This window comes from Xenorhabdus budapestensis, from assembly GCF_002632465.1.
Taxonomy (GTDB): Bacteria; Pseudomonadota; Gammaproteobacteria; order Enterobacterales; family Enterobacteriaceae; genus Xenorhabdus; species Xenorhabdus budapestensis.
Map to the genome: position 1 here is coordinate 82,132 of NZ_NIBS01000010.1, position 57,671 is coordinate 139,802.

Genomic DNA, 57,671 nt, shown 5'->3' on the forward strand with positions numbered 1-57,671 from the left:
CTGGTAACAAACTGAGGAAGTATTTAGCATGAGCGTCCTACGGGCAAAGCCCCACAGGAACGATCACCACCTCCATAGGAGGTGGTTTAAGAGTGACAACAAAACGGAAATCGCTTTCTGCGAACAATTGAATGGCTGGGAAACGCTTTCTCTTTTTTTCTATACCGGGCATTGTCTATGGTTACGTCGCCAAGTCGATGAAATCCAATAAAGATGTGGTCGATGCTATGGCACAGTCAATGAGCAACCTGGGCTTATATCTGGTTATTATTTTCTTTGCCTCTCAATTTGTCGCTTTCTTTGGCTGGACTAATATCGGTCAAATTATTGCTGTAAAAGGCGCTAACTTCCTGAATGAAATTAATCTGCACGGCGGTCTGTTATTTATAGGCTTTATTCTGATTTGTGCTTTTATCAATTTGATGATTGGATCAGCGTCTGCACAATGGGCGGTTACTGCACCAATATTTGTCCCCATGCTGATGCTGGCAGGCTACGCCCCGGAGACTATTCAAGCAGCTTATCGTATCGGTGATTCTGTAACCAATATCATCACTCCGATGATGACCTACTTCGGGCTGATTATGGCGATAACGGTGAAATACAAAAAGGATGCCGGTATCGGTACTATGATCTCTATGATGTTACCTTACTCCCTGGTATTTATGGTGGGTTGGTCACTATTCTTCTATGTCTGGGTCTTTGTCCTTGGTTTACCCGTCGGTCCTGGTTCACCAATTTACTATAATCCTGCTAGTTAATATTCTGTAAGTTAGGTTAATGCTTGCCCTATATATTGACAGAGCAAGCATTTTCTTCTGGTTATCATTCTCAATATCAAAATACTACTCCATTAATATCAATTAAAAACAATTTTTGTTTGTCATTTCAAAATGTTTTGCCGCAAATTGACTAAAACATTGTTGATATATTATGAATCGGAGGTAGATTAACTTTTGTCCAAATATAAAACCCATTCATAAACAGAGATTACTATGGATACATCTTTTACCACCACCGACTTTCCTGATGATTACTGTAAAAGAATTCGCCAGATGAAACAAATTCTGCGTGAGCAAATCGGTGACGTTGAAACGCTCTTCTCTCAGGTATGTGACAAAATAGAAAAAGAATTAACCGCAGCCAAAGAAGATGAAAAAAATATGGGTAGCGCCTGGCCTGAAATACATTGGCGTGATATGGCAGAAGGTAGAATAACAGAGGAAATCATACAAAAGATTAAGCGCCGTGGCTGTTTGGTCGTCAGGCAAAACTTCCCACAGGATCAGGCAATCGCATGGGATCAGTCTATGCTTGATTACCTCAATACCAATGAGTTTGAACACTTCTATCAGGGACCAAAGGATAATTATTTCGGTAGTCTTAAAGCATCCCGGCCAGAAATTTATCCCATTTACTGGTCCCATGCACAGATGCAAGCCAGACAAAGTGAAGAAATTGCGCTGGTACAGTCTTTTCTGAATCACTTATGGAAATTTGAATCGGATGGAGTGAGATGGTTTGATCCTGATGTCAGTATGATTTATCCCGATCGTATTCGTCGCAGACCACCGGGTACGACATCCAAGGGTCTGGGAGCTCACACCGATTCAGGAGCTTTGGAACGCTGGTTACAACCAGACTATCAAAACGTGTTCAGAAAAATATTCACCAACCAGTTTGCAGAATACGATCCCTGGGATGCTGCCTATCGCCCCGATGTACATGAATTCAATAACACAACAAGGTGTTCTGTATTTAGAACATTTCAAGGCTGGACTGCGCTGTCGGATATGTTGATCGGTCAGGGACTTCTGCATGTTGTGCCCGTTCCTGAAGCAATGGCCTATATTCTGCTACGCCCACTACTGAATGATGTGCCCGAAGATGAACTATGTGGTGTGGCTCCCGGCAAAGCACTTCCTATCTCAGAACGATGGCATCCTCATCTTATTCGTGGGTTAAGCAGTATCCCGGCATTACAGGCTGGAGATTCTGTCTGGTGGCACTGTGATCTAATCCACTCGGTTGCCCCTGTAGAAAATCAACAAGGCTGGGGAAATGTCATGTATATTCCTGCCGCGCCATTGTGTAACAGAAATCTGGCCTATGCCCGTCAAGTGACTGAAGCCCTTGAACATGGCACATCTCCACCAGACTTCGCTCAGGAACATTATGAAAAGAATTGGAAAAACCGTTTCACCGTTGCTGAGTTAAATGCAATTGGCTTACGGGGACTTGGGTTAGAAAATCGGGAATATTGAGACATAGATTTAAATTATCAAACATGGGATTATCAGGCATGGAACGCCTTTGCTTTTACCAGATTACGGTAGGCTATTGGAGTCAGCTCAAAATGTTGTTCAAACACCTTACTAAAATAGTGAGGATCCTTAAATCCCACTAATTGTGCGATATGCAATAAATTCAGGTTATTATCTTTCAATAACTGCTTTGCAGTTAATAAACGGTAATTAAGCATATATTTATGGGGAGAAACTCCGACTTGTGCTCTGAAATTACGGGCCAAAGTACTTTCCGATACTCCAACATAACTGGCAATGTCTTTAATGGTGATATGCGATGTTATATTCTGTTTAATATAACTTTGGGCTATCGATACCATTTCATCAAACTGTGTGCTACCTCCCACTTGAAAAAATGGCTCTGATTGGAAGTCGGACACTTCATGCATGAAATGTTTCTCAATAATTTTAGCTATAGGTGGCCCAAAAAACTGGGAGATAAGGTAAACCAATAGCTCCGTTTGGGAATTAATACTTCTTACACAGTAAATATTGTCATTATAGGTAATACTTGCCTTACGGTTTATATTCACAGTTGGAAATTGACGTGCAAATTTGTCATAAAAAGCCCAATGGGTTGTTACTGTATTTTTATCAAGTAAACCCGCTTGCGCTAACCAAAATACCCCTGTTCCGGTTGCAACAATGACAGCATTATTTTCTTTTTGTCTGCGCAGCCATGAAAGGATATCTTTCCTGCCAACCATCGCAGGATATGGATTTCCCCACATAGGGGGCAAAAACACTAAATCAAAATCGACAAACTCTGAAAATGTATGGTGAGTATGCAGCATAATTTGCGGTATCTGTTGGTCGTTTTTCTTCATATCCCCTACAACAGACATGACAAGCGGCTGTTCTCTCTGCTCTATGTGGTTTCTTAAACTGCTGGCGCTGTTTAACATATCCGATGCTAACGTAATCCCACTTTGTAACGCTTTATCATATAAGACAAACGCTATATTCATACTCAGTCTCCAGACATCATGTACGCTTCTTGCCTATATTCTATGGAATTTCAGGATATTGCCAACAAGCGGTAACCTGAAAAACAACGGGTATATAACATTTGATATTTCAGTTTCGATAGAAATAGATCAGATGACAACATTCTCAGTTTTAATGACCAATATATCAGAGTATTAAATTACACCAATTGCTAAACTTCAGAAAAAGCCTTTTTGGAGTTCATAATGAGTAAATTACCCGTAATTGTTGGTTTAGGTGGTATCAATACGGCTGGAAGAAGTTCTGGATTCCACGGATATAAACGCATCGTATCAAATAGTCTTAATGACAAAATAATGAAAGATACATGGAGCGATTTATGTCATCGAATGAATATTATTAATGGAACAGAATCTGTAACAGATACCAAAATTGAACAAGCAAAAAATGGCACACTAATTAGAAAAATAACTCTTTTCGATACACAGAAAGTGCCAGTTAATAAAATAATAACCGATTCTGCCAAAGACACAGTTCAACTATTACAATCGACTTATATTCCACTTTCTATGTCCAGCGCAGGACAATTACCGGAAGGGTTTGAAATAGGAAATTTATATAATGCCCATCACCATCCTCGCGGTTTACGTCTTGCAGTATATGGTGCCTCAGATTTACTCAACTCAATCGGGATTTCATGGTCAGATATATCTGCATTAGTAGAGCCTGATCAGGTTTCTGTTTACGCCAGCAGTGCATTAGGCCAGGTAGATCAGTTTTCACTATCAGGATTGATCGGTAATCCACTGAATGGCTTGCGCATTAGCTCCAAAATGTTGCCACTCTCCTTACCGGACATGCCAGCAGATTTTATTAATAGTTATATTATCAATAATATAGGAAGTACGTCTGCCAATATCGGTGCCTGTGCCAGCTTTCTATACAATCTTAAACAAGGCGTTAATGACATAAGGCAAGGTAAGGCAAAAGTCTGTTTAGTAGGATGTGCCGAAGCACCTATTACTCCTGAAATTATTGAAGGATTCCGTGCCATGGGAGCTCTCGCAGAAGACCACCTATTATGTAAATTGGACGGAACCAACACTGTCGACCATCGCCGTGCCTGCCGCCCATTTTCAACGAATGTCGGGATCACTCTTTCCGAATCATCACAGTTTGTGCTGCTTATGAGTGACGACCTCGCCCTGCAATGTGGTGCTAATATTCTTGGATCGGTGCCTGATGTTTTCGTGAATGCCGATGCGAACAAAAAATCTATCTCTTCCCCCGGAATCGGTAACTATATCACGATGATGAAAGCCGCTTCCCTTACAGACAGCCTTCTGGATGGAAAATTACAGCATTCTTACGTTCAGGCACACGGTACAGGGACACCACAAAATAGGGTTACAGAAAGCCACATTATTAATGAAATCGCGAAAGTCTTTGGCCTCAGCCGCTGGGATGTTACCGCCATTAAGGCATATGTCGGGCACTCTTTTTCTGCCTCTGCCGGTGATCAGTTAGCCAACACGCTAGGCGTTTGGCAATATGGATGGATACTCGGCATTAAGACAATTGATCACATTGCTGAAGATGTACATTCTTCCAATCTGAACATCTTAATGCAGGATAAGTTTACTGGTGAACAGGGTAAAGATATGCGTGCCACAATCATTAACTCAAAAGGATTTGGTGGCAATAATGCGAGCGCTGTTATTTTATCTCCACAGCAAACAATGCGAATGCTGACTAAAAAACATGGTAATACGGCCATTAGTAACTATCATAAATGCAATCAGATAGTTAAAGACAAAAGTGAAAAACAGGATCAAGCTATTTGCCGTGGCGAGGAATCTATTATTTACGATTTCGGCAGCTCTGTGATGCAACCCTCAGATATCGAACTTTCACGTCAGGAAGTGAAATTAGCAGGATTCAAACATACTATAAAACTGCCGAATGCAGATGAATTCAGCGAATTTCTGTGAATTTCCAATATAATACATCCAGATAATCCGAAAATTACTTAAAATAATCTGACCGCCATTAAAACAAAACCAATGGCGGTCAGATACAGTTAACACAACTTACAGATTACGCGTTAAAGCTGTCTGCTTATAATTTCAATCTCCTGTCGCCATTCCTCTTGCAAGGCGGGCTTTTGATGTTTTGGTCTTCTGCTCAAATCCTCCTGCAACAGCTTCTCCAACTCTATCAGACGTTGCAGTAAAACCTCTTCATCCCACACCATTGCCGATTCTTGTTTATTGCAATCAGTAAGATGCTGCCGATTTGGTTTCTCTAAATTATCACCCTGTTCGAGCAAAGAATAGATTTCTTCAACATTATGATATTCAGTTAACTTACCTTTATTGATCAACCAAAAGCGGTTACAGCTTTGCTCAATAAGACTTCGATCATGGCTGACAATCAAGGCTCCACCTTTATATTCCTTCAGAGTATCAAAGAGCTCTTCCTTACCCTCCAGATCAAGGTGGTTAGTGGGTTCATCAAGAAACAGCAAATGGTAACGCGCTAATGTTAACCCTATGAACAATAAACGCGCCCGTTCACCGCCACTCAGTGATGCCACTTTCTGCTGATGCCTTTGATATTCAAAACCTGCGCTGATAAGCGCCCGTTTACGCTGATCATCACTGGTTGGTGCAAAACGAATTAACGCATCACTCAGTGATTCATCACCCTGAATTTGCTCCAGCGATTGATCGTAGTAACCGAGCTGACATTGAGGATGATAATCCACATTCTGCAATGTCTTTTCCAGATATTCTTTATACAACACTTTCAACAAAGTAGACTTACCACAACCGTTGTTACCCAGAACAGCGACTCTATCGCCACTCTTGATCTGTTTCGACAGCACATTGAACAAAAGCACATTAGTGCCCAAAGGCATAACAGCCATATGTTCAATATCCAGCAATCGGTTAGCTGGTAATGCATCCCCCTGAAGAGTCAGCTTCCATGGAGTGCCTTGAGTGAGTTTAGTTTGTTGCTCAGCCAGACGCTGTTTACGTGCCAGCATCGTCTTCGCTTTACGAGAAAGATCAGGGCTGTCATAAACCTTACCCCATGTTGCTAACCGTTCAGCACTCTGCTCTAGCCTGTCTATCTCTTTTTGCTCACTGGCATGACGTTGCAGATCCGTCTGATCACGTTCGAGCAATGCCTGCCTTGCCTGAGAGCAAGCCATACCGAAGTGATATAAGGTTTTATCCCGCATGATCCAGGTAATATTAGTCACCCTATCCAATAAAGTCTGATCATGCGATACCAATACAAACGAGCCTTTCCACTGAGACAAAAAAGATTCCAACCATAGCAGAGAAGTCAGATCCAGATGGTTACTCGGCTCATCCAATAAAAGTAAATCAGGTTGCTGGATCACCGCACGACCAAGTAACAGGCGCATATGTTGCCCACCACTAAGATTCCCGATAGGTGTTTGCCAATCCTGTTCGGGGAATCCCAGTTCAGACAACAGAAGCTCGGCTCGCCAAATTTCGTCAACTTTAACTTTCTCGCTAATAGCCTCTATTAACGTGGCATCATGCAGAGATAAGGGTAAATGCTGTTCGACATACGCCAGAACACAATGATTCGCAATTGTGATCTTACCGCTGTAATCTTCCAAATTACCGCTAAGTAATTTCATCAGGGTGCTTTTACCACAGCCGTTATGACCGATAAGTCCAATTTTGTCGCCTTTGTTCAGGGTAAATGTTATATCCTCAAACAAAGGAGCCGAAGAGAAAGCAATAGAAAGTGATTGTGCAGATAAATAAGTGCTCATAGATAACTCAAGAATTTTGGGTGCAAAACACCGTTGTCAGATGCTGACAATAATTCTTCGAGCTTGAGTGAAGAGAACTCTAATTTGTGAAGTTACTACTTTATGTTAGTAACTAAATATTTTTTCGCTCAAGCTAAGATTATCGCAGCGTATGCCACAAACCCTTGAGCGAGCTTCTAATACCAAAGAAGCGAGCGAATAAACGCTGCATAGACATATAGGACCTCCTTTTTTATCTGGAAAAGTAATGATACTTTCTGGTTATTCGGTGGACTAATCATATAGAAAGTCTGCCAGAAAAAGCAAATAAATCAGATGAATTATTTGAAAAATGCGTTCTGTTTCTCATCTATTTTTCGCAGGAGATTCATTCCGATTTATCAAAAGCGCACGAATAAAAAATAACGTTATAGTTAGTAACGTCATTATTGTTACAGCCCAAATCAGCCCTTTCCAACCAAGTGCCTCGTAAATTCCCCCAGATGCAAGTGCGAATATCGTTGACACAGTAGCCAGAAGAGTTTCACTCACACCCTGAACACGGACTTTACTGATTCCATCAGGCATGCTGTTGATAATATGAGTTCCCCCTAAGAACATCAGGTTCCATCCTAATCCGGCAAAAATCAGCGGAACTCCGAGAATAACAATTTCTCTTTCATTGGTAAGCCCTATCAGAAAACCGACAAGGTTAAAGAGAGCACCCAACAGAATAATACGATTTGCCCCCATTCTTGATATCAGCATACCCGTGATAACACCGGGAGCGAACATAGCTACAAGATGAGCACCAATTAATATGCCCGTTTCTGAATTTCCCAAACCATAACCGACAGAAGCAATTGAGGCGGCTGACATAACTATCATCATAATTGCATGGCCTAACACCATTGACACAACTCCAAAAAACAAATAGTGGCTTGTGACAATAGATGAGAACCCAGTTGCCTGACTAACATCAGCTTCTGCTCGATTAACCGAATATCCGATTTCACGATTAAGTGGAACAAAGGCAAGCACAGCACATCCTCCAATAACGGACACCAGCGTGTATACCCCAATAAATGGAAGATCGAACCCCAGACTATCTCCTTTTCCATAGAGTTTGCTGCCAATGATGACCCCAATTATTCCAGAGGCCAGCAATAAAGAGCTTGCTGTTGCTGCCCGGTGCTTTGGAACGCTTTCAGCAGCAGCATACCGTAAAAAATTAATACCGATCATGGCGATACCAATTAAAAAATGCCCACCGAGTAAAAGCATGAAACTGTCTAAATAAATAGCTGCCGCTGAAGCAAATCCACCAAATATCATCGCCATACTGGCCAGAATAAATCCTGTTCTCCGATCGTAACGTGCCATTAAATTCGACAATGGAATTGAGCAAACACTTCCAGCAACCATTTGTATCGCTATTGGCAATGTTGCAAGCCAGGCCAATGGGGCAAGATACAGGCCGGCCAAACCTCCAACGGTAAAAAGTAACGGTACCGCACTTTCTAATGCGATATTCCCTAAGATAATTAAAATAAAGTTACGCATCTATTCTCCTCTGATAAGAGATATGTACGAATATTTATACTGTTAGTTTATTAAATTTTAAACTACCGATAACTTTATTTTTTGACACTATTACCAATAAAAATTTTATTGCCACTAACGCTTTGTTTAATATACCCAATAAGTTTAAAGTTGTAATGAATCTGCAACTTGAAAAATAAAGGGTATAAATCAATTCTGAGATATTATTCAGTATTAACTAAAACTCTTAGATATTTATTATCAAGTTATAAGGAAAAAATATTATTCTGACTACCATTAAAATTCGATTTACTTAACAAATCCTCCATATCTTCCAGAGTATCAGTATCTACATAAAAATCACTGACTCCCCGACTATTAATAATTCTTAATCTCTTACCATGTTGTTGAATTTCTTGTTCAATACTCATTCTCCAGACATTATTTCTGTGTTCAATAACAGCAATACCATGGTAGGGAAGATGCGGTGAATAATTCTTGTAACCAGGATATATCCTGATACCAATTACAGGTATTGTCTTATGATGAATAGTTGCCCGGATTGCATTAGGAAATAGCCTCTTTTCCCATTGGATACTCGCCATTGCTTCTTTCATAGCTCTGTACTGAATAAAGGCAGAGTGAACTCTATTCATGATCTCATGCTTTATCGCCAGATCAGGAAAAATAGAGTCACAGAATATCGATTTTTTTTGATTATATGTCAGAGAGAGATCTGAAATGTTAACTGTGCTCCCGACACTGGCATTGAAACGAATAGCTTCCTCATGACTAATTCCAAAAGATGGATCCAGTGTGAAAGTTTTCAGATGCTTTGATAAAGCACGGTCATAATCACCCTGAAATAATGCAACTATCTCAGATATATCAAGGATATTCACTATTTCATCGATTTTTCTTACATGAGTGAAGTCTTTCAGATCTTCTATATATTGTTCTGCCGCATCCATGGGATCACCAAAAATACCAGCATAAAATGTAGCGTCTGACAGAATATTGAAACGTATTCTGACTCCTGTATTTTTCTCAAGATATATTGAAATATTCGCGAGATGCAACAAAGATACCTCTTCTGCCATCGTCAGAGACGTAATATCATGTCTTTTCTGCCAATTGCTAATAACACAGAAAACAGGAAGTAGTATATCAATTTTCCCCTTTTCATTTATATTAGACTTAATTTTTTCTAACGTCTCTAAGCAGGATAAAAAAATACTCCTGGAATTAAACTGGATAGAGGGATGATTGAGATAATCTCTAACTAAAAGATGCAGAGGCGAGTTTTTTTTCCATTTCTCTTTCCACCACTGTTCAGATGGCAATGTTTTAGAAATGGAACATTTCTCAAGTAATACTTCTCTTAAGGCTGATGAAATTAAATTACCGTTGAATGTCATATCAGGTTCATATTCTGGCCATCCAAATTGACCAAATAAAATAGAATCTTCAATGATTGAACCGTTTGTGCTAACAGATATATTTTTCAATTTATCCTCCTAAATAAACATAGGCACATCCCGTAATTGAAATGTATGGATTTTTGAATAACTCTGTATTTAGCTTCTGGCTCTTTTTTATCATCTGAAAAAGAGTTTTACTCTCAATACGGATTGAGTCAGTTGCTGGCTACATATTCAAATATACTTATAAAATATCTCCTTTAGTTTTTTCTTTTCTTAAAAGTATTGGCAATTTTAAAGTCGCATATTGCCATAAAGGAGAATAGCTAATAATAATCAAAGGAAGCTATATCATTATCCGACAAGCAATGGTTATTATTTGTACATATTTTTTATCTCTTATAACATTATAAAAATGCTTTCTTCTTGGATACGTACTTCCTTATGATTTGAATCATCGTCAGCTTTTCCTTCATTGGTATAACAATGGATTGACACCAAATGAATCAGAAAGACTATTTTGGAAGAACGTTAAGGTAGTAACCAATTTTTATCGGCCATATCAATTGATGCAGGCAGGCTGGATGGCCGCCCTTATCCTAATCTATACGTCGCAATCACAAATCAAGAACATGGCATCATTATATTATCCGCTGAATCCAATATGACACCGGAAGATTTCTCCGTTAGTCTCGGTTACGGATCATGCCTAACCATTCCTGTGCAACAGCCTCTAGGTTCTGAAGAAAAGTTCGTTTGAACGAGAAACGTGGCATCGTATTACGGTTGGTAATAATAACTTAGCCCGAGCTTCTTCCCTTAAGAGTGCTTGAAGCATCAGCACAAAGCCAGATTTGCCTGAAGAACTATAATAAAAGATAGAAGGAATTGCCATCTAGAGATTTTTAGACTAATACTACATATTCAATCCTATAATAGGATAAAAGTTAAGTTTCGTTTATGAACCCAGAGTTTTATCTTCCACGCACATTATACAGCGACAACATTTTTTACAATGAGTCAGAACTTCTTGCTTCTTCTAATTTTATTGTTGTTTTAGCTGAACCTGGTGGAGGTAAAACACGACTACTTAATAGCCTGGCAATCCAACTGCAAACGGGGAATATTTCTGCGAATAAATTCTTTCATATAGGCTCTAGCAGTTTTAACAAACACATCGTTATTGATGCTTTTGATGAATTGGCAAAGATTGACTCATCAGGCATTTACCGGCTATTAGGTAAAGTAAGCGACTTACAACCGTCTGTCGTATTGCTATCTAGTCGATCTAGTGAATGGGATGACGCCTGTACAAAGAGCTTTACAGATTTTTTTGGCTGTAAGCCTCTAGTTGTACGTATGGAGCCATTTAACAGTATTGAGCAACAGCAACTTTTCAAAAACTACGTCCCTAAAAAGGATTTCAAAACCTTTCAAGATGAAGTTGCCCGCTTTGATTTAGAACCACTGTTGCCAAACCCCCAGTTTTTGCAATTATTTGCTGTTGCATATATTGCAAGTGAGGGAAAATTCACTAATAAGCATTCTATTTTTGAGCATACAATTGAATACTTAGCAAAAGAATACAATCCAAATATATCTCCAAAGGGAGAACTCCCCTTTGAGGGCAAAATTAAATTCGCTGAGGATGTTTTCGCAAAATTATTATTATCTGGCTCTGAAGGAGTTAGCTTAAGTGATATAAACTCTGAACGCTTATATCCTCAGCTAGACTCCCTTATTTTTGGTGAAAGTCAAATTGAAAACATATTGTCGACTCGGCTTTTTAAACCCGGTGACAAAGCAGACCAGCACCAACCTGTGCATAAGATCATTTCAGAGTATTGTGCTGCTAAATATCTAACAAAACGATTAACCTCAGATAATAACCGATTATCACTTTCACAGTGCTTATCCATAATCGCCCCTAATTCGACAGTCAGAGACGAACTTAGAGGCCTTCTTAGTTGGATGGCAGCTCTTGGAAGCAAACCAATACAAGAAGCAGTTATTGATCTAGATCCTTATGCAGTACTTACTGACGGTGACCCGTCTCAATTGCTAGGGCGTGTTAACGTTTTGTATTCATCATTTATTCGACCCACATGGGTAGCCAGATAATGACAAATGCCAGTGCCAATGTGCTGGCGTAATTCCGTGCCAATTCATCGTATCTTGTTGCGATTGCACGAAAATGTTTGATTCTGGCAAACGCATTTTCAACTAAATGACGATAACGATATAAACCCTTATCCCTCTTTTTAGCCGAGTTTCGGTTATTTTTTCGGTAGGGAATAACCGCCGTTGTCCCTTGTTCTTCGATATAATTTCTGAATGCCTGACTATCATATCCCTTGTCAGCGATGACAAAGTCCGGAGGCGGTGATTGCGCCACCAAACTTTTTGCATGCACAATGTCGTGAGTTTGCCCCTCAGATAATTCAAAATGAACAGGCAAACCATAACTGCCTACGGCCAAATGGATTTTGGTCGAGTCCCCCCGGCTTTTCCCAATCGCTTCATTCTCCTTTGAAGCCGCGCCTGAACTGTGCTGATGAGCACGGACAATCCTGCCATCAATGAACAACCATTCAGTATCAGAATCTTTAGCTAATTCCTTGAATAATGAATCAAAAACACCTTTGTTTGACCGCGCATTAAAACGCTTAAAAACGGTATTCCATTTCCCATATTCAACAGGCAGTTCCCGCCAAGGGCTCCCGGTTCTCATTTGAAAAAGGATACCTGCCAGAATTAGGCGATGCGTTTTTTATGGTAGACAAGCTGATTTTGTTGCATGAATACAAATAGCTTATCCCACACAGGGTCTGATAACATGGGTCTTGGCATGATAGTTCTGGTTACGAGTTTTTTGGTAAAAATAAGGATACCAAATTATCATGCCATTCAAATCCCCTCGTTCAAACGTCAACACGCCCTAATCTAATTATTTGTTAATTTCAGGAGTTATTTCATTGGATTTAGCTACACAGGGGTTAAATATGATTAACCAAAGCACCATTTATAGAGTATTGCCAGAAGCAAGAAACAGGCTGATCGCAGCTTATATGACAAGATGTTATTCGGGGAGTGCAATAGGCTCTGTTGTTGCTATTTATGCTTATAAGATCAATGGCTAGATTGGTGTTGTTATTGCTGGCTTAGCTATTTGGTAAATAACCCAATTTAACAGTCATAGTATCTACCCCAAAAGATAAGAAAACTAATTTATTAATTGATAATAAAGAAGAATGATAGGGTCATGACCATTAAGTAGATTTCAGCTACGAATTGAAAAACATGATAACATTACAACCATTGGCATATGCTGGGTGTGAAAGATGTAATGAAAACTATCAACCAAAAAAAGTTACTGACACAGGCTGAGGCAATCTGCCTGTCACGAGGGGTTCGTTTAACACCTCAACGCCTTGAAATTCTGCGTTTAATTTCAGCCCAACCAGGTGCAATAAGTGCCTATGATTTGTTGGATCTGCTCCGTGAAGTTGAGCCACAGGCAAAGCCACCAACGGTCTATCGTGGGTTGGAGTTTTTACTGGAACAAGGCTTTGTCCACAAAATAGAATCTACGAATAGCTATGTGATTTGTCACCACTTTGAAGAACCTTGCCATACATCAGCTATGTTTCTTTGTGATAGTTGTGGTTCTGTTACCGAACGGGATGCTAAAAATATTGAATCAGCTATACAAAATTTAGCGCAATATGCAGGATTTCATCTGCGGCACAGTGTGATAGAAGTTCACGGCTTGTGCTCTTCCTGCCATGAAATGAATTCTTGTACGGAATAAGTTTTAAACTCCGTTTTATTAGGCGGTCATCACTGATAAGTTTATTAATTTCCAAGTTCCCATATAAACGTTTGATTCGCGGGAACAATGACAAATGACCGCCCAAAATGACAAAGTGTGACGCTTTTACAATCAGAACCAATCCCCATTACGAATAACGCCAACTGCCAATCCTTCAATGGTAAAATTCTGTTCGCGTAAATCCACAACGATAGGCTCAAATTCAGGATTCTCAGCAATCAGTTCAATTCTGTTTCCTGTTTGTTTAAAGCGTTTTACTGTGACTTCATCTTCAATCCGTGCCACGATAACCTGCCCGTTAAGAACATCCTGAGTTTTATGCACAGCAAGCAAATCACCATCCATAATACCAATATCTTTCATAGACATACCGCGAACACGCAATAGAAAATCAGCATTTGGTTTAAATAATTCCGGATCCACCTTGTAATGACTTTCGATGTGTTCCTGAGCCAATAGTGGTTCACCAGCAGCAACACGACCGATTAGTGGTAATCCCGTACCTTCATCTTCCTCTTCAAGCAGCAAACGGATACCTCTGGAAGCACCAGCGACAATTTTTATCACCCCTTTACGCGCCAGTGCCTTTAAATGCTCTTCTGCTGCGTTAGGTGAACGAAAACCAAGGCGTGCTGCAATTTCAGCACGTGTCGGTGGCATACCCGTTTGCGAAATATGATCACGCACCAAGTCATAAACCTGTTGCTGCCTGGCAGTTAATGCTTTCATTTCGCCCCCTGTTTGTTTATACAGTCTGACTGTGAGTATATACAGCTAAAATTGAATTGGGAACCTGTCAGAATGTAAAAGCTGCTAAATAACGAATTTTGACGAAAAATAAATCACCTTAGCGTATAAAATGCGACCCTATGATTGTTACCCAGATGAACAGTGCCAAAATAACAGCTAAAAATACGGCAGCAGAACCCATATCTTTTGCTCGCCCCGACAATTCGTGATATTCATTGCCGATTCGATCAACCACAGCCTCAATTGCACTGTTTAGCACTTCAACAATAACCACCAATATGACAGAGCTAATGAGAAAAAGTCTCTCAAGCATGCCAAAATCAAAGGAAAATGCCACAATAATCGCTAAGACAGCTAAAATTACCTCTTGTCGAAATGCAGCCTCATTCTGCCACGCAGCTTTAATCCCTTTTGCTGAATATCCCGCCGCTTTAATAATACGGTTCAAGCCTGTTGATTGATTCGCCATAAAAATTTTCTTCAATAATCATAATAGTTTTAAGATCATATAACTTTTAGCTCTTATTATTATCTTATTTCCACAGATCTCAAAATTTGTTTCTGGTATGCTTGCGACGCATTGCTAATAAGAGGCTTAAAGCAGTTATGTCAGCTTGGCGTAAAATATATTATAAATTATTGAATTTTCCGATAAAACTTTTAGTAAAAAGTAAGCTTATTCCAACGGCTCCCATTCAAGAGTTGAGTCTTGATACGACCCGGCCTATTTTGTATGTGCTTCCGTATCATTCAAAAGCCGACTTATTGACTTTACGTCAACAATGTCTGGCTCAAGATCTACCAGATCCGTTAAACCCTTTAGATATTGATGATGCACAGCTTCCAAGTTGTGTTTTTATTGATGACGGCCCACGAGTGTTCCGCTGCTATGCGCCTAAGCATGAATCCGTAAAGATTTTTCATTCTTATCTGGACTTACATCGCAATAACCCTAATCTGGATATTCAGATGGTGCCCGTTTCCGTGATGTTTGGACGTTCCCCGGGGCGTGAAGGACAAGAAACAAATACAGCACCACAATTGCGCCTTCTTAATGGGATCCAGAAGTTTTTTGCAATCCTGTGGCTCGGTCGGGATAGCTTTGTACGTTTCTCCACGCCTGTTTCATTACGCAGTATAGCCGATGACCATGGTACGGATACGATTATTGCCAATAAACTTGCCCGTGTTGCACGTATCCACTATTCCCGTCAACGTCTGGCAGCAGTCGGGCCACGTTTACCTGCCCGACAGGATCTGTTCAGAAAGTTACTGGCATCCAAGGCCATTGAAAAAGCCATTGCCGATGAAGCCCGTAGTAAGAAAATCTCGCCAGAGAAAGCAAAACAGAACGCTATCAATATGCTGGAAGAGATTGCAGCGGATTTCTCCTATGAAACTGTACGCATAACAGACCGTGTTTTAAGCTGGACGTGGAACCGGCTCTATCAGGGCATCAATGTCCATAATGCCGAACGGATCCGCCAATTGGCTCAAGATGGTCATGAGCTGGTCTATGTTCCATGCCATCGCAGCCATATGGATTATCTGCTGCTCTCTTACGTGCTTTATCATCAGGGGCTAGTTCCACCACATATTGCAGCCGGTATTAATCTGAATTTCTGGCCAGCAGGGCCGATATTCCGCCGCCTTGGTGCGTTCTTTATCCGCCGCACTTTTAAAGGCAACAAACTCTATTCGACAATTTTCCGCGAATATCTGGGAGAACTGTTTTCCCGTGGTTATTCTGTTGAATATTTTGTTGAAGGAGGACGCTCCCGGACAGGCCGCCTGCTCGATCCGAAAACCGGTACACTTTCGATGACATTACAGACAATGCTGCGCGGAGAATCACGCCCTATTACCATTGTGCCAATCTATATCGGTTATGAACATGTGATGGAGGTTACGACTTATGCCAAAGAGCTACGGGGCGCAACCAAAGAAAAAGAAGGGTTTTTTCAGATGGTTCGTGGGTTACGTAAACTACGTAATCTGGGGCAAGGCTATGTGAACTTTGGTGAACCAATCCCATTAGTACAATATCTGAACCAACATGTTCCAGAATGGCGTGATTCTATCGATCCAATAGAAGCGCAGCGCCCAGCATGGTTGACACCAACAGTCAGTAAGCTGGCTGGTAATATTATGGTTAACATCAATAACGCCGCAGCCGCAAACGCAATTAATTTATGTAGCACAGCCTTATTGTCATCACGTCAGCGAGCACTTACTCGCGAACAGCTGATTGAACAATTAGATTGCTATATACAATTGTTGCGTAATACTTCTTACGCGAATGATGTCACAGTACCGAAAAAAACAGCAGAAGAACTGTTGGATCATGCTTTACGGATGAATAAGTTTGAGGTCGAAAAAGATGGTCTTGGGGATATTATTATCCTGCCTCGCGAAAACGCGGTACTGATGACCTACTATCGCAACAATATCCAACATCTGTTGATTCTGCCATCTTTGATTTCCAGCATTGTGATGCATCACCGTCGTATCAGCCGCAGTGAGTTGCTTAGGCAGGTACAACTGATTTATCCTCTGCTTAAGCAAGAACTTTTCATGCGTTATAGCAAGAAAGAGTTGCCTGATGTGGTTAATACATTGATTGATGAACTGGCACGTCAATACCTGATTTGTAATAAAGAGCAGGAAATACTGGTACTCAATCCTGCGCGTATTCGTCCATTGCAATTGCTGGCAGCAGGTATCCGGGAAACGTTACAACGCTATGCCATCACGCTTTCTCTATTGAATGCAACTCCCGATATCAGCCGAGGTACATTGGAGAAAGAGAGCCGGATGCTGGCACAACGTTTATCAGTGCTACATGGAATCAATGCGCCGGAATTCTTTGATAAAGCGGTTTTCGCTTGCTCAGTGAATACATTGCGTGAAGAAGGTTATATCCACGATAACGGTAACATGGTTACCATAAGTGCCCATGCACTTTATCAGGTATTGAGTAAGTTAATGTCTCCAGAGATCCGTCTGACTATCGAGAGTGTCAGCATGCCTCCTGAGCATAATGACCAAAAACCAGCAGATGAAAATCAGGAATAACACATTGATATTCTGAAAAGAATTATTCTTAAGCTGATCGTGCTGAAAAAGAAAAGATTAACGGGCGGTGCTACCGCCCGTTCCCTTAAAAAACATAACTGAAAAGAATACCGAGGAACAAAATAAAACCAACGTAGTTATTGTTCATAAATGCCTGAAAACAAGACTCCCGCTGACGGTCAGAAATCAGTTTTTGTTGATAGATGAAGAGCGCTCCTGCCAATAATACTGTCCAGTAATACATTCCACCTAAATTCACTATACAACCAACCGATACGAGAATTGCCAGCATAACGAATTGTAAAGTACCAATGATTAACTTATCAAAGTGCCCGAACAGCACTGCCGTTGATTTCACACCGATTTTCAGATCATCATCACGATCCACCATTGCATACTGAGTATCATAGATTACAGACCAGATTATGTTCGCCAAAAATAATAACCAACACTGTAATGGTAAGGACTCACTTACTGCTGCGAAAGCCATAGGAATTGACCAGCCATAAGCTGCACCCAACACAACTTGTGGCAAGTTACTGATCCGTTTAACGAAAGGATAAAACCATGCCAACCCTAACGCGACAAAGGATAAAGCAATCGTCATTTTATTCAGTGTCAATACAAGCGCAAAAGAGATCAACACAAGTGTAGCAAACAAAATTTTGCATGCTTTTTCGCTGATATCACCACTGGGAAGCGGACGAAATTTTGTCCGTTCAACGTGCCCGTCAAATTTCCTATCAGCGAAATCATTAATACAACATCCTGCCGCCCGCATGAAAAAGACGCCCAGAGTGAAAACCAGCAAGATATGTAAGTTCGGCATACCTTTTGCTGCTATCCATAATGCCCAATAGGTTGGCCATAATAACAATAATACGCCAATGGGTTTATCGATACGCATTAAACGGCAATAGGCGCGCCATTTATTTTGCGTCATACTGACCTCCAATCTATTTCTCCTTTTTCATATTATTTATTTTATATACAGGTGATCCCGGCAAAAAAACTTCTGTAAGTAGTAAAGGCTTCTCTGATAACCGCAGCAAAGAGCGCCGCGCCCAACGCTGTCCTTGTTGACCTATTTGAATATAATCCCGCGTCAGATTATTGCCACTAAACAGGTAACGCCCAAGTGGAACGGTTCCCACATCCACCAGCTTTTTGTCTGGTCCTGTTAATGTTTCCTCAGGGATTACTGTACGCCCCAATAGCCACGGAATACTATCCCCATATAAGACAATTTCACGTAACCAATATTTTTCACTTATAGGTAAGTGCTCACTTTCATCGCCAATATCTGCTGCTGTAATGAAACATTCCCGAAATGGTGCAACTGTTACATGATGGCAATGTTGTTCAAAACGATGTGTCATTGAACCGACTTCCATCAGCCAATCTAAAATATTTTTCGGAGTATTAACCTCACCAGCCGAAAGCCAGTGAATAGGTGTAGAAGTTAATATTGTGTCATTTGCCATATCATTTTCCAATTGCGGAGAACATCAATTTCTCCGACAGCACAACGAATGGAATCTGAGGATATCATGTTGCAGGCCAATAAAATAAAAAGTTGATAACAAGTTATGGAAATTACAAAAAATATCCCCCCAACAAATGGTGTTATTGGGGGGATATAAAATTAAATAAAATAGAAAATCAGATTAACGCCACTCTTTAAAGCGGTTAATGAGGCCATTTGTAGAACTGTCATGGCTATTCACGGCTTCTACCCTCTGCAATTCAGGCAGAATACGGTTCGCCAATTGTTTGCCCAGTTCCACTCCCCATTGATCGAATGAGAATATATTCAGAATTGCTCCCTGAACAAAGATCTTATGTTCATACATGGCAATTAATGCGCCTAGACTGAATGGTGTAATTTCTCGCAACAGAATTGAGTTGGTTGGGCGGTTACCTTCAAACACTTTAAATGGCACAACATTTGCCACATCCTGTGCATTTTTTCCGGCGGCAGCAAATTCAGCTTCCACCTGCACCTGAGTTTTACCAAAGGCCAGCGCTTCAGTTTGTGCGAAAAAGTTAGATAGCAGTTTGCTGTGATGATCAGCAGCCGGGTTATGACTAATTGCAGGTGCTATAAAATCACATGGAATCAGTTTCGTTCCCTGATGGATAAGCTGGTAGAAGGCATGTTGACCATTTGTACCCGGCTCACCCCAGATAATCGGCCCAGTCTGATAATTTACCGGATTGCCATTACGGTCAATATATTTACCGTTTGATTCCATATTTCCCTGCTGGAAGTATGCAGCAAAACGGTGCATATATTGATCATAAGGCAGAATCGCTTCAGTTTCTGCACCAAAGAAATTGTTATACCAGATGCCAATCAGCGCTAACAGAACAGGAATGTTTTGTTCAGGTGCGGTTTGCTCAAAGTGTTTATCCATAGCATGAGCACCACTCAGCAACTGCTCGAAGTTATTATAACCAATGGAAAGTGCAATGGATAAGCCTATCGCAGACCAGAGGGAATAACGACCACCGACCCAATCCCAGAATTCAAACATATTTTGTGGATCAATGCCGAATTTGCTGACTTCCTTCTCATTAGTTGAAAGCGCAGCAAAATGTTTAGCGACATATGCTTCATCACCTGCACTTTGTAGGAACCAGTGACGGGCAGAATGAGCATTAGTCATCGTTTCCTGTGTGGTAAAGGTCTTGGACGCAATCAGGAATAGTGTGGTTTCTGGATCCAGAAATTTCAATGTCTCCACAATATGGGTTCCATCTACATTGGAAACAAAGTGCATATTGAGGTGGTTTTTATAGGCTTTCAGCGCCTCAGTCACCATATATGGGCCGAGATCAGAGCCACCAATACCAATGTTTACCACATCAGTAATAGCCTTACCGGTATAGCCTTTCCACTCTCCACCAATGATACGCTCACTGAACGATTTCATTTTTGCCAGCACCGTATTCACTTGCGGCATAACATCTTCCCCATCTACGTGAATTGGAGAATTACTGCGGTTACGCAGAGCAATGTGCAACACAGCACGATCTTCAGTACGGTTAATCTTTTCACCGGAAAACATACTATGGATAGCACCGGATAAATCCGTTTCTTTCGCTAATGCTTGTAATTTTTTCAATGTTTCCGCGGTAATACGGTTTTTGGAGTAATCAACCAGAATCTGATCGTCAAACGTTGCAGAGAATGCTGCAAAACGCGCCTTATCCTGTTCAAACAGATCTCGTAAGTGAACATTCTTCATCTGTTCAAAATGTTGTTGCAATACTTTCCAAGCTTCGGTCTGGCTAGGGTTGATGTTTTTCATGAATGATGCTCTCTGTCAACTGTAGATAAACAATAGGAATGCACAGAATTGTAACAAGTTAATGCTGTGATGGATCTCTTTTTCCTTTTACTGACTGATATTGGTCAAAATAAGTCATTATTTCCAGCTCTAATTGCTTATATCTTTCAAATTTGGCATCCATTGGATATATAGGAAAAAACGATAATTTCATTCTGATCATGAAAGATATTGATGCTTAATTCTCAAGCATTGACTCAACAAAGCTAACCCGATATTTCTAACTCTCTATTTCTAAACTAACTCTTTACTCCTAAAACAGAAGGCTATCATCCATGAGTGCAGTATCTTCTCCCTACTCGCAGTATGTTGTTGCAAAATTCGGTGGTACCAGTGTGGCGGACTTTGATGCCATGAATAGCTGTGCTGATATTATTTTGGCAAACAGAGATGTTCGCGTAGTTGTTTTATCAGCTTCCGCTGGTGTCACTAATCTATTAGTCACATTAGCATCTGGTTGCGATAAAGATAAACGGGAGAAGTGCCTGAAGCAGATCCGTGATATTCAATATGCAATGATCAAGCGGTTAAATGAAACGGATGTGCTTAAAGAAGAGATTGAGCACTTACTAGATAATATCGCAACGTTGTCAGAAACTGCCTCACTGGCAACATCTGAGGCGTTGACTGACGAGTTAGTCAGCCATGGGGAAGTCATGTCTACACTGCTGTTTGCCGAATTGTTACGTCAGCGCAACACGGATGTCGAATGGTTTGATATCCGCCGGATAATGCGCACCAATGATCAATTTGGGCAAGCAGAGCCTGACACAAACCAGCTCAATATATTAGTGGCAGAGCATCTCCAACCTCGTCTGAATAACACGATTGTCATCACACAAGGTTTTATCGGCAGAGAAGAAAAAGGCCGCACAACAACATTAGGACGTGGCGGCAGTGATTATACCGCCGCCCTGCTTGGCGAAGCACTGAGCTTGCGGCGTGTCGATATTTGGACGGATGTCCCGGGGATCTACACAACCGATCCCAGAGTTGCCCCAACCGCCAAACGTATTGATAAGATTGCTTTTGATGAAGCGGCCGAGATGGCAACATTTGGTGCCAAAATTCTCCATCCAGCTACCCTACTGCCAGCCGTCCGCAGCGGTATTCCTGTTTTCGTTGGTTCGAGTAAAGAGCCGCAAGCTAGCGGTACACTGGTTTGCAACAGAACAGAAAATCCACCTCGTTTTCGGGCATTAGCATTGCGGCGTAAACAGACTTTATTAACTCTGCATAGCCTGAAAATGTTGCATGCAAGAGGCTTTCTGGCAGAAGTTTTTACCCTGCTTTCACGTCATAATATTTCGGTGGATTTGATTACTACTTCAGAAGTAAGTGTTGCTTTGACACTGGATACCACAGGCTCCACCAGCACGAACGGCAGTTTGCTGACCAATGCCCTGCTGACTGAACTTTCAACATTGTGTCGTGTGGAAGTTGAAGAAGATTTGGCACTGGTGGCAATTATCGGCAATAAACTTTCACAGGCCAAAGGATTAGGAAAAGAGATTTTTGGTCCCCTAGAATCCTTTAATATCCGTATGATCAGCTATGGAGCAAGTAGCCATAATGTTTGTTTACTCGTGCCAGGCAGAGATGCAGAACAGATAGTTCAGGCACTTCATCGTAATCTGTTTGAAAACTGACATTCAAAGGCTAATCAACATATTAACTATGTGACGTGACGTGATGTAATTTCATCCCATAATGGGATGAGATTACACCTTCAACTCTCATATTTCCTCTCACTAAAAGCAATTTTTACCTCTACTCATCGGATGTGTTTTTTCCCTCTTTATCATCCATAATAAGAAAACGAAAACAAATTCCATTTTTTCTCTACCGCAGTCATACTATAAGTAGAGGATAATTTAGAGGGAATCTTATGAGCTCCGCCATTGCCAGCAAACGTACCAAGAAAACTAAAATGACAGCCGGTAGTGCCGCTGCAAGCGGTCAGGTTCAGTCCTTAAGCCGAGGCTTATCCCTTTTGGAATATATTTCTGATTCACAAAGTGGAGTCGCATTGACTGACCTTGCTATTCAGGCTGGCCTTCCCAATTCCACCACCCACCGTCTTTTGACCACATTGCAGCAGCATGGGTTTGTTCGTCAGATTGGCGATCTGGGTTTGTGGGTAATTGCATCACATGCTTTTGTTGTCGGCAGCAGCTTTCTGCAAAGCCGCAATCTGATGGTATTGGTTCACCCGATTCTACGCCAGCTAATGGAAGATTCCGGTGAAACCGTCAATCTTGCTATTTTCAATATTGATGAGTATGAAGCAGTCATTGTCGATCAGGTGCAATGTAATGCACTGATGCGGATGTCCGCTCCAATTGGCGGCCAATTGCCGATGCACGCTTCCGGCGCAGGTAAAGCGCTCCTTTCCACGTTGTCCGAACAAAAGTGCCTACAATTACTGCATAAAAAAGGATTACACGCCTATACACAACATACTCATACCACCGCAGCCGCGTTGAAAGAAAATCTTGAACAAATCCGTAAGCAAGGTTTTTCACTCGATGATGAAGAGCACGCCCTTGGGTTACGCTGTATCGCTGCCTGCATTTATGATGAGCATCACGAGGCTTTTGCCGCTATTTCTATCTCCGGCCCAATATCGCGTATCTCTGATGATCGGGTAACTGAACTTGGTGCCCTTGTTATGCGGGCGGCAAAAGAGGTTAGTCGGGAATATGGAGGAATTAAGTGAAATTCCGGTTAATTTCACTTTTTTACGGCACAGCTAATATCAACCAGATGAGATGGTCATTGAAATCATGGGGTTGTATTCACCGGATTCTTCTTTTGTCCATCCCAATATGCTATTACATAATGCCTTGAATCAAGAGCCATGGCTCAATGACATTTTTATAATCAGGGATTTTAAATCCCGCATGTCTGATTTGACGAGAGAAACTGCTAATGAATAACTGGAAAACAACCGCAGAAAACATCCTGACTGATGGCCCTGTCGTCCCTGTCATTGTAATCAATGAAATTGAACATGCTGTACCATTAGCAAAAGCGCTGGTTGCCGGTGGAATACGCGTGTTGGAAATCACCCTGAGAACTGAATGCGCACTGGAAGCCATTCGCCTTATCGCCAAGGAAGTTCCTGAAGCGATTATCGGTGCTGGAACGGTCATTAATCCAGAACAACTGGCAGCCGTCACTGAGGCTGGGGCTCAGTTTGCCATTAGTCCGGGGTTGACTGATGAGTTGTTAAAAGCAGCGGCTACTGGTTCAATTCCTCTTATTCCGGGGATCTCTACAGTCTCTGAATTAATGCTAGGTATGAGCTATGGTTTAAACTGCTTCAAATTCTTCCCAGCAGAAGCAAATGGTGGTGTAAAAGCCCTGAAAGCCATCACTGGCCCATTCCCACAGGTACGCTTCTGCCCGACAGGTGGCATTTCTCCAGATAATTACTGCGATTATCTGGCACTGAATAGTGTCCTGTGCATAGGCGGTTCATGGTTAGTACCAAATGATGCGTTGAAAAAAGGTGATTATGCTCATATTACGGAATTAGCGCGTAGTGCAATTGCGGGAGCTAAAGCATAATTTAGAAGATTAATTTTACCAAATGCGGAAATTCTATTATTTCAATATTTTTACTTATTAGAATTCCCGCATTACAAAATCTAGTATAGTTTCTTAGCCAAGTGTTTTTTAAAAAAATTACTTTTATTCTTAGATATTGTTTTTTTAAACTGAGAGCTCCATCACTATTTATGAATGAAATGATAAAATCTATTCCCAATATCACTATCAACTAATTGCTTTTAATAGAGCCCACATACCCGAACCACTATCTCTATTGGACAATAGTGAAGTATATACTTTATACACAGCATCAGGTTGTTCTGCTAACCAAGCAGTATCAAGAAATCCGCCATGTGTGTTATTAAAACCATTAAGTAAGCGAATAATATCTCCTGTACGGATTTTTCCATCAAACACATTCGTACTATCGGCAAAAATATACCAGACCGCTGTATCGAGAGAATGCACCGGTCTATCCGCCGTGTATACATTGTAGAGCTCTGGATATGGTGCATTGCCACTTACTCTCAGATATCCTCCATCATTGCGGTAAAAGTTCACTAGAAAAACAGTATCACCACTATAAACTTCCGTTCCCAAACTCTTACCTTCTGCTGATAATATTTGCCATGAACCAGAGCCTGTATCCCGGTTTGGTAAAGCTGATGTTAAAACATTATATTTTTCTCCCAATGACGTTGCATATCCATTAGTATCAAGATAGCTGCCATTAGCATATCTGTTTTTAATATGAAGAATATCACCGTATAAAATAATATCTGCCATTATTTTCTCCCTAAATACTATTTAAAATTGATAGGACTATTTTATTAATGGTTATTATGATTAAATTACAAAACTATTTTTATTAAAAATTTAATGACCATTGACAGAATCATATCATTGAAAATTAATAAGTGAATAGATATCTATTTTAAAATACTCTTTAATACTTACTCTATATCATATATAGAAGAAATTATTTTATTTATGGTAAATACCGTCTTACGCTATATTTTTTTCTCAGTTTTCATTACGCTGGCAAAACCTTTGTCTACTACGATAAGCAAAAACATCCTCTACATGTCCTCTTTTAATACGCTCCTGCAATGCCCGCCAGTAATCTGCTTTAAATAGGTCACTGTGGCTTTCCTCAAAATACTTACGAATACGCTTGTCACTACATAAAAAATACCGGAACTCCTCAGGAAAAACATCGTTGGGAGCAACGCTGTACCACGGTTCGCTAGCAAGTTCATCTTCTGGATAACGCGACGGAGGTATATCTCTAAAATTCACTTCGGTCATATAGCAGATTTCGTCATAATCGTAGAAAATTACCCGTCCATGACGTGTAACACCAAAATTCTTAAATAACATGTCACCCGGAAAAATATTCGCCGCTGCCAACTGCTTAATCGCATTCCCATATTCCTCTACGACATCTTTCATATGAATTTCATCCACTTGTTCCATGTATATGTTCAGTGGGATCATTTTCCGTTCCATATAAAGGTGTTTTATCAAGATCTTGTCACCCAGATCTTCAAGTTTTGCAGGGATCTCTTTTTGCAGTTCCTCCATTAATTCCGGGCTGATATGGCGTTTATCGATGATAAAATTCTCAAACTCCTGTGTATCTGCCATTCTTCCGACGCGATCATGCTCTTTTACCAGCCGATAACACTCCTGAACCCGCTCCTGAGATACCTCTTTCTGTGGAGCAAATTTATCCTTTATAACCTTAAATACACGGTCAAAGGAAGGAGAAGTGAAGACCAGCATAACCATACCTTTCACCCCCGGGGCAATGGTAAATTGCTCTTGAGATGAGTTAATAAACGTCAGATATTCACGATAATATTCTGTTTTACCGTGTTTTTGGCAACCAATAGCCATATAGAGTTCAGCCGTTGATTTGGTTGGTAGAATTTCACGCAACCACTCCACCATTGCTGCCGGCAAAGGGGCATAAACCATAAAGTAAGAGCGGGCAAAACCAAAAACAATGCTGGCATCATCATGATGAGTCAAACAAGTATCAATAAAAATTCTGCCTGATTCATCATGGTGAATAGGTAATAAAAATGGATAAGTCATTGCATCCAGTCTGATTTTTCCTACCAACCAGGCAGCCTTATTACGATAAAATAGTTCGTTAGCAATCTGAAATGTTGCCTGCAATAAGTCGTGTCGAGAAAATGTATTCAGTAAGTACTGCGTGATGTAACCAATATCCCGCTCTAAATTTTCCCATTTCAGACGCAACGGTAAGTCATTTAAGATTGCTTGCAACATGGATTCTAAGTTGCCATCAGGAAAAAAATCCCGTGATAATGGCCGCGAAATATGACGAAAACGCCGTAGTGGTTGGGAAGAGAAGATAAATAAATTTTCTTGCTGCAAATTTCTGTGCTGAAACAAGCGGCAATAAACTGAGTTAAAAAAACTTTCTGCAATCTCAAAACGGGGATAATCCGGCAGTAAACGGGTATAAACAGCTTTGACTCTAGCAATGTATTCTTCGTCATACTGCAATTGCAATGAACCACTGATACATTTCAATTGTTCAACCACTAAACCAACATGGTGGTCATACAGGTTGATACGTTTCTTCATTGCCTGCTGTACTGCATGCCAATCTGCCTGTTCAAAACGCTGTTGTGCGCCAGAAGTGACTTCCAGAAATCGGCCATATTGCGCATCAAATCCCTGTAAAATAGTTTGTGCAACTAAGTGTGCGAAATCTGTTTCCATATTTACCACCTTAATCCGACGCGTAAAGGGGAATTCCTTACGGAATCCCCCAAAAGTGATATCAATAGATATGTAAACTTAGAATTGCTGTTCTTCTGTTGATCCAGTCAGAGCCGTAACAGAAGATGCTCCTCCCTGAATAATCGTGGTTACTTTATCAAAATACCCTGTACCCACTTCCTGTTGATGCGAAGAGAAAGTATAGCCTCGATCAAGTGCTGCAAACTCCCGCTCTTGAACTTTCTCAACATAGTGTTTCATTCCTTCGCCGCGAGCATAGTCATATGCCAAATCAAACATGTTGAACCACATGCTATGAATACCAGCCAAAGTAATAAACTGAAATTTATATCCCATCTCAGAAAGTTGTTCCTGGAAACTGGCAATAGTTTTATCGTCTAGGTTCTTTTTCCAGTTAAAAGATGGGGAACAGTTATATGCCAGTAATTTCTCCGGATATTCTGTATGAATCGCTTCTGCGAAACGACGGGCAGCCTCAATATCCGGGGTAGAAGTTTCACACCAAACAACATCTGCGTACGGTGCATAGGCCAATCCACGACTGATAGCCTGATCAATGCCAGCGCGGGTACAGAAGAAGCCTTCGCAAGTCCGTTCGCCAGTGATGAATTCACGGTCATAAGGATCACAGTCAGATGTCAGTAAGTCAGCAGCATCAGCATCAGTACGGGCAATAAGAAGAGTTGGAACGCCTAATACATCGGCCGCTAAACGAGCGGCTACTAATTTTTGAATGGCTTCTTGAGTCGGCACCAATACCTTGCCGCCCATATGCCCGCATTTCTTCACAGCAGCCAACTGATCTTCGAAATGAACTGCGGCAGCACCAGCTTCAATCATTGATTTCATTAATTCAAACGCATTCAGGACACCACCAAATCCAGCTTCTGCATCCGCCACAATCGGCAGAAAATAATCAATGTATTCCATGCTCTCAGGGCCAATTTCATTTGCCCATTGGATCTGATCGGCACGGCGAAAGCTGTTATTGATACGCTTAATGACATTCGGGACAGAATCAACCGGATAGAGTGATTGATCGGGATACATACTGGCGGCTGTATTAGCATCAGCAGCAACCTGCCAGCCAGAAAGATAAACCGCCTCAAGGCCAGCTTTAGCCTGCTGAAGCGCCTGACCACCTGTCAGTGCTCCGAGTGCGTTTACATAACCTTTTTTTGATTTTCCATGCAGCAGTTCCCATAACTTGTTCGCTCCCATTTGCGCCAAAGTATGTTCAGGGTTGACTGAGCCGCGTAATTTAATGACATCTTCAGCTTTATATGGACGGTTAATACCTTTCCAGCGTGGTTTTTTCCATTCTTGTTCTAATTGAGTGACTTGTTGTGCTCGAGAAACGGTCATGATGTTTTATTTCCTATTCTTAATTAATTAGATATTAATTTATTAATCGGATATTGTTTTTGCATTAATCAAGTAATTGATAGCCCGGTAGGGTTAGAAAATCGACTAAATCATCTTGTGTGGTGATCCGTTCCATCAGGTCTGAAGCCTCCATAAATCTCCCTTGGTTAAAACGCTCCTCCCCAACTTCTTGTTTAATGACTACCAATTCTTCTTTCAGCATCTGGCTGAACAATTCTTTTGTTACCTTTTTACCGTTGGCAAGTGACTTTTCATGGTGGATCCATTGCCAAATAGAGGTACGAGAAATTTCCGCAGTAGCTGCATCTTCCATCAAACCGTATATCGGTACACAACCATTACCTGAAATCCATGCCTCTATGTACTGGACGGCAACCCGAATATTTGCCCGCATCCCTTCTTCTGTTCTCTCTCCCAAGCTCGGTGCAAGCAGTTGTTCCGCAGTAATCGTTTCATCTTCTTCACGGAAAACCATCAGTTGATTTGATCTATCACCTAGTTTGGAATTGAATACATCCATAGCAACATCAGCGAGGCCGGGGTGTGCGATCCATGTACCATCATGGCCATTATTAGCCTCCAGATCTTTATCAGCCCTGACTTTGTCTAATACTTTCTGATTCTGCTCAGGATCTTTACTCGGTATAAATGCCGACATTCCCCCCATAGCGAATGCGCCGCGCTTATGACAAGTTTTAATTAATAAACGGGAATAAGCACTCAAGAAAGGCTGTGTCATGGTGACAGACTGACGATCAGGTAAAACGCGATCAGCATGATTCTTTAATGTCTTGATATAACTGAAAATATAATCCCACCGTCCACAGTTCAGACCAACAATGTGGTGACGTAAGTGATAGAGAATTTCGTCCATTTGGAAAACGGCTGGCAGTGTCTCAATTAAGACGGTAGCTTTTATCGTCCCTTTTGGCAGATTGAAACGCTCTTCCGTAAAACTGAAAATATCACTCCACCACTGCGCTTCATGGTAGCTCTGAATTTTAGGCAAATAGAAATAAGGGCCACTCCCTTTTGCCAGCAACTGCTTATGATTCAAGTAAAAATAAAGTGCGAAATCAAATAATCCGCCAGAGACTGACTCATTCTTATAAATGACGTGTTTTTCTGACAGATGTAATCCCCGGACACGAGCAATTAAAACAGCGGGATCAGATTTCAGTTCATAACGTTTACCCTGTTCATTAGCATATGAGATTGTCCCATTAACCGCATCCCGTAAGTTAATTTGCCCATCAATGACCTTATCCCATGTTGGTGCCAGAGAATCTTCAAAATCTGCCATAAACACCTTAACATTGGCATTTAATGCATTGATGACCATTTTTCGTTCTACAGGACCTGTGATCTCCACTCGGCGATCTTTAAGATCGTCAGGAATACCCTGAATCTTCCAGTCGCCATTTCTAATGGAAATAGTTTCCGAAATAAAATTCGGAAGCTCGCCATCATCTATTCTCTTCTGCCAATTCACACGATCTTCTAGTAATTCTCTACGTCTGTCAGAAAATTTGACAACCAGATCCTCTAAAAATTGAACAGATTCAGTTGTTAGTACCTGTTTTTCAGCTTCAGAGAAAGGTTTTATAAAAGTTAATTCAGTTGCTAACACTTGCTGTGCCATCCCCGGTTCCTCGCTTTAAAATACTCATCCATATAAGAGTAATCAATATAAAAAATAAATCAAAAACCATTTCCATTATTTTAAATAAATAAAAAAATAATATTAAAATCATTATGTTATATAAAATAAAAGAAAACAAAAACAGGGAATTGAATTCCAAAATAATCCACACGACATTGTTAAGCTTTTGTTATATATAAGAAATGGAAAAAATGGGGATCTGCTGGCAGAAAAACAGAAAATTAAAAAAATGAGAAATGACTCGCTTCAGTCAGTTCTCATTTCTCACAGTTTTAAACTGATTGGTAATGATTCCAATTTATTGATAATGAGGAATATTCAGATAATATCCAATGATTCTGTCATACATTTCTATGGATTTTGAAAAAAACAGAGTGTTGCGAGCCAGTCTTGCCAAATGCTGACGGAGAATTAAAAAACAATACATTATGAAAGTTTTCACTCCACTGCATTACTTTTTTCGATATTCTGAACAGGTATTATCTAACGTTTTAAATAACAGCCGTATCTAATTCACACAGGACGCAACAAAAAAGAATATTCGGGTTAATATGATATTAACGGAATGTTATTGATGGGTGAGTTATATGATAAACCCGCAGAAAGCTGCGGGTTAAATATTGAGATTATTTATTTTCTTTCTTCAAGAGGAGAATAACGTGACTCTATTTTAACGTTAACATAAAAGTCACCGGAATTATCTTTATGATGAGTATCTAAAAATAAAAGAGTTAATTCGCCATCTATGGGAACTGTCTTGTGGAGTACACCATTGCCAATTTCATAGGTCTTATCACCAATTTTTGCAACTAAAGCACCACCTGAAAGATTAGGAGGACGCCCTTGAGGAGCAGACCACAGATTCGGACGGTTGTCATTGGCAATTTTCACCCATCCTGAAGCAATGATAGATATTACATCTCCTTTTTGGAGTACAAGCCCTGTCGGTTGACCTTGCGCTAGTTTGCCGGGAACAGTTCCAGACCAATCATACATAGTATTACCTCCAATTATGTTTTTATAACTTCATGAAGGCGGGATACTTCTCCGCCTGTGAACATCAATAAACTGGTTCATCAATACTGGAGAATGTTTCTTGGGTTAGGGTGGCACAGAATGGCTGAGAGGACATCAATAAAATCCATTCCCATTGGTGATAAAATTTGGCAAAGATGCTTCCTCTTCGTCTTTTAACCATTTGATTTAATTAACTTCCGTCTCTCTGACAGAATTAAGTAAGACGAGTGAAAACTTTCGCGTAACTTTTAGGAAACACTATAAATCTTTGATTAAACTTAATTATAGCAAATCGTTAGAATTAAAAAGCTCTTTAAAAACAAGATGATATAAAACAGTGAGAAGCGCAGTGATTACCCGCTGCGTGTCGTTGGTTTGATGAGATGGCACTATCGGTGATGTTATTGCGAAAAGATCAGGAGATCACGGTTACGGGAAAATCTTCTTACTGGCAGGGCTATCAGTTGGCTGCTACCTCAATCGCTTAATAGGTTCCGACGAATAGCGTCGCAACCTCTTCACAAGGTCGGAACGTTTGGCGTACTGACCAGCTCACTACCGACAATACTCGTTAGCAGCACTCTGTTGATGTTCTCATCTTGTGCTGTGTTTATATAGTTATGCAACTATCTGTGTATAAATAATTATATAAATACCAAAGAAAAATTAAATAAACATAAAATTTAATTATCTGAATTCATTAAAATTAAATCCTTTATGCTTAGATCATACGGTGTGATCTGGTATACATAGTAATTAAGCCAATTTGAAAATAATAAATGTCCGTGACTACGCCATGTTGCAACAGGCTTATTTTCTGGATCATTATTCGGAAAATAATTGGCCGGTAACACAGGTGCTAACCCAGCAATTTGATCACGCTGATATTCTGCTGCTAATGTTCCAACATCATATTCTGGATGCCCCGTGACAAATACCAACCTTTTATCTTTACTAGCAAACAAATAAACACCAGCTTCCTCTGAACTAGCCAAAATATCTAGATCTGTATGCTCACGAATAGCTGACTCCGGAAAATCAGCAAAACGTGAATGAGGAGCCCAAAATGATTCATCAAACCCTCTGGTCAATAGTGCAAAAGGATCCAGAATTGTATGAGAATAAACACCTGATAGTTTAATTGTTCGTGTATATTTAGGGAGGTTATAAAGAATGTTTAACGCGGCCTGAACGGCCCAACAAACGAAAAGTGTTGAAGTCACATGACACTTAGCCCAATTGATAATTTTTTCAATTTCTTGCCAATAAGTAACATCTTCAAATTTTACTAATCCCAAAGGAGCACCTGTTACGATCAAACCATCAAAATTTTGGTCTCTTATGGATTCAAAATCACAATAAAAATTATCCAAATGTTCTGCTGGCGTATTTTTACATTGGTGATTGTTTATTCGCAGCAACTGAATATCAATCTGTAACGGTGAATTGGACAATAGCCTGATAAATTGATTCTCCGTTTCTATCTTCTTTGGCATAAGATTCAACAACAATACCTTTAAGGGACGAATATCTTGAATATTCGCCCTTGTTGATGTCATGACAAAGATATTTTCATTGCGAAGAAAATTAACTGCTGGCAGTTCATCTGGTACACGAATTGGCATTGTCTAAACCTCAATTATTCCACATATATCCAGCCTTCTAGATAGCCAAATCTAACCTAGGTATGGGGATAATGTCGAGTTCTTGTACGCAAATTGAAATTATTTCATTCTATGAAATAAGAAATAGTAATAAAAAATCAAACGCAAAAAAGCCATTCGGTTCACGAGTTCGTCAAGCGAGAGGGTTTCTGGCGGAAAAGTCTGGAGAGGGGATATTCTTAACATGGTGACAAGCGCCGTTTGGTGAACAGAACTTGATTAAATCAAAGTGCCGAATAAAAAAACCACATTTTGTCAATAACCTGAAACCGCTTTCAAAGCGGTTTCAGTGTTATAACAAACATGTAATCTATCCCTAAATTTGCTGTTTTTTTACCCTCTGCCACATCGCTTCCATTTGATCCAATGTGGCAGTTTCCAATGACAATCCTTTATCATGAATCAATTTTTCAACATTGCGAAAACGGCTGTCAAATTTCTGACAAGCTTTTTGTAACACCATTTCAGGTTTATGCCCTAAATGACGGGAGAAATTGACGACTGCAAACAGTAAATCGCCAAGTTCTTCCTCTACGCGCGCTTTATCCACAACAGCCTGTTTCACTTCATCCATAACCTCGTCGATCTCTTCATAAACTTTATCCAGAACGGGCCCGACGGTGTCCCAATCAAAACCAACGGAAGCACAGCGTTTTTGGATTTTATAGGCTTTCATCAATGCGGGCAGACTGGCAGGAATATCATCCAGTACGGAATGTTGATCTTTTTCCGCTCTTTCCGCAGTCTTGCGCTGTTCCCAGCTACCAATGGCCTCTTCACTGTTGATACCTGATTGTTGATTGAAGATATGAGGATGCCTGCGTTCTAGCTTGTCGCAAACCGCCTCGCAAATATCGTCGAAATCAAACAATTGCTGCTCTTTTCCCATCTGGGCATAAAAGACAATGTGAAACAACAAATCACCCAACTCTTCTTTCAGAGCATTGTTATCATTGCGCTCAATGGCATCAATGACTTCATAGGTTTCTTCCAGCGTGTACGGGGCAATAGTAGAAGAAGTTTGTACCTTATCCCATGGGCAACCATGTTGGGGATGGCGCAGTCGCGCCATAATTCCTTTAAGACGTTCAATCGAAGTTAAATTTATCTTATCCATATTTTTTTAATCACCGTGCAGGCGTCTGGCTTCAATTACATCAGACAGTTGGTTGAGTTTTGCTAGCACTCGCCCCAACACCTGTAAATTATAAATCTCAATGTTCATATCAATCGTAGCCAGTTGCTGCTTCACATCGCTGCGGCTACTGACACCGAGCACATTGACTTTCTCATTGGCGAGTATCGTAGTGATATCACGTAGTAATCCGCTACGGTCATTAGCAATTACCCGCACTACAAGAGAATAACCACTGGAGTAACTCTCTCCCCACACGGCATCCACCACCCGTTCTGGTGCACTGATTTCCAGCTCAGCCAATTGATCACAGCTTGCTCTGTGGATGGAAATTCCGCGTCCACGTGTAATAAACCCAACAATATCATCTCCAGGGATCGGCTGGCAGCAACGGGCAATATGGTGCATCAGATTGCCAACACCCTCTACGACAACCCGGCCATTGTCTTTTTGCATATTGCGCGGAGAGTATGTTTTGTTCTCCAGACTACGGAGTGCCTCACGATCTGCTTCTTCTGCCGTGGTTTTATTGAATTTGCTTTGCAGGAAATTCGCCAATTGGTGAATACGGATATCCCCCACACCGATACTAGCCAGAACTTCTTCCAACGAATTCACGTTATAGCGGGCAATAAGTTCTTTTTCGGCCTCTTTAAGCGTGACGCCTAAATGTGTCAGTTCATTGTCCAACATCTGGCGTCCGGCAATAATGTTCTTATCACGATCTTGCTTACGGAACCAGTTATGGATCTTCGCCCGTCCACGGCTGGTAGTGACATAGCCAAGGTTCGGATTCAGCCAGTCACGGCTTGGATTGGGATGTTTCTGGGTGATGATTTCAATCTGATCCCCCATCTGGAGCTGATAACTAAACGGCACAATCCTCCCGCCAATTTTCGCCCCAATGCAGCGATGACCGACATCGCTGTGAATATGATAAGCAAAATCCAGCGGGGTTGAACCAGTCGGTAAATCAATCACATCCCCTTTTGGTGTGAAAACATAAACACGATCATCAAATACCTGACTGCGGACTTCATCCAGCATCTCGCCGGTATCTGCCATTTCCTCCTGCCATGCGATTAGTTTCCGCAACCATGCAATCCGGCTTTCATAACTGCCTGATTTACCAACACCAATCGCTGTACCTTCTTTATATTTCCAGTGGGCGGCTACTCCAAGCTCAGAATCATCATGCATCTGACGGGTGCGGATTTGGATTTCAAGTGTTTTACCGTTTGGCCCCAGTACCACGGTATGGATTGATTGATAACCGTTTGGTTTCGGGTTAGCAACATAATCATCAAATTCATCCGGCAGATGACGATAGTGAGTATGTACTATCCCCAATGCCGCATAGCAATCCTGCAACCGTTCAACGACAATACGGACTGCACGCACATCAAACAGTTCATCAAAAGAGAGGGATTTTTTCTGCATCTTACGCCAGATGCTATAAATATGTTTAGGACGCCCGTAAATATCTGCGGAGATCCCTTCTTTGAGCATATACCGGCGTAAAGTCGTGACAAATTTTTTTATATATTGCTCACGATCAATTCTGCGTTCATGTAAAAGATTAGCTATTTTTTTATATTCATCAGGATGCAGGTAACGGAAGCAAAAATCTTCCAGCTCCCATTTTAACTGACCAATACCTAGCCGGTTGGCAAGAGGTGCATAGATATTGGAACACTCTTTTGCGACCAATACCCGTTCATCTTCACTGGCATCTTTTACTTCCCGCAAGTAGGCAATCCGCTCTGCCAATTTAATAACCACACAACGAAAATCTTCCACCATAGCCAGCAACATACGACGTACATTATCCACTTGTGTCGAGCAAGTGGAATCCGTATGAGTGGCTTTTAACTGGCGGATAGCATCCATTTCCAGCACACCATGCACCAGATCTGTGATGGATTTGCCAAAGGTTTCTGTCACTATTTCATTGCTGAGTATCTTGGCATCAAGAAAGGGAAAAAGCAGTGCTGCACGCATACTGTCATTATCCATACTCAATGTAGACAGGATTTCTACCATTTCAACACCGCGCCACAACAGTAGCTCTGCATTGGGATAATCCTGAACCCTCTCGTAACAGTAATGCCATGTTTCAGCTAATTTTTCACTGGATTGTGGATTAACAATGTTTAAACTCGCGATCCAATTATCGACAGCAAATTCACCTGCTGGTGTGATATGAGCACTTCTTACCGCAACCATAATTTCTCCCTACTCGATGGTCATCAGCTCACGGCAGAGCAGAACAGTGCCATGGACTCTAGATGACCAGTGTGCGGAAACATATCCAGCATCCGCACACTAACAAGATGATAACCGGCCTCTAGCAAAACTTTGCTGTCCCGCGCCAAAGTTGTGGGATTACAAGAAACGTAAACCACTTTTTCAGGGGCCAGTTTTACTATATGTGACATGACGCCCGCAGCACCGGCGCGGGCAGGATCCAACAATACTTTATTGAACCCCTGCGCAGCCCAAGGCTGCTGGTGAATATCTGATTCCAGATTTTCGTGGAAAAAACTGACGTTATTAAGTCCATTTAGCCGAGCATTATACTGCCCACTTGCAACTAATGCCGCAACTCCTTCCACACCGACAACTGCTTGTACTTTAGTAGCTATCGGCAGTGTAAAGTTCCCCATTCCGCAGAAAAGATCTAATACCCGGTCGTCTGGCTGTAAGTCCAGCCATGACAGAGCCTGAGCCACCATTTTTTGGTTAACTTCATCATTAACCTGAATAAAATCCCGCGGACTGAAAACCAACTTCAAACCACCCACCTGATACCACGGCTCAGATTGTCCTTCCGCTAAATGTTCAGGAGAGAGAGATTCTGGAGACCATGCTCCAAGAAACAACCGCTCAAGGGATTTTTCATCGCCAGCCAGATAAATCGCTACCTTATACTGCTCAGAAAAAATGCGCAGTGTGTCTCTGTCTTCATGCTTTATGAGGTCAAGATGACGCAAAACAACTAATGGGCCATTATTCGCCAAAACTAATTCAACATGCCCCAGTCGCTTAACTGCTTTCAGGCTGTTTAAACATTGAGACAATGGCTGTAACAATTTTTCCAGCTCAGAGTGCATTACCGGACAATGTTTAACATCCACCAAATCGTTGGACTGGCTCTGACGAAAGCCCATCAATAACTTACGTTGTTTGACTTGATATTGCAGACCGAGCCTTGCCCGACGCCGATACCCGTATTCCGGGCTGTGGATAATGGGCTGAGCACTGATACTGACCCCTGTTTCCCGCTGGATCAGATGTTCAAGCACATCGGCTTTAGTTTTAGCTTGTAATTCAACAGCAACATGTTGCTGTTGACAACCTCCACACACCTTGAAATGCGGGCAGCGCGGATCCACACGAAATGGGCTGTCTGATAACCGTTTTACTACCTTAGCTTTAGCAAACTGGCGTTTTTCTTCTGTCAATTGGATTTGTGCCTGCTCACCGGGCAATAGCCCCGGGATAAAAATCGTTTTTCCTTGATGATGACGGGCAATACCCTGCCCTTGAGCATCAAGATTATCTGCGGTAACTGAAATAATACCTAGGTTTACGGAGCGGCGGTTTGGGGAGTAAAATTGCACCATGATTCTGACTGACTTTGAAAAATTGAGTTTTGATTTTCCCACAATGGACGCTTATGACCAAATATAGCCTACGCACCCGTATGATGAGCCTGATTTTGGTTCCTGTTCTACTGGTCGGAACGCTTGTGAGTATATCATTTATCTCATACCGCTATTATGAGTTGAAGAGCCTGATAGTCCGTAGTGGGATCAGCATTATTGAACCTTTATCCATTGCCAGTGAGGTAGGGATAAATCTGGATAACAGTAAGCGCGTAAAATCATTGATAAATAGCCTTCATCACCGCAATTCCGAAATCGTTATGGCTATTGCAATTTTCGATGAACATCATAAATTATTCGAAATTTCCAATGATAAATATGATGTCGATCTGCTGCGCCTCAGGCCAAATGACCCTATACCGACAACACTGACTAAAGAGGAAGATAGTAACAGTATTGTCCTGAAAATGCCGATTATCTCGGAAACCAGCTCTTCTCAGGAGGAGCGCAATGCTATCAACAATGCAACTCCTATCGGTTATATTGCCATTGATCTGGATTTACGGGCTGCCCAGCTTCAGCAATACAAAGAAATCGCAACATCTATCATTCTGCTTATCCTTTGCCTTGGAGGCACTGCGCTGTTTGCCCACATTTTGGTACGTAAGGTGACAGAACCCCTGGATTGTATGGTGAAAGCGGTTAACCGTATCCGTCAGGGGCAGTTAGACACGAGAATCACGGGTGCCATGCCGGGAGAATTGTCTGCACTCCAGAACGGGATCAATACGGTGGCAAAATCCCTGTTAAAGTATAAAGATGAAATGCAGCTGCATATCGATCAAGCCACTTCTGACCTGCAAATTACGATGGAGCAGTTGGAAATCCAAAATGTTGAGCTGACTATTGCCAAGAAACGGGCACAAGAAGCGGTCAGGATCAAAACAGAATTTCTGGCGAATATGTCCCACGAATTACGCACGCCACTCAACGGCGTTATTGGATTTACCCGCCAGATGTTGAAAACATCAATAACATCCCAACAGGCTGAATATCTTTATGTCATTGAACGTTCAGCTAATAATCTGCTGAAAATTATCAATGACATTCTGGATTTTTCACGTCTGGAGTCCAATAAACTGGTATTGGATCAGGTTCCTTTTCTGCTGCGTGACACCGTCAACGAAGTTATCGAATTGCTGGCACCTTCTGCCAATGTGAAAAATCTTCCTCTGTATCATTACATTGATGACAAGTTGCCAAATCTGATGATTGGTGATCCCATGCGCTTGCAGCAAATACTCACTAACTTAATTGGCAATGCCATAAAATTCACGGATAAAGGCAGTATTACGCTGGAAATCAAACTGCGTCAGCATATGGTACACATTGATTTTACCGTGACCGATACCGGCATCGGTATTAAATCAGAATATCGCCCTATTCTGTTTCAGGCGTTCAATCAGGCTGATGCGAGTATCACCCGCCATTATGGTGGTACTGGGTTAGGATTGAGTATCACCAAAAAACTGGTGAATGAAATGAACGGAGAAATCGATTTTACCAGCGAGCCAACTAAAGGGACGGTATTTTATTTTGATATCTGGCTGGAAAAAGAAGATATCCTGTCGGGCTTTTTGCCAGAACGTTTGCCTCAGCCTCCTGTGCTCCCCCGTTTGTCCATGACAGTAATGGCAGTAGATGATAACCCGGCCAATTTGAAATTAATTGGCACACTCTTAAATGAGCAAGTGGAAAACACCATTTTATGCAGTAGTGGTATGGAAGCCCTGCAAATGGCGGAGAAACACCCATTAGACCTCATTCTGATGGATATTCAAATGGCAGATATGGATGGCATTCAAACTTCAGAACAGATCCATCAACTACCTGAGCATAAACAGACACCGATTATTGCTGTCACTGCTTTTCCCTGTGATGAAACTCGCAACAGAGTCCATTCACCTTTTACCGACTGTCTGTCTAAACCATTGGATGAAGTTCGCTTAAAAGCCCTGCTGAATCAATACAGCCTGACAAAAAAGCCACAAGCTATCGATTGGCGGCTGGCCTTACAGCAAACGGCCGGAAAAGAATCATTAGCGAGGGAAATGTTGGAGATGTTCGTGCAATCTCTGCCAGAAATGAAGACTATGATTGAGCAGGCTTTAACTTCAGAGGGTGAATCCCACCGCAAACAATTTGCTCATCACGTTCATAAATTACATGGTAGCTGTTGCTACAACGGTGTCCCCAAGCTAAAAGCGATTTGTGAACTTATTGAAAAGCAGTTGAAACAGGAGACTCCACTGGCCGATTTAGAGCCAGAATTGCTGGAGTTCATTGACGAGATCAACCACATTATTGCGGCAGCTCCTGATATATTAAGAACTGCCAAGATACTTACTTAGATACCATAAATTTACGATATTCCTCGTAAGCATAATGGTCTGTCATACCACTGATGTAATCCTGAATAAGACGAGCACGATAGTAAAATTCGAGCACATCTTTCTCAGCTTCATCAATGGCGGTGATCCCCTCCACTGCCTCGTTATAAGCCAGCCGATGTTTGTTAGAAAGTTTGTGCAACAAGCGCGTTTCAATAAAATATTTTTTGTGGAAATTATTTCGGTGTAACTCCAGAAAATCCTGTCGTGATAATTCCAGCAATGGGCTATATACATTCAACAAGCCAGTAATAATTCGGTAGCCCTGCAACTCCAGCTCTTCCACTTCCTGGTGATTAAATACCCGCTTCCGCGTAACGCTTTTTAATGTGCTTAACAAACGGTGCTCTTCACCGTTAGCTTCCAGCAAAGCCTGATTGAAAGTTCCTGCGTAAATTTCAGGCAGATGATCAATAAAACGTTGAGCCGTATAGGGAACTAGCCGCCCTGTGATAAACACGCGCAGATACATAAAAAACTGTTCATGAATATTACGGCGGGCTTCATTATTGGTTGTTTTTTTATAAGCCTGAGTAACTGTGAATTCAAACAGATCACCTTTTCTGTGACCTCCATTTTCCTCCCACTCCTGTTTCAAATATCCCACCAATTGCTCAACATTGAAAATACCCTTTTCAACAGCATCATCCAGATCTGCAATACAATAAGAGATATCATCTGCGGCCTCCATAATATATGTCAGTGGAAAACGGCAGAATTCCTCTAATTGCAGCTCTTCTTTTAATTCACCGATAAAACTGTCTTCTGACCAGTAATAACCTTTTTTCTTCATCAGATAACTGAATTCTGCCGGAGATTCTTCAAGGCGGTAGGCCGGGCAGGTGTATTTCAGAATACAGCCGATTTGGGCATAAGTCAGATTCAGTTTAAGCAGACTATGCGCCAGCCGGATAGCCTGGGCATTACCTTCAAACTGGCATAGATCCATACGTAATTGGCGACGGAACAGATCTTTTTCCTCTTCACCACATAAACGTAACGCTGCGACCTGACATTTATCTTGTCGATTGGCATGTTCAGCGGACTCAGGCAAATATTCAGGATCGAGCCGACGGGAAAACCAATCCTTAATTGCCGCTTCACCAAAATGACCAAATGGGGGATTGCCGATATCGTGCATCAAACAGGCCATCTCAATCAGGCTTTCAAAAGCAATTAAACGCTCATTCAGGCCATATTTTTCCAATAAATTCTGTTTTGCCAATTCTGCAATAATAGTTTTTGAGATATAACGGCCAATCTGCTGGACTTCCAATGAATGGGTTAATCGACTGCGCACGGCTGCATTACGTTCCAATGGAAACACTTGGGTTTTCTGCTGCAAGCGCCGAATGGCTGCTGAATTGATGATCCGCCCGCGATCACTTTCAAACTGACGATTTACCTGATCTTCATCGGCAGAATGTATGGAAGAGTGTCTATATTTACGCTGGAAATTCAATTTTTGCTTGAAATCAATCTTAGGCATCAATCCCCCCATACCGAATAATACGATTATTTATGGCCGGAATATCCGGCAAACAGTTATTCAATGATACACTTCGGTTTAAATCAGGCCTATTCTGGTAGGCGCAACCCATTAATAACAAAAGTGAGTATGACACAATGAAAGTAGGTGTAATAGGTGCAATGGAACAAGAAGTGACTTTGTTACGTGACCAAATTGACGGTCTGCAAACATTGTCACGGGGTGGCTGTGAGATCTATACCGGTAAGCTGAATGGTGTTGACATCGCTTTGCTGAAATCCGGTATCGGTAAAGTCTCTGCCGCACTGGGAACCACCTTGTTGATTGAACACTGCCAGCCGGATATTGTGATTAATACCGGTTCCTCAGGCGGCCTTGATCCTAAACTGAAAGTGGGAGATATCGTAGTGTCTGAAGAAGTACGTTACCACGATGCGGATCTCACCGCCTTTGGTTATGAGCCGGGTCAAATGGCACAATGCCCTCCCGCTTTTATTGCTGATGATCAATTAATTTCTTTAGCCGAAAAATGTATCCAGTCCCTTAATCTGAACGCAGTTCGTGGTCTGGTATGTAGCGGCGATGCCTTTATCAATGGCTCTGAGCCATTAGCGCGTATCCGGGCTACTTTCCCGAAAGTCGCTGCGGTTGAAATGGAAGCAGCAGCCATTGGTCACGTTTGTCACCAATATAAAGTGCCTTTCGTTGTGGTTCGCGCTATCTCTGACGTTGCGGATCAGGAATCTCACATTAGCTTTGATGAGTTTCTAGTTGTTGCGGCACAGGAATCCACCCGGATGATCAATGCAATGCTGACTGAACTCAGTAAACAATAACCGATTAGAGCCTAATGGAATAGGCTCTAATATCTTCCTCTGTTTTTTTCTATCTACCTGAAATCCCGATTTATCATCGGAATTAATAGTAATTAAGAACTATAAGATGTTGATATCATTTCTATCATTCATCTACTCCCCCCAATATTAGACTTATGATGAATATTTGACAGTTCTCTTTCCAAATATTTTATTCCATCTTATTTGCATTTAACTTCATATTATTTACTGAATTCTTTATTAACTTTATATAGGGATAGAGCAACGTATTAACATTACTCGACAATAATAAATTTATAGCATCTGACGCCTTTGCTGAAAGCATTTTATTTTTGATATTCATTATTTAATACTGTTCAATCCATTACTATTGTTATATTGTTACTATTGTATATATTAGCCTGTCTGATTGCTTTTATTGCTACCTGTTAAGTTTGCCTGAATAAGGGAGAGAGGTATCGATATATTACTTATGTAATAAATATTAAGGTGATAAGTTCATGCTATTTGAATGAAGTTTCTATACATTAGTGTTTCTATCATTTTTTTCATGATAAAACTCGTTTTATTTCTCTAATATATATGATATTGATAGAGGTTCAATATGAATAAAGATACAATGGATTATAATGACACTGATGAACCATATTATGGCCCATTTACAGTAGATGGAAATGTTATTTATCTAGATGTTGCAGCACCTAATATAGATAATATATATGTTACTATAGAGAATCTAGATACAAGAAAAACTATTCATGATGCTCAATTAACCGATGGTATAAATGGGATAGTTGGATCTAAATTACTTTCAGTTTTAAAAATGGCTTTTGTATATGATAAGAAAGTGAGAGTGATGGGATATGCAGATAAGAGAGGACTCTTTATAGAATCGGTAATTATATTTAAATGATAAAGTAGAGTTAACTAACTGCTTTTTTTTACATAAAAAATAAATTTTAATCTTGTTAAAAGATATAATATATAGAGGAATTAAAAATGAATAAAAATGAAAAAGATTCTAATAATTTTGAAGAGCAAAAGAGTTCAGTTACTGGATATGTTGCTGCCCTTCATGTTGCATCTCCTGTTGCAAGTAATATATCTGTTAGAATAGTTGATGAATATGGCGATATATTACTTGAGGATGGTCTACTAACCTATGGAATAGAGTCAAGTCCTGGTGATCAATTATTAAAAATTTTAGAATTAGCATTAGTACATAATAAAATAGTGAAGGTAACTAAACATATTCATGAAGGAACAATTTTTATAGATCATATAGCGTTGATCAGAGATTTAAGTTAATAAAAACACCTACTAAAGTAATCCTCTGAGTCACGGGGATTATTTTTAAAACCAGTAAACGGGAGGTGATCATATATATTTTTTAATTTAATACCTAATTACCCTAAAAATAGGTTCTGTGTTAGATAGTTAGATTACTTATTAAAATAGTATTTATGCCTGATGAAACCCTCTATATCCTATGAATCTCAAAATTCAGTGGTTGCACCACGAAATCTATAGTCATCTTCTTTATTTGTAACATTGATTACAGCAATGTCACTATTGCCACCGACGAGAAAATCTGCTTACAGAGCAATTAGAGCTGTAATACTAACATGGAGCATTAATAATGAAATCATTTTGGAAAAATGCCTCTCATCGCTCTACCTTGATAGCATTTTCATTTCTTCTATATAATTTTTTATGCATTTTCAGTACTCCACTTTATGCGGCTGCATCCCGTGTTATCAGCCTCGCTCCTTCCACAACTGAGCTTGCATATGCGGCGGGAATGGGCGACCAGCTTGTCGCAGTCAGTGCTTACTCCGATTATCCTGAAGCTGCGAAAAAACTGGAGCAAGTCGCAGACTGGCAAGGCATCAATGTTGAAAGGATCATAGCCCTGAAACCTGATTTAATTCTGGCATGGCGAGGAGGTAACCCCCAACGGCCATTAGAGCAACTTGCTGCTTTAGGCATTCCGATTTTTTATTCTGATGTGAAAAAAGTAGAGGATGTTGCAACGGAGTTGGAACGTTTGGCAACTTACAGCCCACATCCTGACGTTGCCCAAAAATCTGCTGCGGAGATTCGACAGAAATTCAGTCGATTAAAGCAAACTTATACCAGTTCAAATCCTAAATCCGTATTTATCCAATTTGGCATGAATCCGATTTTTACCTCATCACGCCATACTATTCAGAGTGAAATTGTTTCCGTATGCGGAGGAAGAAATATATTTGCCGATAGCCCTGTTCCGTGGCCTCAAGTTAATCGTGAACAAGTTCTTATCCGTAAACCAGAAGTCATTGTGATGGGTGGAACTGAAGAACAAAAGCAGAAAGTCGCAGAATTTTGGCAGCCACAATTAAACACCAGAATTATTATTCTTAACGATGATTGGTTCAGCCGCGCCGGGCCGAGGATTATTTTAGCGGCAGAGCAATTGTGTCAACAGTTAAACGATGTTGAACGGAGTTGAGCGATAAACAACGGGACAAGGCTAATGACAATAAATATGAGGACAATATTTTCATTGCCCTCATATTCTGGATTTGATGAATAAATAGTGAAATCAGATGCTAAAAGAAGAACCACAACCGCAAGTGGTTTTTGCATTCGGGTTGGTGACAATAAAGCGAGAACCTTCCAACCCTTCGGTATAATCGACACTACCACCTACCAGATATTGCAGGCTCATCGGATCAACTACCAGCTCAACACCTTGTTTCTGAATTGTTAAATCACCTTCGTTGATTTGGTCATCGAAAGTGAAACCATACTGGAAACCGCTACAACCACCACCTGTAATATAGACCCGCAAACGCAGGTTCGGGTTATCTTCATCTGCAACCAATACCTTAACTTTGTTGGCTGCGGCATCAGTAAACTGCAAAGGTAGTGCAGCATCATCGCTCATATTTTTACTCCAGTCCGGTTTTCCGGTAAAAGTTCTCGGAAAGTTGTTGTATACCCAATAGAAAGGGTATAAACCTTCTGATCAGTTAACGGTGATTATCTAATACCTGACTGATTCGTTCAAGTTTTTGCCATATATACCCTATGGATTTCAAGATGACGGGTATACACGATGTACCCCCACTCTATTCTTATGAGTTGGTCTTATGATTTGGCTTACCTATTAGGGTCATTTAAAATGGCGGCTTCATATACCCGTCGTCTTTCAGGAGCATTTATTAATGAGCCAGTCCGAAACACTTTACTCTCAGGCAAAACATGTCATCCCCGGTGGTGTTAACTCTCCGGTACGTGCTTTTAACGGCGTTGGCGGTACACCTGTTTTTATCCAACGTGCCGATGGTGCCTATCTTTATGATGTCGATGGTAACGCCTATATCGATTATGTCGGTTCATGGGGGCCGATGGTTCTCGGACATAACCACTCAGCCATTCGTAATGCTGTCATTGAAGCCGCTGAACGTGGTCTAAGCTTTGGTGCCCCAACGGCTGCCGAAGTAGAAATGGCCAAACTAGTGACAGAACTCGTTCCCTCCATGGATATGGTTCGCATGGTGAACTCAGGTACAGAAGCGACCATGAGCGCCATTCGTCTGGCACGAGGCTATACTCAGCGCGATAAGATCATCAAATTCGAAGGTTGCTATCACGGTCACGCAGACTGTTTGCTGGTAAAAGCCGGCTCTGGCGCTCTGACCATCGGGCAACCAAATTCACCGGGAGTTCCTGCCGACTTTGCCAAACATACTCTGACCTGTATCTACAATGATCTGAATTCAGTACGCACAGCCTTCAAAAAATACCCGGAAGAAATTGCCTGTATTATCGTCGAACCTGTCGCCGGGAATATGAACTGTATTCCTCCACAGCCGGAATTTTTACCGGGACTACGTAAACTGTGTGATGAATTCGGTGCTTTACTGATTATTGATGAAGTTATGACAGGTTTCCGTGTTGCTTTGGGTGGAGCACAAGAATATTACAGTGTTGAGCCTGACCTCACCTCTCTTGGAAAAATTATCGGTGGCGGCATGCCTGTAGGTGCGTTCGGCGGCCGTCAGGAAATTATGGAAAAACTGGCACCAACCGGCCCGATTTATCAAGCCGGAACGCTTTCCGGTAACCCTATCGCGATGGCAGCCGGTCTGGCATGTCTGAAAGAAGTTGCCCAGGTTGGTGTTCATCAGCGTCTGAGTGAACTGACTGACAAATTGGCGACGGGATTGAAAAACGCAGCATCAGACGCGGGTATTCCTCTGGTTATTAACCACGTCGGCGGCATGTTTGGTATTTTCTTTACTGACGCAAAAAGCGTTACCTGCTATCAGGATGTAATGAAATGTGATGTTGAACGCTTTAAGACCTTCTTCCATTTAATGCTGGATGAAGGCGTCTATCTGGCTCCATCCGCATTTGAAGCGGGCTTTATGTCCATCGCTCACTCAGATGAGGACATTCAGCGTACCGTTGATGCAGCAGCTCGTTGTTTTGTTAAATTGAAATAATCTATTTCCTCCATAACACTACAATAATATTGTGGTGTTATGGATTACTGCTTACACCAAAACCCATACCGCTTAAATTGCAGACATTATCGCCAATACGCCCAGCAGGACTTCTCAAGAGTGGGGAATTGCATTTTAAAACTGCTTACTTACAGGTTACTGCCCAAACATCTCACGCAACCAGCCCGGAGCCTCTTCTTTACCTTCCTCAATTGGCTGCTGCACAGATTGTAAACATAAAGCCTGTGGATCATCTGTCCAAACTGGTAAGATCCTGATGCCACCTCCGGCACAATTAAAAGAGCCATCTTCGTTGACTGATATATCCACAATACCTTCTGGTGGCTGGTTATTCAGTATCAGGGGAGCCTCATTCGCCAGATAACGATCGTAAATCTTCAGCGCTCCTGTTGCTCCTGTCAGATTGGTCGGGCCGTTGTTATCACGACCAGCCCAGACAATCGCGACTTCTTTACCATCGATTCCGGCAAACCATGTATCACGCAGATCATTGGTCGTTCCCGTTTTCCCCGCCAGATTATATTTGCCATATTTTCCGATCAGTGAACGGCCCGTTCCCCGCGCAATAACCTGCTGCATACCATATAACGTTAAATAAGCTGCTTGGGCAGGTACAGCCCTTTCCGCCTGAGGATAGCTTTGGTAAACCACGGTGCCATCCTCAGCAATGATAGAGCGTAATGCAGAAAGTTTGGCACGATTTCCTCCACTGGCAATGGTCTGAAACTCCTGAGCCATTTCCATTGGTGTCAAGTTGATAGCCCCTAGCAGCATAGCTGGCACCTTCTGGATCTCTTTAGCCGGAATACCAAGTGAAACCAAAGTATTGGCAATATGATCTAACCCCACATCCATCCCCAAATTGATAGTCGGGATATTTATTGAACGTGCCAACGCATCTATTAACATAGCTCGTCCACTGAAAGTGCGGCTAAAGTTTCTCGGCTCCCACGGTTTCCCACCAGCCTGAGGTATTGAGATAGGTTCATCCGCCAGCCAGGTATTCAAACGATATTTATCAGGTTCACTCAATGCGGTCAGGTAAGTTGCAGGCTTAGCAAGCGAACCAATTAAGCGACGAGCATCCATCGCACGGTTAAAACCCGCATATTGTGGCTGCGAACCACCAACCATCGCCCGGACTTCACCACTGAAACGATCAACAACGACCATAGCACCTTCTAAATCAGGCACCTTGCGCGATTTGCGTAGATCAGCAACACCTTGTTCTATTGCTTTCTCCGCAGCATCTTGTGCAACCGGATCTAACGTAGTAAAGATTTTTACACCGGATAAATCATTAACTTTATCACCCAGCTTTTCCTGTAATTCCTGACGCACCATCTGCATAAATGCCGGTTGTGGCGTTATCACCCCGCTTTTCGGTTTTACGCCAAGTGGACGAGCACTCAGCAGATCATACAGTTCCTGATCGATAACTTTTCGGTTCTGGAGGATTTTCAATACAACATTACGGCGTCCCAGTGCGGTTTTAGGATTACGCCAAGGGTTATACCACGAAGCCCCTTTAACCATCCCTACCAATAATGCTTGCTGATCCAGACTCAATTCATCAATCGGACGCCCGAAATAATAAAGACTTGCTAACGGGAAACCCCGGATCTGCTCATCACCACTCTGCCCTAAGTTAACTTCATTCAGGTAGAGTTCAAGAATGCGATCCTTGCTGTAGCGAGCATCCAGCAATAATGCCATTAAGGCTTCATTGGCTTTACGGCTTAAGGTACGTTCGTTAGTCAGAAATAAATTTCTGACTAACTGCTGAGTTAAGGTACTTCCCCCCTGAACTGCACGGCCTGCCAGCAGGTTTGCTAATGCTGCACGGATAATCGAAAGTGGCCGTACCCCATCATGTTCATAAAAATAGCGGTCTTCCGTTTCTAACAGAGTCTGAATCAACAAATCAGGAAAACCGGAACGTGGGACAAACAGCCTTTGTTCCCCATTCGCGGATTGCATCATTGTGATCAATTTTGGGTCTAGGCGGAAGAAACCAAACTGACGGTGGTTTTCCATGTTTTCAATGCTGGCCAAATGATTGTCATTGAAAGTTAAACGAGCCTGAATTTGCCCCTCTTTACCATCAGGAAAATCAAAAGGCCGACGCAACATTTCAATACCATTGCCCCTGACCACAAACTCACCTGCGCGGGTTATTTTAGTCACCTGCCGATACTGCATACCTTCCAATAACCGAACCATTTCAGCCTTACTGTAATTCATGCCCGGCTCAAGGTTTACCATACGGCCATATACCGCAGCAGGAAGATCCCAAACTTTGCCATCAATGCGATGGCGAATTTTGTTATCCAGATAAAAACCATATATAACAATGAGTACTGTCAACACAATAAAGATTTTCAATAGCAGCAGCCAGACCCATTTTCCCCGCCTTTTTACCTGCGAGGATTTGTTCCCTTTTTTCGTCATGACTTCATCCTCATCGTCGTTATCGTTATCGTTATCGTTATCGTTATCATTTTCGCCTTCAAAATCATCATAGTCATAATCATCCCGTCGATGACGTTTATTCGCCTGATGCCCACGACGATGTCCCGATTTTTTACCCTTACGTCCGATTGGCTGACGATCATCATCAGACATACCGAATTCTCCAATTGTTCATGAAACGTATAAATATGAATTTATTCAAATGATTACATATATTTTTTCACGCGCCTCGTCGGCGCTGCATTAGCAGGATCATCTGGCCATAAATGCTTGGGATAACGCCCTTTCATCTCTTTTTGTACCTCTCGATAAGCTCCCCGCCAAAATGCCGCGAGATCTTGGGTGATCTGTAATGGACGATGAGCCGGAGACAACAACTCAACAACGACAGGAATTCGCCCTTTCGCCAAAACCGGATTTTGCTGCTCGCCGTACATTTCCTGCATTCTGACTGACAATACGGGTGGCTTATCGTAGAAATATTCAACGCTGATCCGGCTTCCAGTTGGCACAGTGTAATTAGTAGGCAATTCATTATCCAGTATTTGCCGCTGCTGCCAATCAAGAAGAGTCACAAGAGCTGATGACAGCTCAACTTGTCGCAATCTCTTCAAATCTTGCACATGTTCCATTTCCAGTGCAGGTTGCAGCCACTGGTCAAGAGAATCCAGTAAAGCATCATCATCAACAGCAGGCCATTCAATTTCCGGCAGCCATTCTGCTGCCCGTTGCAAACGAATTCGCAACTGCGATGCTTCCTGTGACCAAGTCAGAGCCGCCAGTCCCTCCTGCCGGACCCAATTTAGCAGGGCTTCCTGCAATTCAGTCACAGAAGGTTTTGCCAAAGGCTGTGCCTTAACCGTCAAACGTCCACATTTCAGCCGTTTCCATGCACGCAGCGTTCCCTTATTATCATCCCATTCAATAGCTGTCTGTTCTGTAAACAAAGCAGGATATTGCCTGATTATTTGTTCAATATTCAACGGACAGGCAAGCAGAATGCGTGCATCCGGTGTTTTGCTACCTTGCTGCAATGTCGGTGCTACCAGCCATGTTTCACCTGAAAGCGACTCTTCCCGCGCCAGTACAGCACCCAAGCCGGTAGCAAGTTGAAAACGCCCAAGGTTGTCACGATTTTTCGCAATTCTGTCAGGAAACCCCTGCACCAATAACTCAGGCACATACTCCAGATTAATACTGTTAGAATCCGCAACAGTATAATCTGCCAGGCTCCTGACCAGATTTCTGAATAGTTGTTTTGCCCGTTGCTGCCAATGAGACTGATTGGAAGTAAGACAATGGGTGAGATCCGGTTGCCCCCATCGTGGCGGCTCCTCAAGGATCGCGACCAGTTTTGCTGCTGTTGCCAGTACTTCCCCTGTCGATTCTTTCTCCGCACATGATCCTTTACCTAAACACCATTCTCTTGCCAGACATAAAATAGCGGCCAAACGAGGCTCGCAACCGGATTCGGTCATTCGCCAACCACGGGCAGTTAATTGTTGCTTGTCATCCAGTGCTCCCAATCGAGTAAGTAGAGATTGGGCAACAGTCAGGACGGCTTGTGGTGGATTGTCTAACCAATGTAACTGGCTACTATCACGACACCCCCACTGCAATAAAGAAAGCAGCAAATTGCTCAAATCTGAGTGCAGAATTTCCGGTTCACTGTGCTCTGTAGCACGCTCAGCCTGCTCTTGACTAAATAAATGCCAACACACGCCAGCTTCCAACCTGCCTGCTCGACCAGCCCGTTGAATCATTGATGCCTGACTAATGCGTTGGGTAATCAAACGGGTTAAGCCGCTCTTCGGTTCAAATCGGCTGGTACGTTCCAGACCACTGTCCACCACCAGACGAATTCCCTCAATCGTCAGACTGGTTTCTGCAATGTTAGTCGCCAGTACCACCTTACGCATTCCTGCCGGAGCGGGCGCTATTGCTTTGCGCTGTTCTGCTAGTGATAAAGCTCCGTATAGTGGGCACAATAATATATCGTTATTAACCTTGCCCTCCAACTGAGCCAATACACGCTGAATTTCACCCATTCCGGGTAAAAATAGCAGTAAGGAGCCTGTCTCCTGCTGCAATAAACGTAATACTACGGAAACTACTGCTTGTTCAAAAGGCAGATGGGCAGGGAGTGGCTGGTAACTTCTCACCACTGGATAACTGCGGCCTTCTGATACAACCACAGGTGCTTCAGGTAACAGAGAAGAAAGGCGCTGATTATCCAGCGTGGCTGACATGACCAAAATACGCAAATCATCGCGCAACCCTTCCTGCACATCCAGCAACAGAGCCAGCGCAAGATCGGCCTGTAAGCTGCGTTCGTGAAATTCATCAAGAATGACGAGAGAGACATCACTCAATTCAGGATCTTGTTGCAGCATCCGGGTCAAAATGCCTTCAGTCACCACTTCAAGGCGTGTGGAGACACTAACTTTAGTCTCCGAACGCATTCGGTAACCTACCGTCATACCTACTGGTTCATTCAATTGCTCTGCCAGACGTTCAGCAACACTACGTGCAGCAATACGCCGTGGTTCCAACATAATGATACGTCCGCTAAACCGGGTATTATTCAGGATTGCCAGCGGTAATCCTGTTGATTTTCCTGCGCCTGTCGGAGCATGTAATAAAACCTGTTTCGAGGTCTCCAACTGAGTTATGACAGAGTCTACAACGTCATAAATAGGTAATAACAAAGGTTCACCATAGCGATTAACTTTCAAGGGCTGTCATTGTAGCATTGGCGATTTTAATTTCAGTTCACGTTTAATTTCATCTTCATGTTTAATTTTAGTTCATGCTCAAGTTACTTCATGCAAATGACTTAATGATAGTGAACCTGTTAGTTATAAAGGAAAGTTTATGGAATTTTCGCCACCATTGAAGCCTGCTACATTAATTCGTCGCTATAAACGTTTTCTGGCTGATGTTCTCACTCCAGAAGGTGAAACGCTCACTATACACTGTGCCAATACCGGCGCGATGACAGGCTGCGCAACACCCGGAGATACTGTTTGGTATTCCACATCAGACAATCCCAAGCGTAAATATCCCAATAGCTGGGAGCTGACACAAACCCAAAACGGGCATTGGATTTGTGTGAATACACTGCGGGCTAATGATCTGATTTATCAGTCTATTGGAAAAAATCTAATTTCAGAATTATCCGGCTACGAAAAAATCAGCCGCGAAGTGAGATATGGAAAAGAGAAAAGCAGGATAGATTTATTGTTAGAGTCAAAACAAAAAGTTAATTGCTATATTGAAGTAAAATCGGTCACCTTATTACAAGGCAATATAGGATATTTCCCTGATGCAGTGACAATTCGTGGGCAAAAACATTTACGTGAACTATCATTGATAACGCAACAGGGACAGCGTGCTGTCCTGTGCTTTGCTGTTTTACATTCCGGTATCAGTCAAGTGACAGCAGCAAAACATATTGACCACGATTATGCTTTTCTTTTGGAACAAGCATGCAATTTAGGGGTCGAAGTAATTTGTTACGGGGCCAGCATGACAGAAAACAGGATGGTTCTAAGTCACAAATTACCTTTTGTATCAATGGGATAATTTGTAAACAGATCATGCTGATGAGGTAAGTTTTGCAGCATATTTAGGCAGTAAACACGGCTGCCTTCACACCATTGCAAAACTAATGGTAGGAATAATTGCCAACCTCGCAGTCATCTGCTATTTATAGCGGCCTATTTTTTCCCCCTACTGTTGGGGGGTCGTTTGATAGTGCGTGTGTAAGGAGAAGCATTATGCAAAAAGGGCAAAAACGTAAAACCTCGTCCTTGAGCATTCTCGCCATCGCTGGGGTAGAACCTTACCAGGAAAAGCCAGGCGAAGAATACATGAACGATGCCCAGTTAACGCATTTCAAGCTGATTCTGGAAGCATGGCGCAATCAACTCAGGGATGAAGTAGACCGTACTGTATCTCATATGCAAGATGAGGCAGCGAACTTCCCTGATCCGGTTGACCGTGCGGCGCAAGAAGAAGAATTCAGTCTTGAATTACGTAATCGGGATCGTGAACGTAAGTTGATCAAGAAGATCGAGAAAACGCTGAAGAAAGTCGAAGATGATGATTTCGGCTACTGTGAATCCTGTGGGGTTGAAATCGGCATTCGTCGTTTAGAAGCTCGCCCTACAGCTGATTTATGTATTGACTGTAAAACGTTAGCTGAAATTCGCGAAAAGCAAATGGCTGGCTAACCGATGGGTTGAGTACGGCGCTGAAAGGCGCCGTATGCTCCCTTAACTGATCCTGACATGACTCAATCCGAATCCGAACATTTTCTATTGTATAAACATTCTCCGTTGTATATTGGGCGTTTTGCGCCATCCCCATCTGGCGATCTCCATTTTGGTTCTCTGGTGACAGCACTGGGCAGTTACTTACAGGCACGTGCTTACCAAGGAAAATGGCTGATGCGTATTGATGACATCGATCCTCCACGGGAAGTTCCCGGCTCAGCAAGTCGGATATTGCAAGCATTAGAGCACTACGGCCTTTACTGGGACGGAGAAGTATTGTACCAATCCCAACGCCACGAAGCTTACCGAGCGATACTTGAGCAGCTACTACAACAGGGAAATAGTTATTACTGTACCTGTACCCGCCAGCGCATTCAGCATTTGGGCGGATTTTATGATGGCTACTGCCAGCATTTGCACCTGCCAGCCCATAATGCCGCCATTCGCCTGCAACAACAGTCTCCTGTTTATAGTTTTTACGACAAATTGCAGGGAAATATCACCGTATCTGCAAAAATGGCTGAAGAAGATTTCATTATTTATCGCAAAGATGGTCTATTTGCCTATAATCTTGTCGTTGTTATTGACGATAACTATCAAGACATCACTGAAATTGTCAGAGGAGCAGATTTGATCGAACCTACAGTTCGTCAAATATCTTTATATCGGTATCTGAATTTTAAAACGCCAGATTATGTACATTTACCTCTTGTATTAAATAAAGAGGGAAATAAACTTTCCAAACAAAATCATGCAAAACCGATCCCTCTTGATGATCCACGTCCATTGCTTATTGATGCGTTATCATTTTTAAACCAGCCAACCATCACAGGCTGGCAAGATCTCACCACAGATCAATTATTAAAACAGGCTATCGTTGGTTGGAATATAAATCATGTTCTGCCCCAAAATATAATCAATAGACAATTTAAATAAAGTGTTGCTATTGGCACGACAAGCATTCTCAAAGAATGTTCAGTAAGTTATGATTAGCGGCTGTTTTTTGTTTTAATTTGATTCGTCACTATCGAGGTGTACCATTTTTAACCGAGTAGCAACTTTCTGCCGTAATTTACTGATCCGCGAAACCAAGATAAAACGCGAAGCACAGGCAGCCAGTGAAAGGCCAGTCACCGTATCTGACCATTCTGCTCAAACAGAGAGCAGCACTCTGCCTAAACGTCGCAGAGTGAATCGCATATCTTCATCAAATGCCGAAAACATCAAAATGAAGAAAACATCTGGAAAGGCAAAACCTTCTTCCCCCCTAATCACCGTGATCCCACGGGAACAGCACCCTATTTCACGCAAAGATATCAGTGAAAATGCATTGAAGGTTCTATACCGCCTGAATAAATCTGGTTTTGAGGCTTATTTGGTAGGCGGCGGTGTACGTGACTTATTACTGCACAAAAAACCGAAAGATTTCGATATTGCCACCAACGCAACACCAGAGCAAGTACGTAAGTTATTCCGTAACTGCCGCCTTGTTGGTCGCCGTTTTCGCCTTGCCCACATTATGTTTGGGCCAGATGTGATTGAAGTTGCCACATTCCGTGGGTCACATGAACAAACTGAATGCAATGACAGCAATCAGTCACACAAAGCGCAAAGTGGAATGTTACTGCGTGACAATATCTTTGGTTCAGTGGAAGAAGACGCCGCTCGCCGCGATTTCACTATCAATAGCCTCTATTACGGTATTGAAGATTTCGCACTGCGGGATTATGTCGGTGGAATGGCCGATCTGGAAGAAGGTATCATTCGCCTGATTGGTGATCCGGAAACCCGCTATCGCGAAGATCCGGTACGGATGCTGCGTGCCGTCCGTTTCGCCAGCAAGCTAAACATGACTATCGAAGAGACCACTGCCGAACCTATCCTACATCTTGCATTTCTGTTGAAAGAGATCCCACCAGCCCGTCTATTTGATGAATCTCTGAAACTACTACAGGCAGGACACGGTCACAGTACTTATAAGCTACTGCGTGAATACCAGCTATTTGAACCATTATTCCCGCTAATCCAACGTGGATTCACCCAACGCGGTGACTCAGCAATGGAAAAATTGTTGGAGCAGGTATTAAAAAATACCGATTATCGCCTCCAGAATGACAAACGGGTCAATCCTGCTTTCTTATTTGCGGCAATATTATGGTATCCACTGATTGAACATGCGGAAAAACTGACGCAGGAAGGGGGATTACAGTATTACGATGCCTTTGCTCTGGCGATGAATGATATTCTTGATGAACAGTGCCGTTCAATTGCCATTCCAAAACGCCATACCACAACTATGCGTGATATTTGGCTATTGCAGCTTCGTCTACCGCGCCGTCAGGGGAAACGAGCAAATAAATTGATGGAGCATCCAAAATTCCGTGCTGCTTTTGATTTATTGGAATTACGCGCCAGCATTGAACCACGTCATGAACTGAAAGAACTGGTGCACTGGTGGATAGAATTCCAACAATCGACACCTTCACAACAGCGGGGCATGATCTCTGAGCTTGGCAGTGAGCCTGTTCGTCGCAGAACGCGCCAGCACCGTGGTGGTATTAATCGTCCTCGCTATAACAGGAATTAACAGGAATCATGTTTAATATCATGACCCGGGTTTATATCGCTATTGGCAGTAATCAGGCGGATCCTTTGCAGCAAGTTGATAATGCACTTACTGCCCTGGAAACCATCCCTGACACGACTTTTATTGCACGTTCCTCATTTTATCGAACTAAACCGATGGGGCCACAGGATCAGCCAGATTATCTCAACCTGGCTGTTGCATTGGATACTCACTTACCACCAGAAACATTACTTGATCACACTCAGGCGATAGAGCTGGCTCAAGGCCGTATCCGCAAAGACGAACGTTGGGGGCCGAGAACACTTGATTTGGATATCATGTTATTCGGTGATCAAGTGATTAATACTGAACGCCTGACTATTCCCCACTACGGTTTAAAACAACGCGAATTTATGCTTTATCCGCTTGCAGAAATTGCACCGGATCTCGTGTTTCCTGATAAAGAAACATTGGCAGAACGATTAAAACATGTTCCAGAAAATGGCCTGACGTTTTGGTTGTAGCGCAGTAGTTTTATGAAGGAAAAGTAACACAACATCTCATACAGCCGTGGCCGATTTCTGGATAATCTGAGCCTGTTTCATCAGGTATCGCCTTTGATACCCGAATGAACCAAGCTCTATACCCAAAAAGACAAAGGGTATAACTATTCAGGAGATAATTAATGAAACCAATATCTCTGGCTGACCTGAGCCAGTTAAAAAAAGAGAAACGTAAGTTTGCTACAATTACGGCTTACGATGCTAGCTTCGCTCACCTGTTTGCTGCCCAAGGCATCAATGTCATGCTTATTGGCGATTCACTCGGCATGACCGTGCAAGGGTTTGATTCTACCTTACCGGTTACAGTTGAAGATATTGCCTACCATACCCGAAGCGTCCGCTCTGGTGCTCCCCATGCTTTTCTGATCGCCGATATGCCTTTCATGAGTTATGCCACTCCAGAGCAAGCCTGCAATAATGCCGCTGTTTTAATGCGTTCAGGCGCTAATATGGTTAAAATTGAAGGTGGAAGCTGGCTGTGCGAGACAGTAAAAATGCTGACTGACCGTTCTGTTCCCGTTTGTGGGCATCTGGGGCTGACACCACAAGCCGTTAACATATTAGGGGGCTACAAAGTACAGGGACGTGATGAGCCCACAGCTCAACAATTAATTAACGATGCTATTGCCTTAGAAAAATCGGGAATGCAGTTATTGGTGCTGGAATGTGTACCAA

General features: G+C 41.9%; 44 protein-coding genes and 2 pseudogenes (1 of these 46 running past the window's edge). 22 read left to right on the top strand and 24 right to left on the bottom strand.

From position 1 onward, the window contains the following. Positions 1 to 146: 146 nt before the first annotated feature. Positions 147 to 761: pseudogene (locus tag Xbud_RS10790) on the top strand (AbgT family transporter); the annotation flags it as partial. Between the two features lie 234 nt (positions 762 to 995). Beyond that, complete coding sequence (locus Xbud_RS10795; protein ID WP_099136075.1) at positions 996 to 2,264, top strand: DUF1479 domain-containing protein; 1,269 nt, start codon at positions 996 to 998, stop codon at positions 2,262 to 2,264. Positions 2,265 to 2,296: 32 nt separating this feature from the next. On the opposite strand, the gene Xbud_RS10800 is transcribed toward Xbud_RS10795, so the two are convergent. Next, positions 2,297 to 3,274: a GlxA family transcriptional regulator gene (locus tag Xbud_RS10800; protein WP_099136076.1), complete on the bottom strand. Its 978-nt coding sequence runs from the start codon at positions 3,272 to 3,274 to the stop codon at positions 2,297 to 2,299. A gap of 225 nt (positions 3,275 to 3,499) precedes the next feature. Between Xbud_RS10800 and Xbud_RS10805 the strand changes: the two genes are divergently transcribed. Beyond that, positions 3,500 to 5,245: a beta-ketoacyl synthase gene (locus tag Xbud_RS10805; protein ID WP_099136077.1), complete on the top strand. Its 1,746-nt coding sequence runs from the start codon at positions 3,500 to 3,502 to the stop codon at positions 5,243 to 5,245. A gap of 113 nt (positions 5,246 to 5,358) precedes the next feature. On the opposite strand, the gene Xbud_RS10810 is transcribed toward Xbud_RS10805, so the two are convergent. The 3 genes from Xbud_RS10810 to Xbud_RS10820 all read right to left on the bottom strand — a co-directional run bounded on the left by Xbud_RS10810 (position 5,359) and on the right by Xbud_RS10820 (position 10,100). Continuing rightward, positions 5,359 to 7,071, bottom strand: a complete 1,713-nt coding sequence (locus tag Xbud_RS10810) for an ABC-F family ATP-binding cassette domain-containing protein (RefSeq protein WP_099136078.1) — start codon at positions 7,069 to 7,071, stop codon at positions 5,359 to 5,361. 345 nt (positions 7,072 to 7,416) lie between these two features. Further along, positions 7,417 to 8,613: an MFS transporter gene (locus Xbud_RS10815; RefSeq protein WP_099136079.1), complete on the bottom strand. Its 1,197-nt coding sequence runs from the start codon at positions 8,611 to 8,613 to the stop codon at positions 7,417 to 7,419. Between the two features lie 245 nt (positions 8,614 to 8,858). Beyond that, the gene (locus tag Xbud_RS10820; protein WP_099136080.1) at positions 8,859 to 10,100 is read right to left on the bottom strand and encodes an L-tyrosine/L-tryptophan isonitrile synthase family protein; all 1,242 of its coding nucleotides are present in this window, start codon (positions 10,098 to 10,100) and stop codon (positions 8,859 to 8,861) included. An 873-nt stretch (positions 10,101 to 10,973) separates the two neighbouring features. On the opposite strand from Xbud_RS10820, the gene Xbud_RS10825 reads away from it, so the two are divergent. After that, on the top strand, positions 10,974 to 12,134 hold the full coding sequence (locus tag Xbud_RS10825) for an NACHT domain-containing protein (RefSeq protein WP_099136081.1): 1,161 nt from the start codon (positions 10,974 to 10,976) through the stop codon (positions 12,132 to 12,134). Here Xbud_RS10825 and Xbud_RS10830 read toward each other — a convergent pair. Further along, positions 12,106 to 12,863, bottom strand: a protein-coding gene (locus Xbud_RS10830; protein ID WP_099136082.1) for an IS5 family transposase whose coding sequence is annotated in 2 segments (ribosomal slippage) — positions 12,106 to 12,782 and positions 12,782 to 12,863 — 759 coding nt in all. Because the reading frame shifts where the segments join, the coding sequence is not laid out codon by codon here. The genes Xbud_RS10825 and Xbud_RS10830 overlap by 29 nt on opposite strands. A gap of 152 nt (positions 12,864 to 13,015) precedes the next feature. Between Xbud_RS10830 and Xbud_RS19815 the strand changes: the two genes are divergently transcribed. After that, positions 13,016 to 13,153 (top strand): hypothetical protein, encoded by a 138-nt coding sequence (locus tag Xbud_RS19815; RefSeq protein WP_169923057.1) that lies wholly within the window; start codon positions 13,016 to 13,018, stop codon positions 13,151 to 13,153. Positions 13,154 to 13,359: 206 nt separating this feature from the next. Further along, positions 13,360 to 13,824 carry a zinc uptake transcriptional repressor Zur gene (gene zur / locus Xbud_RS10835; RefSeq protein ID WP_099136124.1) on the top strand — a complete coding sequence of 155 codons (465 nt, stop codon included), beginning with the start codon at positions 13,360 to 13,362 and terminating at the stop codon, positions 13,822 to 13,824. Between the two features lie 132 nt (positions 13,825 to 13,956). Here zur and lexA read toward each other — a convergent pair whose 3' ends face one another. Continuing rightward, a complete protein-coding gene (gene lexA, locus Xbud_RS10840; RefSeq protein WP_099136083.1) occupies positions 13,957 to 14,574 on the bottom strand; it encodes a transcriptional repressor LexA in 618 nt (205 codons plus the stop codon). Between the two features lie 118 nt (positions 14,575 to 14,692). After that, positions 14,693 to 15,064, bottom strand: coding sequence for a diacylglycerol kinase (locus tag Xbud_RS10845; protein WP_099136084.1), 372 nt, complete (start codon positions 15,062 to 15,064; stop codon positions 14,693 to 14,695). Positions 15,065 to 15,201: 137 nt separating this feature from the next. Here Xbud_RS10845 and plsB point away from each other — a divergent pair, with 137 nt between their 5' ends. Beyond that, complete coding sequence (gene plsB / locus Xbud_RS10850; RefSeq protein ID WP_099136085.1) at positions 15,202 to 17,670, top strand: glycerol-3-phosphate 1-O-acyltransferase PlsB; 2,469 nt, start codon at positions 15,202 to 15,204, stop codon at positions 17,668 to 17,670. Positions 17,671 to 17,755: 85 nt separating this feature from the next. Here plsB and ubiA read toward each other — a convergent pair whose 3' ends face one another. The 3 genes from ubiA to pgi form a co-directional block, all read right to left on the bottom strand. Beyond that, positions 17,756 to 18,613: a 4-hydroxybenzoate octaprenyltransferase gene (ubiA, locus tag Xbud_RS10855; RefSeq protein ID WP_169923058.1), complete on the bottom strand. Its 858-nt coding sequence runs from the start codon at positions 18,611 to 18,613 to the stop codon at positions 17,756 to 17,758. A gap of 13 nt (positions 18,614 to 18,626) precedes the next feature. Beyond that, positions 18,627 to 19,154: a chorismate lyase gene (gene ubiC, locus Xbud_RS10860; RefSeq protein ID WP_099136087.1), complete on the bottom strand. Its 528-nt coding sequence runs from the start codon at positions 19,152 to 19,154 to the stop codon at positions 18,627 to 18,629. A 183-nt stretch (positions 19,155 to 19,337) separates the two neighbouring features. After that, a complete protein-coding gene (gene pgi, locus Xbud_RS10865) occupies positions 19,338 to 20,984 on the bottom strand; it encodes a glucose-6-phosphate isomerase (protein ID WP_099136088.1) in 1,647 nt (548 codons plus the stop codon). A 314-nt stretch (positions 20,985 to 21,298) separates the two neighbouring features. Here pgi and lysC point away from each other — a divergent pair, with 314 nt between their 5' ends. The 3 genes from lysC to Xbud_RS10880 all read left to right on the top strand — a co-directional run bounded on the left by lysC (position 21,299) and on the right by Xbud_RS10880 (position 24,596). Next, the gene (lysC, locus tag Xbud_RS10870) at positions 21,299 to 22,672 is read left to right on the top strand and encodes a lysine-sensitive aspartokinase 3 (RefSeq protein WP_099136089.1); all 1,374 of its coding nucleotides are present in this window, start codon (positions 21,299 to 21,301) and stop codon (positions 22,670 to 22,672) included. A gap of 239 nt (positions 22,673 to 22,911) precedes the next feature. Continuing rightward, the gene (gene iclR / locus Xbud_RS10875; protein ID WP_099136090.1) at positions 22,912 to 23,742 is read left to right on the top strand and encodes a glyoxylate bypass operon transcriptional repressor IclR; all 831 of its coding nucleotides are present in this window, start codon (positions 22,912 to 22,914) and stop codon (positions 23,740 to 23,742) included. Positions 23,743 to 23,954: 212 nt separating this feature from the next. Further along, a complete protein-coding gene (locus Xbud_RS10880) occupies positions 23,955 to 24,596 on the top strand; it encodes a bifunctional 4-hydroxy-2-oxoglutarate aldolase/2-dehydro-3-deoxy-phosphogluconate aldolase (RefSeq protein ID WP_099136091.1) in 642 nt (213 codons plus the stop codon). Positions 24,597 to 24,803: 207 nt separating this feature from the next. On the opposite strand, the gene Xbud_RS10890 is transcribed toward Xbud_RS10880, so the two are convergent. The 10 genes and pseudogenes from Xbud_RS10890 to rlmD all read right to left on the bottom strand — a co-directional run bounded on the left by Xbud_RS10890 (position 24,804) and on the right by rlmD (position 37,847). Next, positions 24,804 to 25,364 carry a hypothetical protein gene (locus Xbud_RS10890; protein WP_099136093.1) on the bottom strand — a complete coding sequence of 187 codons (561 nt, stop codon included), beginning with the start codon at positions 25,362 to 25,364 and terminating at the stop codon, positions 24,804 to 24,806. Between the two features lie 237 nt (positions 25,365 to 25,601). Next, entirely contained in the window at positions 25,602 to 27,335 is a 1,734-nt protein-coding gene (gene aceK, locus Xbud_RS10895) for a bifunctional isocitrate dehydrogenase kinase/phosphatase (RefSeq protein WP_099136094.1), read from the bottom strand. A 78-nt stretch (positions 27,336 to 27,413) separates the two neighbouring features. After that, positions 27,414 to 28,721 carry an isocitrate lyase gene (gene aceA, locus Xbud_RS10900; protein WP_099136095.1) on the bottom strand — a complete coding sequence of 436 codons (1,308 nt, stop codon included), beginning with the start codon at positions 28,719 to 28,721 and terminating at the stop codon, positions 27,414 to 27,416. Between the two features lie 64 nt (positions 28,722 to 28,785). Continuing rightward, positions 28,786 to 30,384 (bottom strand): malate synthase A, encoded by a 1,599-nt coding sequence (gene aceB, locus Xbud_RS10905; RefSeq protein ID WP_099136096.1) that lies wholly within the window; start codon positions 30,382 to 30,384, stop codon positions 28,786 to 28,788. A 319-nt stretch (positions 30,385 to 30,703) separates the two neighbouring features. Then, positions 30,704 to 30,820, bottom strand: a pseudogene (locus Xbud_RS10910) (IS1 family transposase); the annotation flags it as partial. A gap of 215 nt (positions 30,821 to 31,035) precedes the next feature. Further along, positions 31,036 to 31,401, bottom strand: coding sequence for a LecA/PA-IL family lectin (locus Xbud_RS10915; RefSeq protein WP_099136098.1), 366 nt, complete (start codon positions 31,399 to 31,401; stop codon positions 31,036 to 31,038). A gap of 704 nt (positions 31,402 to 32,105) precedes the next feature. After that, positions 32,106 to 33,047, bottom strand: a complete 942-nt coding sequence (metA, locus tag Xbud_RS10920; protein ID WP_099136099.1) for a homoserine O-acetyltransferase MetA — start codon at positions 33,045 to 33,047, stop codon at positions 32,106 to 32,108. A 355-nt stretch (positions 33,048 to 33,402) separates the two neighbouring features. Beyond that, entirely contained in the window at positions 33,403 to 34,203 is an 801-nt protein-coding gene (mazG, locus tag Xbud_RS10925; RefSeq protein ID WP_099136100.1) for a nucleoside triphosphate pyrophosphohydrolase, read from the bottom strand. A 6-nt stretch (positions 34,204 to 34,209) separates the two neighbouring features. Then, complete coding sequence (gene relA / locus Xbud_RS10930) at positions 34,210 to 36,447, bottom strand: GTP diphosphokinase (protein WP_099136101.1); 2,238 nt, start codon at positions 36,445 to 36,447, stop codon at positions 34,210 to 34,212. Positions 36,448 to 36,470: 23 nt separating this feature from the next. Then, entirely contained in the window at positions 36,471 to 37,847 is a 1,377-nt protein-coding gene (gene rlmD / locus Xbud_RS10935) for a 23S rRNA (uracil(1939)-C(5))-methyltransferase RlmD (RefSeq protein ID WP_099136102.1), read from the bottom strand. A 53-nt stretch (positions 37,848 to 37,900) separates the two neighbouring features. Between rlmD and Xbud_RS10940 the strand changes: the two genes are divergently transcribed. Then, on the top strand, positions 37,901 to 40,240 hold the full coding sequence (locus tag Xbud_RS10940) for an ATP-binding protein (RefSeq protein ID WP_099136103.1): 2,340 nt from the start codon (positions 37,901 to 37,903) through the stop codon (positions 40,238 to 40,240). On the opposite strand, the gene dgt is transcribed toward Xbud_RS10940, so the two are convergent. Then, positions 40,233 to 41,768: a dGTPase gene (dgt, locus tag Xbud_RS10945; RefSeq protein ID WP_099136104.1), complete on the bottom strand. Its 1,536-nt coding sequence runs from the start codon at positions 41,766 to 41,768 to the stop codon at positions 40,233 to 40,235. The two genes, Xbud_RS10940 and dgt, sit on opposite strands and share 8 nt — an antisense overlap. A 137-nt stretch (positions 41,769 to 41,905) precedes the next feature. On the opposite strand from dgt, the gene mtnN reads away from it, so the two are divergent. The 4 genes from mtnN to btuF all read left to right on the top strand — a co-directional run bounded on the left by mtnN (position 41,906) and on the right by btuF (position 45,095). After that, positions 41,906 to 42,604 carry a 5'-methylthioadenosine/S-adenosylhomocysteine nucleosidase gene (gene mtnN, locus Xbud_RS10950; RefSeq protein ID WP_099136105.1) on the top strand — a complete coding sequence of 233 codons (699 nt, stop codon included), beginning with the start codon at positions 41,906 to 41,908 and terminating at the stop codon, positions 42,602 to 42,604. A gap of 604 nt (positions 42,605 to 43,208) precedes the next feature. After that, positions 43,209 to 43,517 carry a hypothetical protein gene (locus Xbud_RS10955; RefSeq protein WP_099136106.1) on the top strand — a complete coding sequence of 103 codons (309 nt, stop codon included), beginning with the start codon at positions 43,209 to 43,211 and terminating at the stop codon, positions 43,515 to 43,517. 86 nt (positions 43,518 to 43,603) lie between these two features. After that, on the top strand, positions 43,604 to 43,912 hold the full coding sequence (locus Xbud_RS10960; protein WP_099136107.1) for a hypothetical protein: 309 nt from the start codon (positions 43,604 to 43,606) through the stop codon (positions 43,910 to 43,912). Between the two features lie 331 nt (positions 43,913 to 44,243). Beyond that, positions 44,244 to 45,095 carry a vitamin B12 ABC transporter substrate-binding protein BtuF gene (btuF, locus tag Xbud_RS10965; RefSeq protein WP_099136108.1) on the top strand — a complete coding sequence of 284 codons (852 nt, stop codon included), beginning with the start codon at positions 44,244 to 44,246 and terminating at the stop codon, positions 45,093 to 45,095. Positions 45,096 to 45,188: 93 nt separating this feature from the next. Here btuF and erpA read toward each other — a convergent pair whose 3' ends face one another. Continuing rightward, positions 45,189 to 45,533: an iron-sulfur cluster insertion protein ErpA gene (gene erpA / locus Xbud_RS10970; RefSeq protein ID WP_047681311.1), complete on the bottom strand. Its 345-nt coding sequence runs from the start codon at positions 45,531 to 45,533 to the stop codon at positions 45,189 to 45,191. 280 nt (positions 45,534 to 45,813) lie between these two features. Here erpA and hemL point away from each other — a divergent pair, with 280 nt between their 5' ends. Continuing rightward, positions 45,814 to 47,097, top strand: coding sequence for a glutamate-1-semialdehyde 2,1-aminomutase (gene hemL, locus Xbud_RS10975; protein ID WP_099136109.1), 1,284 nt, complete (start codon positions 45,814 to 45,816; stop codon positions 47,095 to 47,097). A 156-nt stretch (positions 47,098 to 47,253) separates the two neighbouring features. Here the strand turns inward: hemL and mrcB are convergent, their stop codons facing one another. Continuing rightward, positions 47,254 to 49,743: a bifunctional glycosyl transferase/transpeptidase gene (gene mrcB / locus Xbud_RS10980; RefSeq protein ID WP_099136110.1), complete on the bottom strand. Its 2,490-nt coding sequence runs from the start codon at positions 49,741 to 49,743 to the stop codon at positions 47,254 to 47,256. A gap of 53 nt (positions 49,744 to 49,796) precedes the next feature. Next, positions 49,797 to 52,325 carry an ATP-dependent helicase HrpB gene (gene hrpB, locus Xbud_RS10985; protein WP_244589919.1) on the bottom strand — a complete coding sequence of 843 codons (2,529 nt, stop codon included), beginning with the start codon at positions 52,323 to 52,325 and terminating at the stop codon, positions 49,797 to 49,799. Between the two features lie 139 nt (positions 52,326 to 52,464). On the opposite strand from hrpB, the gene sfsA reads away from it, so the two are divergent. From sfsA to panB, 6 genes are all read left to right on the top strand, one after another. Then, a complete protein-coding gene (gene sfsA / locus Xbud_RS10990; protein WP_099136111.1) occupies positions 52,465 to 53,175 on the top strand; it encodes a DNA/RNA nuclease SfsA in 711 nt (236 codons plus the stop codon). Between the two features lie 194 nt (positions 53,176 to 53,369). Next, positions 53,370 to 53,825 carry an RNA polymerase-binding protein DksA gene (gene dksA / locus Xbud_RS10995; protein ID WP_099136112.1) on the top strand — a complete coding sequence of 152 codons (456 nt, stop codon included), beginning with the start codon at positions 53,370 to 53,372 and terminating at the stop codon, positions 53,823 to 53,825. Between the two features lie 57 nt (positions 53,826 to 53,882). Then, positions 53,883 to 54,803: a tRNA glutamyl-Q(34) synthetase GluQRS gene (gene gluQRS / locus Xbud_RS11000; protein ID WP_099136113.1), complete on the top strand. Its 921-nt coding sequence runs from the start codon at positions 53,883 to 53,885 to the stop codon at positions 54,801 to 54,803. 292 nt (positions 54,804 to 55,095) lie between these two features. After that, entirely contained in the window at positions 55,096 to 56,454 is a 1,359-nt protein-coding gene (gene pcnB / locus Xbud_RS11005; RefSeq protein WP_211283517.1) for a polynucleotide adenylyltransferase PcnB, read from the top strand. Between the two features lie 20 nt (positions 56,455 to 56,474). Beyond that, a complete protein-coding gene (gene folK / locus Xbud_RS11010; RefSeq protein WP_099136126.1) occupies positions 56,475 to 56,957 on the top strand; it encodes a 2-amino-4-hydroxy-6-hydroxymethyldihydropteridine diphosphokinase in 483 nt (160 codons plus the stop codon). 161 nt (positions 56,958 to 57,118) lie between these two features. Then, positions 57,119 to 57,671, top strand: partial view of a 3-methyl-2-oxobutanoate hydroxymethyltransferase gene (panB, locus tag Xbud_RS11015; protein WP_099136115.1) — the 5' portion only. The gene runs 239 nt beyond the window's last position; only the first 553 of its 792 coding nucleotides appear in the window; its start codon is at positions 57,119 to 57,121; the stop codon falls past the right edge of the window.

What these genes read in the sequence shown, in the direction of transcription:
- aceK (WP_099136094.1), bottom strand. Translation starts at nt 27,335, where the DNA reads ATGGAAACAGATTTCGCACACTTAGTTGCACAAACTATTTTACAGGGA.
- Xbud_RS10890 (WP_099136093.1), bottom strand. Translation starts at nt 25,364, where the DNA reads ATGGCAGATATTATTTTATACGGTGATATTCTTCATATTAAAAACAGA.
- Xbud_RS10960 (WP_099136107.1), top strand. Translation starts at nt 43,604, where the DNA reads ATGAATAAAAATGAAAAAGATTCTAATAATTTTGAAGAGCAAAAGAGT.
- metA (WP_099136099.1), bottom strand. Translation starts at nt 33,047, where the DNA reads ATGCCAATTCGTGTACCAGATGAACTGCCAGCAGTTAATTTTCTTCGC.
- Xbud_RS10825 (WP_099136081.1), top strand. Translation starts at nt 10,974, where the DNA reads ATGAACCCAGAGTTTTATCTTCCACGCACATTATACAGCGACAACATT.
- mtnN (WP_099136105.1), top strand. Translation starts at nt 41,906, where the DNA reads ATGAAAGTAGGTGTAATAGGTGCAATGGAACAAGAAGTGACTTTGTTA.
- Xbud_RS10815 (WP_099136079.1), bottom strand. Translation starts at nt 8,613, where the DNA reads ATGCGTAACTTTATTTTAATTATCTTAGGGAATATCGCATTAGAAAGT.
- folK (WP_099136126.1), top strand. Translation starts at nt 56,475, where the DNA reads ATGACCCGGGTTTATATCGCTATTGGCAGTAATCAGGCGGATCCTTTG.
- ubiC (WP_099136087.1), bottom strand. Translation starts at nt 19,154, where the DNA reads ATGGCAAATGACACAATATTAACTTCTACACCTATTCACTGGCTTTCG.
- mrcB (WP_099136110.1), bottom strand. Translation starts at nt 49,743, where the DNA reads ATGTCTGATGATGATCGTCAGCCAATCGGACGTAAGGGTAAAAAATCG.
- Xbud_RS10800 (WP_099136076.1), bottom strand. Translation starts at nt 3,274, where the DNA reads ATGAATATAGCGTTTGTCTTATATGATAAAGCGTTACAAAGTGGGATT.
- iclR (WP_099136090.1), top strand. Translation starts at nt 22,912, where the DNA reads ATGAGCTCCGCCATTGCCAGCAAACGTACCAAGAAAACTAAAATGACA.
- Xbud_RS10795 (WP_099136075.1), top strand. Translation starts at nt 996, where the DNA reads ATGGATACATCTTTTACCACCACCGACTTTCCTGATGATTACTGTAAA.
- lysC (WP_099136089.1), top strand. Translation starts at nt 21,299, where the DNA reads ATGAGTGCAGTATCTTCTCCCTACTCGCAGTATGTTGTTGCAAAATTC.
- erpA (WP_047681311.1), bottom strand. Translation starts at nt 45,533, where the DNA reads ATGAGCGATGATGCTGCACTACCTTTGCAGTTTACTGATGCCGCAGCC.
- mazG (WP_099136100.1), bottom strand. Translation starts at nt 34,203, where the DNA reads ATGGATAAGATAAATTTAACTTCGATTGAACGTCTTAAAGGAATTATG.
- ubiA (WP_169923058.1), bottom strand. Translation starts at nt 18,613, where the DNA reads ATGACGCAAAATAAATGGCGCGCCTATTGCCGTTTAATGCGTATCGAT.
- plsB (WP_099136085.1), top strand. Translation starts at nt 15,202, where the DNA reads ATGTCAGCTTGGCGTAAAATATATTATAAATTATTGAATTTTCCGATA.
- btuF (WP_099136108.1), top strand. Translation starts at nt 44,244, where the DNA reads ATGAAATCATTTTGGAAAAATGCCTCTCATCGCTCTACCTTGATAGCA.
- Xbud_RS10810 (WP_099136078.1), bottom strand. Translation starts at nt 7,071, where the DNA reads ATGAGCACTTATTTATCTGCACAATCACTTTCTATTGCTTTCTCTTCG.
- rlmD (WP_099136102.1), bottom strand. Translation starts at nt 37,847, where the DNA reads ATGGTGCAATTTTACTCCCCAAACCGCCGCTCCGTAAACCTAGGTATT.
- relA (WP_099136101.1), bottom strand. Translation starts at nt 36,447, where the DNA reads ATGGTTGCGGTAAGAAGTGCTCATATCACACCAGCAGGTGAATTTGCT.
- sfsA (WP_099136111.1), top strand. Translation starts at nt 52,465, where the DNA reads ATGGAATTTTCGCCACCATTGAAGCCTGCTACATTAATTCGTCGCTAT.
- gluQRS (WP_099136113.1), top strand. Translation starts at nt 53,883, where the DNA reads ATGACTCAATCCGAATCCGAACATTTTCTATTGTATAAACATTCTCCG.
- dgt (WP_099136104.1), bottom strand. Translation starts at nt 41,768, where the DNA reads ATGCCTAAGATTGATTTCAAGCAAAAATTGAATTTCCAGCGTAAATAT.
- hemL (WP_099136109.1), top strand. Translation starts at nt 45,814, where the DNA reads ATGAGCCAGTCCGAAACACTTTACTCTCAGGCAAAACATGTCATCCCC.
- dksA (WP_099136112.1), top strand. Translation starts at nt 53,370, where the DNA reads ATGCAAAAAGGGCAAAAACGTAAAACCTCGTCCTTGAGCATTCTCGCC.
- pgi (WP_099136088.1), bottom strand. Translation starts at nt 20,984, where the DNA reads ATGAAAAACATCAACCCTAGCCAGACCGAAGCTTGGAAAGTATTGCAA.
- Xbud_RS10845 (WP_099136084.1), bottom strand. Translation starts at nt 15,064, where the DNA reads ATGGCGAATCAATCAACAGGCTTGAACCGTATTATTAAAGCGGCGGGA.
- Xbud_RS10940 (WP_099136103.1), top strand. Translation starts at nt 37,901, where the DNA reads ATGACCAAATATAGCCTACGCACCCGTATGATGAGCCTGATTTTGGTT.
- pcnB (WP_211283517.1), top strand. Translation starts at nt 55,096, where the DNA reads ATGAAGAAAACATCTGGAAAGGCAAAACCTTCTTCCCCCCTAATCACC.
- zur (WP_099136124.1), top strand. Translation starts at nt 13,360, where the DNA reads ATGAAAACTATCAACCAAAAAAAGTTACTGACACAGGCTGAGGCAATC.
- lexA (WP_099136083.1), bottom strand. Translation starts at nt 14,574, where the DNA reads ATGAAAGCATTAACTGCCAGGCAGCAACAGGTTTATGACTTGGTGCGT.
- Xbud_RS10955 (WP_099136106.1), top strand. Translation starts at nt 43,209, where the DNA reads ATGAATAAAGATACAATGGATTATAATGACACTGATGAACCATATTAT.
- Xbud_RS19815 (WP_169923057.1), top strand. Translation starts at nt 13,016, where the DNA reads ATGATTAACCAAAGCACCATTTATAGAGTATTGCCAGAAGCAAGAAAC.
- Xbud_RS10915 (WP_099136098.1), bottom strand. Translation starts at nt 31,401, where the DNA reads ATGTATGATTGGTCTGGAACTGTTCCCGGCAAACTAGCGCAAGGTCAA.
- Xbud_RS10880 (WP_099136091.1), top strand. Translation starts at nt 23,955, where the DNA reads ATGAATAACTGGAAAACAACCGCAGAAAACATCCTGACTGATGGCCCT.
- aceB (WP_099136096.1), bottom strand. Translation starts at nt 30,384, where the DNA reads ATGGCACAGCAAGTGTTAGCAACTGAATTAACTTTTATAAAACCTTTC.
- Xbud_RS10805 (WP_099136077.1), top strand. Translation starts at nt 3,500, where the DNA reads ATGAGTAAATTACCCGTAATTGTTGGTTTAGGTGGTATCAATACGGCT.
- aceA (WP_099136095.1), bottom strand. Translation starts at nt 28,721, where the DNA reads ATGACCGTTTCTCGAGCACAACAAGTCACTCAATTAGAACAAGAATGG.